At 48.7% G+C, this 57,671-nt stretch carries 50 protein-coding genes (2 of these 50 only partly in view); 31 read left to right on the top strand and 19 right to left on the bottom strand.

The window, feature by feature from the left end; genetic code table 11:
- A protein-coding gene (gene ompR / locus ACO0K4_RS12070; protein ID WP_422956871.1) for a two-component system response regulator OmpR crosses the window boundary here: on the bottom strand, positions 1-164 show its start. It extends 598 nt beyond the left edge of the window; only the first 164 of its 762 coding nucleotides appear in the window; the start codon lies at positions 162-164; the stop codon falls past the left edge of the window.
- A gap of 245 nt (positions 165-409) precedes the next feature.
- Between ompR and ACO0K4_RS12065 the strand changes: the two genes are divergently transcribed.
- Complete coding sequence (locus ACO0K4_RS12065) at positions 410-766, top strand: hypothetical protein (RefSeq protein WP_422956870.1); 357 nt, start codon at positions 410-412, stop codon at positions 764-766.
- Between the two features lie 87 nt (positions 767-853).
- Here the strand turns inward: ACO0K4_RS12065 and smpB are convergent, their stop codons facing one another.
- The gene (gene smpB / locus ACO0K4_RS12060) at positions 854-1,303 is read right to left on the bottom strand and encodes an SsrA-binding protein SmpB (RefSeq protein ID WP_422956869.1); all 450 of its coding nucleotides are present in this window, start codon (positions 1,301-1,303) and stop codon (positions 854-856) included.
- 125 nt (positions 1,304-1,428) lie between these two features.
- Here smpB and ACO0K4_RS12055 point away from each other — a divergent pair, with 125 nt between their 5' ends.
- Positions 1,429-1,860 (top strand): type II toxin-antitoxin system RatA family toxin, encoded by a 432-nt coding sequence (locus ACO0K4_RS12055; protein WP_422956868.1) that lies wholly within the window; start codon positions 1,429-1,431, stop codon positions 1,858-1,860.
- A complete protein-coding gene (locus tag ACO0K4_RS12050; protein ID WP_422956867.1) occupies positions 1,853-2,146 on the top strand; it encodes an RnfH family protein in 294 nt (97 codons plus the stop codon). Before ACO0K4_RS12055 ends, ACO0K4_RS12050 begins: the two co-directional genes overlap by 8 nt.
- A gap of 7 nt (positions 2,147-2,153) precedes the next feature.
- Here ACO0K4_RS12050 and ACO0K4_RS12045 read toward each other — a convergent pair whose 3' ends face one another.
- Positions 2,154-2,669 carry a DUF4124 domain-containing protein gene (locus ACO0K4_RS12045; protein ID WP_422956866.1) on the bottom strand — a complete coding sequence of 172 codons (516 nt, stop codon included), beginning with the start codon at positions 2,667-2,669 and terminating at the stop codon, positions 2,154-2,156.
- Positions 2,670-2,788: 119 nt separating this feature from the next.
- On the opposite strand from ACO0K4_RS12045, the gene guaB reads away from it, so the two are divergent.
- The 7 genes from guaB (at position 2,789) to ldcA (ending at position 9,651) form a co-directional block, all read left to right on the top strand.
- A complete protein-coding gene (gene guaB / locus ACO0K4_RS12040) occupies positions 2,789-4,249 on the top strand; it encodes an IMP dehydrogenase (protein ID WP_422956865.1) in 1,461 nt (486 codons plus the stop codon).
- A 55-nt stretch (positions 4,250-4,304) separates the two neighbouring features.
- Positions 4,305-5,354: a GGDEF domain-containing protein gene (locus ACO0K4_RS12035; RefSeq protein ID WP_422956864.1), complete on the top strand. Its 1,050-nt coding sequence runs from the start codon at positions 4,305-4,307 to the stop codon at positions 5,352-5,354.
- Between the two features lie 17 nt (positions 5,355-5,371).
- A complete protein-coding gene (gene guaA, locus ACO0K4_RS12030; protein WP_422956863.1) occupies positions 5,372-6,967 on the top strand; it encodes a glutamine-hydrolyzing GMP synthase in 1,596 nt (531 codons plus the stop codon).
- Positions 6,968-6,993: 26 nt separating this feature from the next.
- Positions 6,994-7,629 (top strand): 7-carboxy-7-deazaguanine synthase, encoded by a 636-nt coding sequence (gene queE / locus ACO0K4_RS12025; RefSeq protein ID WP_422956862.1) that lies wholly within the window; start codon positions 6,994-6,996, stop codon positions 7,627-7,629.
- A 27-nt stretch (positions 7,630-7,656) separates the two neighbouring features.
- Positions 7,657-8,100 carry a 6-carboxytetrahydropterin synthase QueD gene (gene queD / locus ACO0K4_RS12020; RefSeq protein WP_422956861.1) on the top strand — a complete coding sequence of 148 codons (444 nt, stop codon included), beginning with the start codon at positions 7,657-7,659 and terminating at the stop codon, positions 8,098-8,100.
- Positions 8,101-8,155: 55 nt separating this feature from the next.
- Entirely contained in the window at positions 8,156-8,638 is a 483-nt protein-coding gene (gene tadA / locus ACO0K4_RS12015; RefSeq protein WP_422956860.1) for a tRNA adenosine(34) deaminase TadA, read from the top strand.
- A gap of 83 nt (positions 8,639-8,721) precedes the next feature.
- The gene (gene ldcA, locus ACO0K4_RS12010; protein ID WP_422956859.1) at positions 8,722-9,651 is read left to right on the top strand and encodes a muramoyltetrapeptide carboxypeptidase; all 930 of its coding nucleotides are present in this window, start codon (positions 8,722-8,724) and stop codon (positions 9,649-9,651) included.
- Positions 9,652-9,727: 76 nt separating this feature from the next.
- Here ldcA and ACO0K4_RS12005 read toward each other — a convergent pair whose 3' ends face one another.
- The gene (locus ACO0K4_RS12005; protein WP_422956858.1) at positions 9,728-11,389 is read right to left on the bottom strand and encodes an MFS transporter; all 1,662 of its coding nucleotides are present in this window, start codon (positions 11,387-11,389) and stop codon (positions 9,728-9,730) included.
- Between the two features lie 358 nt (positions 11,390-11,747).
- On the opposite strand from ACO0K4_RS12005, the gene ACO0K4_RS12000 reads away from it, so the two are divergent.
- The 11 genes from ACO0K4_RS12000 (at position 11,748) to ACO0K4_RS11950 (ending at position 22,822) form a co-directional block, all read left to right on the top strand.
- Positions 11,748-12,926, top strand: coding sequence for an acetyl-CoA C-acyltransferase (locus tag ACO0K4_RS12000; protein WP_422956857.1), 1,179 nt, complete (start codon positions 11,748-11,750; stop codon positions 12,924-12,926).
- Between the two features lie 151 nt (positions 12,927-13,077).
- Positions 13,078-14,895: an acyl-CoA dehydrogenase gene (locus ACO0K4_RS11995; RefSeq protein ID WP_422956856.1), complete on the top strand. Its 1,818-nt coding sequence runs from the start codon at positions 13,078-13,080 to the stop codon at positions 14,893-14,895.
- 68 nt (positions 14,896-14,963) lie between these two features.
- On the top strand, positions 14,964-15,758 hold the full coding sequence (locus tag ACO0K4_RS11990; RefSeq protein WP_422956855.1) for an SDR family oxidoreductase: 795 nt from the start codon (positions 14,964-14,966) through the stop codon (positions 15,756-15,758).
- Positions 15,759-15,788: 30 nt separating this feature from the next.
- Positions 15,789-16,235: a PaaI family thioesterase gene (locus ACO0K4_RS11985; RefSeq protein WP_422956854.1), complete on the top strand. Its 447-nt coding sequence runs from the start codon at positions 15,789-15,791 to the stop codon at positions 16,233-16,235.
- Positions 16,236-16,390: 155 nt separating this feature from the next.
- Positions 16,391-17,653 carry a serine hydrolase domain-containing protein gene (locus ACO0K4_RS11980; protein WP_422956961.1) on the top strand — a complete coding sequence of 421 codons (1,263 nt, stop codon included), beginning with the start codon at positions 16,391-16,393 and terminating at the stop codon, positions 17,651-17,653.
- A gap of 7 nt (positions 17,654-17,660) precedes the next feature.
- Positions 17,661-18,671, top strand: a complete 1,011-nt coding sequence (locus ACO0K4_RS11975; RefSeq protein WP_422956853.1) for an NADP-dependent oxidoreductase — start codon at positions 17,661-17,663, stop codon at positions 18,669-18,671.
- Between the two features lie 95 nt (positions 18,672-18,766).
- The gene (locus ACO0K4_RS11970; protein ID WP_422956852.1) at positions 18,767-19,696 is read left to right on the top strand and encodes a glutathione S-transferase family protein; all 930 of its coding nucleotides are present in this window, start codon (positions 18,767-18,769) and stop codon (positions 19,694-19,696) included.
- Between the two features lie 98 nt (positions 19,697-19,794).
- Positions 19,795-20,697, top strand: a complete 903-nt coding sequence (locus ACO0K4_RS11965; protein WP_422956851.1) for an SDR family oxidoreductase — start codon at positions 19,795-19,797, stop codon at positions 20,695-20,697.
- Positions 20,698-21,002: 305 nt separating this feature from the next.
- The gene (locus ACO0K4_RS11960; RefSeq protein ID WP_422956850.1) at positions 21,003-21,899 is read left to right on the top strand and encodes an alpha/beta fold hydrolase; all 897 of its coding nucleotides are present in this window, start codon (positions 21,003-21,005) and stop codon (positions 21,897-21,899) included.
- A 1-nt stretch (position 21,900) separates the two neighbouring features.
- A complete protein-coding gene (locus ACO0K4_RS11955) occupies positions 21,901-22,335 on the top strand; it encodes an acyl-CoA thioesterase (protein ID WP_422956849.1) in 435 nt (144 codons plus the stop codon).
- A 19-nt stretch (positions 22,336-22,354) separates the two neighbouring features.
- Positions 22,355-22,822 (top strand): GNAT family N-acetyltransferase, encoded by a 468-nt coding sequence (locus ACO0K4_RS11950; RefSeq protein WP_422956848.1) that lies wholly within the window; start codon positions 22,355-22,357, stop codon positions 22,820-22,822.
- Between the two features lie 33 nt (positions 22,823-22,855).
- Here ACO0K4_RS11950 and ACO0K4_RS11945 read toward each other — a convergent pair whose 3' ends face one another.
- The 5 genes from ACO0K4_RS11945 to ACO0K4_RS11925 form a co-directional block, all read right to left on the bottom strand.
- Positions 22,856-23,221 carry a VOC family protein gene (locus ACO0K4_RS11945; protein WP_422956847.1) on the bottom strand — a complete coding sequence of 122 codons (366 nt, stop codon included), beginning with the start codon at positions 23,219-23,221 and terminating at the stop codon, positions 22,856-22,858.
- Between the two features lie 101 nt (positions 23,222-23,322).
- Positions 23,323-23,646 carry an Mpo1-like protein gene (locus ACO0K4_RS11940; protein WP_422956846.1) on the bottom strand — a complete coding sequence of 108 codons (324 nt, stop codon included), beginning with the start codon at positions 23,644-23,646 and terminating at the stop codon, positions 23,323-23,325.
- 63 nt (positions 23,647-23,709) lie between these two features.
- A complete protein-coding gene (locus ACO0K4_RS11935; RefSeq protein WP_422956845.1) occupies positions 23,710-24,321 on the bottom strand; it encodes a LysE family translocator in 612 nt (203 codons plus the stop codon).
- A 345-nt stretch (positions 24,322-24,666) separates the two neighbouring features.
- Positions 24,667-25,473 carry an alpha/beta fold hydrolase gene (locus tag ACO0K4_RS11930; protein ID WP_422956844.1) on the bottom strand — a complete coding sequence of 269 codons (807 nt, stop codon included), beginning with the start codon at positions 25,471-25,473 and terminating at the stop codon, positions 24,667-24,669.
- Position 25,474: 1 nt separating this feature from the next.
- On the bottom strand, positions 25,475-26,785 hold the full coding sequence (locus ACO0K4_RS11925) for an O-acetylhomoserine aminocarboxypropyltransferase (protein ID WP_422956843.1): 1,311 nt from the start codon (positions 26,783-26,785) through the stop codon (positions 25,475-25,477).
- Between the two features lie 334 nt (positions 26,786-27,119).
- Between ACO0K4_RS11925 and ACO0K4_RS11920 the strand changes: the two genes are divergently transcribed.
- Both ACO0K4_RS11920 and ACO0K4_RS11915 read left to right on the top strand, forming a co-directional pair.
- Entirely contained in the window at positions 27,120-27,569 is a 450-nt protein-coding gene (locus ACO0K4_RS11920; RefSeq protein WP_422956842.1) for a CBS domain-containing protein, read from the top strand.
- A gap of 262 nt (positions 27,570-27,831) precedes the next feature.
- A complete protein-coding gene (locus ACO0K4_RS11915; RefSeq protein ID WP_422956841.1) occupies positions 27,832-28,836 on the top strand; it encodes an NAD(P)/FAD-dependent oxidoreductase in 1,005 nt (334 codons plus the stop codon).
- Between the two features lie 151 nt (positions 28,837-28,987).
- On the opposite strand, the gene ACO0K4_RS11910 is transcribed toward ACO0K4_RS11915, so the two are convergent.
- The 5 genes from ACO0K4_RS11910 to ACO0K4_RS11890 all read right to left on the bottom strand — a co-directional run bounded on the left by ACO0K4_RS11910 (position 28,988) and on the right by ACO0K4_RS11890 (position 34,703).
- Complete coding sequence (locus ACO0K4_RS11910; protein WP_422956840.1) at positions 28,988-29,467, bottom strand: cupin domain-containing protein; 480 nt, start codon at positions 29,465-29,467, stop codon at positions 28,988-28,990.
- A gap of 91 nt (positions 29,468-29,558) precedes the next feature.
- Positions 29,559-31,352: an ABC transporter ATP-binding protein gene (locus tag ACO0K4_RS11905; RefSeq protein ID WP_422956839.1), complete on the bottom strand. Its 1,794-nt coding sequence runs from the start codon at positions 31,350-31,352 to the stop codon at positions 29,559-29,561.
- 152 nt (positions 31,353-31,504) lie between these two features.
- Positions 31,505-33,043, bottom strand: a complete 1,539-nt coding sequence (gene lysS / locus ACO0K4_RS11900; protein WP_422956838.1) for a lysine--tRNA ligase — start codon at positions 33,041-33,043, stop codon at positions 31,505-31,507.
- Positions 33,044-33,135: 92 nt separating this feature from the next.
- Positions 33,136-34,240 (bottom strand): peptide chain release factor 2 gene (prfB, locus tag ACO0K4_RS11895; RefSeq protein WP_262836269.1). Its coding sequence is split into 2 segments (ribosomal slippage): positions 33,136-34,158 and positions 34,160-34,240, totalling 1,104 coding nucleotides; the frame shifts between segments, so codons are not numbered across the junction.
- Between the two features lie 172 nt (positions 34,241-34,412).
- Entirely contained in the window at positions 34,413-34,703 is a 291-nt protein-coding gene (locus tag ACO0K4_RS11890) for a hypothetical protein (protein WP_422956837.1), read from the bottom strand.
- Positions 34,704-34,996: 293 nt separating this feature from the next.
- Here ACO0K4_RS11890 and ACO0K4_RS11885 point away from each other — a divergent pair, with 293 nt between their 5' ends.
- Positions 34,997-35,632, top strand: a complete 636-nt coding sequence (locus ACO0K4_RS11885; RefSeq protein ID WP_422956836.1) for a DUF4124 domain-containing protein — start codon at positions 34,997-34,999, stop codon at positions 35,630-35,632.
- Positions 35,633-35,683: 51 nt separating this feature from the next.
- Here ACO0K4_RS11885 and ACO0K4_RS11880 read toward each other — a convergent pair whose 3' ends face one another.
- The 3 genes from ACO0K4_RS11880 to ACO0K4_RS11870 all read right to left on the bottom strand — a co-directional run bounded on the left by ACO0K4_RS11880 (position 35,684) and on the right by ACO0K4_RS11870 (position 40,878).
- Positions 35,684-37,903, bottom strand: a complete 2,220-nt coding sequence (locus ACO0K4_RS11880; protein WP_422956960.1) for a YgiQ family radical SAM protein — start codon at positions 37,901-37,903, stop codon at positions 35,684-35,686.
- 198 nt (positions 37,904-38,101) lie between these two features.
- Positions 38,102-39,790 (bottom strand): single-stranded-DNA-specific exonuclease RecJ, encoded by a 1,689-nt coding sequence (gene recJ / locus ACO0K4_RS11875; protein WP_422956835.1) that lies wholly within the window; start codon positions 39,788-39,790, stop codon positions 38,102-38,104.
- A complete protein-coding gene (locus ACO0K4_RS11870) occupies positions 39,787-40,878 on the bottom strand; it encodes a hypothetical protein (protein WP_422956834.1) in 1,092 nt (363 codons plus the stop codon). The genes recJ and ACO0K4_RS11870 overlap by 4 nt, the downstream gene beginning before the upstream one ends.
- A 139-nt stretch (positions 40,879-41,017) precedes the next feature.
- Between ACO0K4_RS11870 and ACO0K4_RS11865 the strand changes: the two genes are divergently transcribed.
- The 7 genes from ACO0K4_RS11865 (at position 41,018) to pbpC (ending at position 55,383) form a co-directional block, all read left to right on the top strand.
- On the top strand, positions 41,018-42,274 hold the full coding sequence (locus tag ACO0K4_RS11865; RefSeq protein ID WP_422956833.1) for a lipoprotein-releasing ABC transporter permease subunit: 1,257 nt from the start codon (positions 41,018-41,020) through the stop codon (positions 42,272-42,274).
- A complete protein-coding gene (gene lolD, locus ACO0K4_RS11860; protein ID WP_422956832.1) occupies positions 42,267-42,986 on the top strand; it encodes a lipoprotein-releasing ABC transporter ATP-binding protein LolD in 720 nt (239 codons plus the stop codon). Before ACO0K4_RS11865 ends, lolD begins: the two co-directional genes overlap by 8 nt.
- 152 nt (positions 42,987-43,138) lie before the next feature.
- A complete protein-coding gene (locus ACO0K4_RS11855) occupies positions 43,139-44,431 on the top strand; it encodes a hypothetical protein (protein WP_422956831.1) in 1,293 nt (430 codons plus the stop codon).
- Positions 44,432-44,456: 25 nt separating this feature from the next.
- Entirely contained in the window at positions 44,457-45,188 is a 732-nt protein-coding gene (locus ACO0K4_RS11850; protein ID WP_422956830.1) for a polysaccharide deacetylase family protein, read from the top strand.
- 183 nt (positions 45,189-45,371) lie between these two features.
- Complete coding sequence (locus ACO0K4_RS11845; RefSeq protein WP_422956829.1) at positions 45,372-47,282, top strand: MFS transporter; 1,911 nt, start codon at positions 45,372-45,374, stop codon at positions 47,280-47,282.
- Positions 47,283-47,284: 2 nt separating this feature from the next.
- Complete coding sequence (locus ACO0K4_RS11840) at positions 47,285-53,176, top strand: MG2 domain-containing protein (RefSeq protein ID WP_422956828.1); 5,892 nt, start codon at positions 47,285-47,287, stop codon at positions 53,174-53,176.
- Between the two features lie 17 nt (positions 53,177-53,193).
- Positions 53,194-55,383, top strand: coding sequence for a penicillin-binding protein 1C (pbpC, locus tag ACO0K4_RS11835; RefSeq protein ID WP_422956827.1), 2,190 nt, complete (start codon positions 53,194-53,196; stop codon positions 55,381-55,383).
- A 72-nt stretch (positions 55,384-55,455) separates the two neighbouring features.
- Here the strand turns inward: pbpC and ACO0K4_RS11830 are convergent, their stop codons facing one another.
- Entirely contained in the window at positions 55,456-56,226 is a 771-nt protein-coding gene (locus ACO0K4_RS11830; RefSeq protein ID WP_422956826.1) for a substrate-binding periplasmic protein, read from the bottom strand.
- Positions 56,227-56,290: 64 nt separating this feature from the next.
- Positions 56,291-57,671, bottom strand: partial view of a sensor histidine kinase gene (locus tag ACO0K4_RS11825; protein WP_422956825.1) — the 3' portion only. 191 nt of this gene lie beyond the right edge of the window; 1,381 of the gene's 1,572 nt are visible here — the last part of the coding sequence; its start codon lies beyond the right edge, outside the window — the gene reads right to left on this strand; its stop codon occupies positions 56,291-56,293.

Genomic DNA, 57,671 nt, shown 5'->3' with positions numbered 1-57,671 from the left:
TTGTTCATCGCCTGTGCATTTTCGGCACTGACAACATTGAATCCTTGCTCGGTCAGGTAGCGGCGTAATAAATCTCGTAATCGCACGTCGTCATCAACGACTAAAATTTTCGCTTTATTGCCATTGCTATTGAGGGAATCAGAAGAGGAATTTATAGTATTCATGCTCGTATGTTACCGTCAGAAATGGGGTTGATTGGTAAAAATTGTTAATGGATTACAAACTGTTACAGACTTTACTGAATTGCTGCGTAGTGTGGATATAACACCGCATAAACTCAATTCAAGTAATTAATTAGCTGCTCATCGATAAATTTAGGCTTAGAATTTCGCTTGAATAATAACTTACTAAATGAATTGCCTGAAAGATCGGTTCCAATTTTTTTGACTACCTTGTTTTTATAAACCTGATGAATATATCGTACTTACGTTATTCCGTACTTGTGCTGACGCTGATGTCTGCTGGGTCGGCTTGCGCGGAGCCGGGACGAATCAGTAATTTTTTTGGTTTTGGAAAAGCACAGGCGAATGCTCGTCAGGCCGAGCGTAAAGAGCAAAAAATGCTGCAGCAAGAGCGAAAAATGAACCGTCAGTTCGACAAGGAGGGTGCCGAGCATGAGGGGGCTGATGTAAAGAAAAGCGTTGAACGCCCTGCAGATAAATCAGACACGGCTCAAAAGCGTAGCCGTATGACCTTGGATGAGCGCCGCGCGCTCCGGCGTCAGATTCAAGATGCAGGACATGATATTTATGTCCCTTCAAAATAAGCAGCAAAGAAGCCCGAATTAAAATTATTGGTCTAAGCCGCTCATTAACTGTTAATTATTGTTCAACGTAATTATTTGGCGTAATTGTTATCGGCGATGCTGCTTCATGATTTTTTGCTGCTCTCGCTGCCAGTCACGTTCTTTCTCTGTGTCCCGCTTGTCGTGCTGTTTCTTACCTTTTGCCAGGCCAATCTGGCATTTTACTCGCCCGTTGGTGTAGTGCATGTTTAATGGCACCAGAGTGTAGCCCGCACGCTCTACTTTACCTATCAGCTTGTTAATCTCAACTGCATTCAATAGCAGTTTGCGCGTACGTACAGAATCCGGATGGATATGCGTTGATGCCGTAGGCAATGCGCCGATATGTGCGCCAAATAAGAAAATTTCGCCATTACGTACAATCACATACGCTTCTTTTAATTGAACACGTCCTGCGCGTATGGACTTAACTTCCCATCCTTGCAATACAATACCGGCTTCGAATTGTTCTTCGATGAAATAATCATGGAAGGCTTTTTTGTTATCAGCAATACTCATGCAATATAAAAATAAATGACATTCTCTTCTTCGCAACAGCGCCTTAATTATCAGACGGCTAATGATGGAAACAGAAACAGGTCGGTTAAAATTTCAAATGTGATTCTAGCAAACGGGTCTTATTGATGGCAGTCGTACATAAAACAGTTTTTATCGCCTATAGCGCAGCGCAAATGTTTGCCTTGGTTGACAGGGTGGAAGATTATCCACAATTTTTACCATGGTGCGGCGAGGTTGATGTGGCGCAGCGGACTGAACAAGACCTGATTGCGACATTATCCATCAATTATCATGGAATCAAGCAGAGATTTACCACAAAAAATAAGAACCTGCCGCCCAATCTAATGGAGATGAGTTTGGTTGACGGCCCTTTTAAGCAATTGCTGGGACGCTGGAAGTTCACTGAGTTGCGCGAGGATGCATGTAAAATCGAATTTGATTTGAGCTATGAATTTTCCAGTAAATTACTTGAACATCTGATTGGACCTGTGTTCAGCAAAATCGCCAACAGCTTCGTCGATTCGTTTTGCGCTCGGGCTGAAAAACTGTATGGATAATTTGCAGACGCTCAAAGTGCAGGTTTGTTTTGCGACGCCGGATATTGTCAGTGTGATCGAAATATTTGTATTGCCTGACACTAGTTTGCTGGAGGCAGTAGCTCAGAGTCAGATTGGTCTTCAGCATCCGGAGATTAATTTTACAATGTGTAAATTCGGAATTTTTGGGAAACTCAAATCTCTTGATACCTTGTTGCGCGATGGCGATAGGATAGAGATCTATCGGGCGCTAGTCGCTGACCCGATGGAGGCTCGTCGACGTCGCGCCAGAAAACAGGGTAAGTAATTATTGGTTACTGGCAGCCACTCGTAGCACGTTTGGCATCAGCTAATTCCTGCGCTCTTTTGCTGTCATCCATATAATTTTTCTCTCCATCTTTGCCTGTAGTGGCGATGCGAACGCCGGACTCCAGTGCTTTTTGATACGATTTTGCACGTTCACAGTTCTTGGCTTTGTCCGCATTGTTTTGCGCTTCTTCCGCAGATTTTTTGTCTTTTTCTGCTTGCTCTGCCCGGCGCTTCATAAAGTCTTCGTTCTTGCTGGCTGTTGTGACGGGCTTTTCCAGCTTGTTTTGCTCTATGCTGGCCGAGCTTGATGCCGCCGATTTGTCCGCAGCCGGAGCATTTGTTTCCGCTGTCTTATTTGGGGATCTGATAATTCTGTTTTTTGGAACACTTAAAGGCGGTGGCATATCAGAGAATTGCTTATTCCCTTTGTCGTCTAGCCATACGTACTGCGCATGTGCCGGTGTCGCTATTATCAGCGCCATAACCGCACCCAGAAAAAATGATGTTTGATATTTAGACATACTTAGCTTTCAAAGGAAATCAACACTAAATCTAATAACGATTTTCCAGAGTTTTACACGGCAGGAGACGTCTCGGCAAGTTTTCTGTATAATTCGGTTTTGCGCCTATAGGAAATACTATGCGTTTACTCCAAAAAGCACTCACTTTTGATGACGTGCTGCTCGTTCCGGCATACTCGAACATCCTCCCTAAAGATACCTCTCTTGCGACCAATTTGACTCGCAATATCAAACTGAATATTCCTCTGGTGTCGGCTGCCATGGATACAGTGACGGAAGCCAGATTGGCAATTGCTATGGCTCAGGAAGGTGGTATTGGCATCATCCATAAAAATCTCACTGCAAAAGAGCAGGCGAGAGAAGTAGCCAAGGTCAAACGATTTGAGTCCGGTGTGCTGCGTGATCCGATCACGATTCCGCCAGATATGAAAATACGTGATGTCATCGCCTTGTCTCAGCAGCACGGAATTAGCGGTTTTCCTGTCGTAGAGGGTAAGTCAGTCGTAGGTATTATTACCAACCGTGATTTGCGATTCGAAGAAGAACTTTACGCTGAGGCTCGCGCCAAGATGACGCCTCGCGAAAAACTCGTATTCGTTAAAGAAGGTGCCGATCTGGCTGAGGCTAAACGTCTCATGAATAAGCACCGCCTGGAGCGTGTACTGGTCGTTGATGATGCGTTTGAATTGCGCGGTCTGATTACTGTAAAAGATATTCAGAAATCAACAGAACATCCGTTTGCATCTAAGGACGACCAAGGTAAATTGCGTGTCGGTGCTGCCGTCGGCGTCGGCCCTGATAATGATGAGAGAATTGATTTGCTAGCCAAAGCTGGTGTTGACGTGATCGTAGTCGATACCGCACACGGCCATTCAAAGGGCGTTTTAGATCGCGTTCGCTGGGTAAAAACAAAGTATCCGCACATCGAAGTCATTGGTGGCAATGTTGCGACTGCTGCCGCAGCCCTGGCCTTGGTTGAGCACGGTGCTGATGCAGTCAAAGTGGGTATTGGCCCCGGCTCCATCTGTACAACCCGTATTGTTGCCGGTGTGGGCGTTCCGCAGATCACAGCTATCGCCAATGTTGCCAATGCCTTAAAAGGCACGGGTGTACCTTGTATCGCTGATGGCGGCGTACGTTTCTCTGGCGATGTATCCAAAGCTCTGGCTGCCGGTGCATCGACGGTCATGATGGGAAGTATGTTTGCAGGTACAGAAGAAGCGCCTGGCGAAGTTATTTTATTCCAAGGTCGTAGCTACAAGTCGTATCGCGGTATGGGAAGTCTGGGAGCAATGGCAGATGGATCTGCCGACCGTTATTTTCAGGATGCTTCTAATAATGCAGATAAACTGGTGCCAGAGGGTATTGAAGGACGCGTCGCTTATAAGGGTAGCGTTCTGGCAATTCTGTATCAGTTGGTCGGTGGTGTGCGCTCCTCTATGGGGTATTGTGGTTGTGCATCAATTGATGATCTGCATACCAAAGCTGAATTTGTTGAAATTACCTCGGCCGGCATGAGGGAGTCACATGTGCATGACGTCCAGATCACGAAGGAAGCACCTAACTACCGTGCTGACTGATAGACGTGACTAGGGTGCTTAATCGGGTGTTTAAGGTCATTGCAAGGAGTGCGGTATGGCAAGTCAGCTAGATCGTTCTAGCCCCGCGACCTTTATTCCATTGGGTGGTAACACTGGCGATTTGCTTGCCGAGACTAATCAGGCGAAAATCGCCCGGTTTGAGCGGTTGGCCATCAAGTTGTTTGGTGTTTCAAACTGTCTGATTCATTTGGGTGACCTGGCGACCAGATTTGAGTCTGGTGAGCGCTCCATGGCGGCAATTGAGGCCATGTTTTGCTCTAGTCTCGTATTGGCAGAAGACCTCTTTATCGTCGACGACACGACAAAACATCACGAAATTGCGACGCATCCTTTGGTCACAGGGGCGCCCTATATCCGATTTTATGTGGCCTATCCGATCACCGATCAGGCTGGAGCAGTCGTTGGAAATATTGCATTGCTCGATTACGAGGCACATCCATTCGAAGATGAATCCCGCTTGTTACTAGCGGATCTGGCTATATTGATTGAGCGTGAAATTGCCTCGGGTATTTTGTATCAGGCACATCAGGAATTAACCAGGCAACATCGTAGTCTCAAGCGTGAGTCTTTGATCGATCCGATATTAGGCACTTGGAATAAAGCCGCAATCAGCCGTTCTCTTCAAATCGAAATGGATCGATGCAGCAAGTCAGAAAAGCCGCTCGCACTGATTTTTGCCACTTTGGATCAGATCGGACAGATTCGCGATCTGCATGGTATTGCGTTTAGTGATATTGCGATGGTCAGAGTAGTCAGTCGCATTCGTTCTTGCGTCAGGCCGTTTGATGCTTTAGGGCGCTTTGGCAATGACATTTTTCTGATCGTTTTGCCCGGAGCCTCCTTGCTGGTTGCTACCGCTGTCGCCGAGCGCATACGTATTAGTGTGATGTCGCATCCTGATCAGATTGAGGGTGAGCTGATCCAACTCACAATCAGTGCGGGAATCGTATCTACAGATATGTATCCAAATGCTGAGCCAGAAATATTAATTAGTCTTGCTGAGAAAGCATTACTGTCAGCGAAAAATGCTGGTAACAATCACGTCGCGCAAGCAAGTTTTGCCCAGCCCGACATTATTATTTGACTGAAAAATTTACTCCCATGCACTCAAAAATTCTCATTCTTGATTTCGGTTCCCAGGTAACGCAACTGATTGCACGTCGTGTACGTGACTCTGGCGTTTTTTCTGAAGTTCACCCTTACGATGTCAGCGACGAATTTATTCGCAACTACGGTGCAGCCGGGATTATTTTGTCAGGTGGCCCGAATAGTGTAACTGAAGGGGATACGCCACGCGCACCAATGGCGGTTTTTGATGCGGGCGTTCCTGTTTTTGGTATCTGTTACGGCATGCAGACGATGGCCGAGCAGCTAGGCGGCAAAGTGGAAAACGGCCTTGTACGTGAGTTTGGCTACGCCGAAGTCCGCGCCCGCAGTCATGCCGCTTTACTGAATGGCATCAATGATTTCGTCACGCCGGAAGGTCATGGCATGCTCAAGGTATGGATGAGCCATGGCGATAAAGTAAATGAAATGCCCGCAGGCTTTAAATTAATGGCGTCAACGGATAATTGCCCGATCGCGGCAATGGCTGATGAAGAACGTCGTTACTATGCGGTGCAATTCCATCCGGAAGTTACGCATACCTTGCAAGGTGAGGCCATTATCTCTCGCTTTGTTCATGAAATCTGCGGTTGCAAATCCGACTGGAACATGCCGGATTACATCTCGGAAGCAGTCGAATCGATTCGTCAGCAAGTTGGTACAGATGAGGTTATTCTGGGTCTGTCTGGCGGCGTTGACAGTAGTGTTGCTGCTGCTCTGATTCATCGCGCCATTGGCGATCAATTGACTTGTGTCTTCGTCGATCATGGCCTGCTGCGCCTTGATGAAGGAAAAATGGTGATGGAAATGTTCGCCAATAACCTCGGCGTTAAAGTCATTCATGTCGATGCAACTGCCCAGTTCATGGGGCATCTCGCCGGCGTCACAGACCCGGAAGCTAAACGTAAAATTATCGGACGTGAATTTGTCGAGGTCTTTCAGGTCGAATCTGCCAAGTTGAAAAATGCCAAATGGCTGGCACAAGGAACCATATATCCTGACGTTATTGAAAGTGCTGGCAAAGGTAAAAAAGGATCGCATACCATCAAGAGCCATCACAACGTCGGTGGTTTGCCAGATACATTAAATTTGAAGTTGCTTGAACCTCTGCGTGAACTGTTTAAAGATGAGGTGCGTAAATTAGGCGTCGCGCTTGGTTTGCCACATAGCATGGTGTATCGTCATCCGTTTCCTGGACCTGGTCTTGGTGTCAGGATTTTGGGTGAAGTGAAAAAAGAATTTGCAGATTTGCTGCGTCGAGCGGATGCGATTTTTATCGAAGAGCTACGCAATACACAAGTTACCGGCTTGACGGGTGACGAAGCAATGTCCTGGTACGATGCAACCAGCCAGGCATTCGCTGTATTTTTGCCAGTGAAATCGGTCGGCGTCATGGGCGATGGACGTACTTATGAATATGTGGTCGCGCTGCGTGCTGTGCAGACACAAGATTTCATGACGGCACACTGGGCACATTTGCCGCACGAATTGCTGGGCAAGGTCTCTAACCGCATTATTAATGAAGTACGCGGCATTAACCGTGTTGTCTACGATATCTCTGGTAAGCCACCAGCCACGATCGAGTGGGAATAATTCATCAAGAATGAACGAGTAATTTTGTGACATATAGCGTTAAAGAAATTTTCTATACTCTGCAGGGCGAAGGTAATCATGCCGGTCGCCCTGCCGTATTTTGTCGCTTTGCTGGCTGTAATTTGTGGACGGGCAGGGAAGCGGATCGTGCTACTGCGATTTGTCAGTTTTGCGATACCGATTTTGTTGGCACCGACGGCGAGCGTGGCGGCAAGTTCAGGCAGGCTACTGAGTTAGCGGAGACAATCAACCGTTTGTGGCCACAAGATTATGCTGCAAGTAAATATGTGGTGTTCACTGGCGGTGAGCCTTTGCTTCAATTGGACGCTGAGCTGATTGTCGCGATGCATGCTGTAGGCTTTGAAATTGCGATTGAAACCAATGGTACTTTGCCTGTGCCTGACGGCGTTGACTGGATCTGCGTGAGTCCTAAAATGGGTTCTGAGCTGGTTGTTCGCAAGGGCAATGAGCTCAAAGTCGTGATTCCGCAACTAGGTCAAAATATGCAGGCCTATGCTGCGCTGGATTTTCAGCACTATTTTGTGCAAGCGATGGATGGTCCGCAACAAGCAAAGAACCTGCAAATCGCTGTAGATTTTTGCAAAAAGCATCCGCACTGGAAGCTGAGTCTGCAAACACATAAGCTTCTTCAAATACCGTAATTTTCGTCATTTTCGTTTAGGTTTTACATGCTTACCATTACAAGAAAAGTGGAATTCGATACTGGTCATCGTATTCCAGATCACAACAGTCAATGCCGTAATTTGCATGGGCATCGCTATACCTTGCTTATTACCTTGACTGGTGATGTGGTGGAAAAAGATGGCGAATCCGATAACGGTATGATCATGGATTTCGGTGACATCAAAGCTCTGGCAAATCAATATCTGGTAGATCTGTGGGATCATGCTTTTATCGTCTATGAAAAAGATACGGCGGTCAGAAATTTTTTAGAAAGTATGCCAAACCATAAAACGGTTGTGATTGATCGTGTACCGACAGTCGAGAATCTGGCCAAGATCGCGTTTGATATGCTGAAAGATGTTTACCATGACCGCTATGGCCGCGCTTTATCGCTAACCAAGGTTACTTTGTACGAGACGCCTAATTGCTGGGCAGAGATTGACGGCTAATTTATTAGTCGTGCAAAGAATGCGTTTTCACCTCGTCTAATCCCAGAGTTAATTAATGAAAACCGATGTTGATTTCATGCAAATCGCTCTCCAGCAGGCACAGCTTGCCTGGGATCTGGGCGAAGTGCCGGTTGGGGCTGTTCTGGTCAAGGATGGCGAAGTCATTGCCTGTGGCTATAATCAGCCGATAGATAAACATGATCCAACCGCTCATGCAGAGATTATGGCGTTGCGGGCCGGCGCTGAAATTCTGGGAAATTACCGCCTTCCCGGTTGCGCGTTATATGTGACTCTGGAGCCGTGCATGATGTGTGCCGGAGCGATGATGCATGCGCGCCTGTCTAAGGTCGTATATGGTGCCAGTGACCCGAAAACGGGTGTCTGTGGCTCTGTCCTGAATTTGTTTGAACAAGACAAACTCAATCATCACACCGCAGTTACCGGTGGCGTGATGTCAGAAGAGTGCAGCACTTTATTAAAACATTTTTTTGCCAGCAGACGAGCGGCGCAAAAAAAAACTGTGGCGATCGATCTCTAGCTGTTTCAATCTTGGAGGAGTCATTTTGCATATGCCGGGCAAATGGGTGACATTATCACTAATCATTTCATTCAGGATTATTCATGACGATTGATTTTCCTATCCCAGATTCACCAATACGTGAGCCAGGTATTGCTATTGTCGGTGTCAGCGGCGGTGCGATTGATGATGCAGCCGTAGAGCGAGGACTACAGGCGCTGAAAAAATCAGGGTTTCGCGTACATAATTTCTATCAGCCAGATCAAAAGTTTCAGCGCTTCGCCGCGACAGATGCTGAAAGGGTTGCTCAGCTCCATGCCGCAGCAGATCATCCAGACGTCAACATCGTGATGGCATTACGCGGCAGTTATGGACTTTCGCGTTTATTGCCACTTTTGGATTACAAAAAATTAGCGAACAGTGGCAAATGTTTTGTAGGTCATAGCGACTTTACCGCCTTACAAATGGCTTTGCTCGCTTATGCGAACAAAGCGAGCGTCTCAGGCCCTATGCTGTGTGATGACTTTACCAGAGAGGACCTGAGTGAGCTTACCTTGGCAAGTTTTGTCGATTGCGTCAGGCAACAGCGACATACGGTGAAATTTGATTCCGCAGATGCCGATAATGCCTTCGTTAGCGGAGTACTCTGGGGTGGAAATCTGGCTATGCTGACGCATCTGACGGGAACCTCTTATTTTCCGCAAATTGAACAAGGTATTTTGTTTGTGGAGGATATTGCTGAGCATCCATATCGGGTAGAGCGCATGATGTTGCAGCTACATTTTGCCGGAGTTTTGGCGAGGCAAAAAGCGATCATTTTTGGGAATTTCTCTGCGTATAAATTAGCGCCGCATGACAATGGCTACAATTTTGATGAAATGATCCGCTATCTACGTTCTGTTATTTCTGTTCCTGTCATTACCGGGCTGCCTTTTGGGCATGTCAAAGATAAGGTATCAATCGTTGTTGGTAGTCAGGCGACGTTGACTTCGCATCGGGGAGCAGTTGAACTGGTTATGGATTATCAGTTTTAAAGCCAGCTTCGGATTCAACAATATCAAAAAAAAGCCGTCAAATTTGACGGCTTTTTTGTTTTACAGTTTGCAGAGTTTAATCTGCTGCATAAATATCATTGTCTTTGGTTTCTTTAATGAACAAGGTACCGATCACAAAAGTTGCCAGAGCGATGATGATTGGATACCACAGACCGTAGTAAATATCACCTTTAAACGCAACCAGTGCAAACGCCGTTGTCGGCAACAGGCCACCGAACCAGCCATTGCCGATGTGATACGGCAAGGACATGGATGTGTAGCGAATGCGTGTTGGAAACATTTCTACCAGCATCGCTGCGATAGGTCCATACACCATGGTCACATACAAGACAAGAATCGTCAGCAATAACAACACCATAGGCTTGTCGATTTGCGTTGGATCGGCTTTGGCAGGGTAACCGGCAGCTTTAATCGCATCAGCGAATTCTTTGGAGAATGCTTTATCTTTTGCTGTCGCCTCTTCTTTTGGCAAGCCTGTAGAGCTATACGATTGAATTACTTTATCTCCGACCTTAACAGACGCTGTCGTGCCAGGAGGGGCGATTTCATTTGAATAGTTGACTGAGGCTGATGCCAGCTTCGCTTTGACGATATCGCAGGAAGAAGTAAATTTCTTTGTGCCTGTCGGATTGAACTGGAATTGGCAATCGGCTGGATCTGCAGTGACAATCACGGGTGCGTTTTTCAAAGCGGTTTCCAACGCTGGATTGGCGTAGTGCGTCAATGCGCTAAAAATCGGGAAGTAAGTCAATGCGGCAATCAGACAGCCTGCAAGAATAATTGGCTTACGACCAATTTTGTCAGACAGGGAACCAAATACCAAGAAGAAAGGCGTGCCAATGACCAGCGATGCCGCGATCAATAAGTTGGCGGTAGGGCCATCTACTTTCAGTGTTTGCTGCAGGAAGAACAGTGCATAGAACTGACCTGTGTACCAGACAACTGCCTGACCTGCGGTTAAACCGACCAGAGCCAGAATAACGATTTTCAGGTTTTTCCATTGACCGAAAGATTCTGTCAAAGGTGCTTTAGATGTTTTGCCTTCTGCCTTCATTTTTGCAAAAGCTGGGGATTCATTCATGGATAAGCGTATCCATACTGAAATTGCCAGCAAGAATACGGATACCAGGAAAGGAACGCGCCAGCCCCAAGCCGAAAATTCCTCTTCGCCAATTGCTGTACGCGTACCCAGAATCACCATCAGTGATAAGAATAAACCTAATGTCGCCGTTGTCTGAATCCATGCCGTGAACGCACCGCGTTTGCCGTGAGGCGCATGCTCAGCAACATAAGTTGCAGCACCACCATATTCACCGCCAAGTGCCAGACCCTGCAAGATCCGCAATGACACAAGAATAATCGGTGCGGCAATACCAATGGAGGCATAGTTTGGTAATAAGCCGACACAGAACGTCGAACCACCCATGATCAGGATCGTGACGAGGAAAGTATATTTACGGCCAATCATGTCACCCAGACGCCCAAACACCAATGCGCCGAAAGGACGAACAATGAAGCCCGCTGCAAAAGCCAATAACGCAAAAATAAATGCCGTATTTGGATCGGTACCTGCGAAAAACTGTTTTGCAATGATGGCTGCGAGTGAGCCATACAGATAAAAGTCGTACCATTCAAATACAGTACCCAGTGAAGATGCGAAAATAACTTTGCGCTCTTCAGCCGTCATACCGCCTGACGCTGCTTGTGCTGTCGCCATGCTTGTCTCCTATTATGTTTTAAAGTTGTAGGCAAACTTGAGCCCGAAATAGCCAGACTTAGTTTTTGCGCAAGTTGAGTTTGCAAGCTGAAACTTACGGCATGCTTTCTTGAAACTTACAGAAACTTACGTTTGCTGTTGTTTACTGTTTATTTGCCCAAAAACATCATAAAAATTACTTTATTTTTTTGCGAACGGTCGTACTAAAAATATGCTATTCTCATATTCAGTTATTTTAAAAGGGTAGCCAGGCATCTTTTTTATTTGCCTGAAAACGCCGTTGATTCAGTATTGCCAAGCTCGTTGTAATCGTCACTTCATTCAAAAATTATTAAACTAAATCTATTAGGAGACTCACATGTCTGATGCTGTCATCGTATCCACCGCACGTACCGGCCTCGCAAAATCCTGGAAAGGCGCCTTCAATATGACTCATGGCGCCACCATGGGCGGTCATGTATTGAGCGCAGCGATAGAGCGCGCGAAGATTGATGCGGCAGAAGTAGAAGATGTGATCATGGGTTGCGCAACGCCTGAAGGCGCAACGGGTAGCAATATTGCACGCCAGATCGCCTTACGTGGCGGATGTCCGGTAACAACGGCAGGAATGACGGTAAATCGTTTTTGCTCTTCTGGTTTACAAACGATTGCTCTGGCAGCACAACGTATTATTGCTGGCGAAGGTGATATCTACGCCGCTGGTGGTGTTGAGTCCATCTCTTGCGTGCAAAATGAAGCAAATACACACATGATCGTTGATCCGTGGTTGAAGCAACATAAACCAGAAGTGTACTGGCCAATGCTGCAAACTGCCGAAACCGTCGCCAAGCGTTATAACATTGCACGCGATCGCCAGGACGAATATGGTGTGCAAAGCCAGTTGCGCGCCGCCGCTGCCCAGGCAGCAGGTTTGTTCAATGCTGAAATCGTCCCGATGACGACCATCATGGGCGTTGCCGATAAGGCGACAGGTATGCTGATCAGTAAAGAAGTGACGATTTCCGCAGACGAAGGCATTCGTCCTGACACGACATTAGAAGCCGTCTCAAAAATCCGCTCCGCAGTACCTGGTGGCGTGATTTCTGCCGGTAATGCAAGTCAATTCTCTGATGGTGCCTCCGTTGCGATTTTAATGAATAGCAAAGTCGCCGAAGCGAAAGGCTTGCAGCCACTCGGCATTTTCCGTGGCTTCGCAATTGCCGGTTGTGAGCCAGATGAAATGGGCATCGGCCCGGTCTATGCAATTCCAAAATTACTGAAAAAAGCCGGTCTCAAAGTGGAAGATATCGGCCTGTGGGAATTGAACGAAGCGTTTGCCGTGCAAGTATTATATTGCGCAGACAAACTGGGTATCCCGATGGATAAATTGAATGTCAATGGTGGTGCAATTGCCGTGGGTCATCCTTATGGCGTATCCGGTGCGCGTCTGACTGGGCATGCCTTAATCGAGGGTAAGCGTCGCGGTGCAAAATTTGTGGTCGTCACTATGTGTATCGGCGGCGGTCAAGGTGCGGCTGGCTTGTTTGAAGTGGTGTAATTCGCTAAACGACTGATTAGCTTGAGTGATGAACCTCACTGCGACCCTGTGAGATAGAAATAAAGATGAGCAAGACGGAAAATGCCTGTCTTGCTTTTTTTAAAAGCATGAACGATTGATCGTCCTGCCAACGCCCAACATCTGACCCGCTATGCAATCAAAAATCATCCCCCGCCGTGACCTCGATTTTTTGCTGTATGAATGGCTGAATGTCGAATCTTTAAACCAGCGCGAACGTTTTGCTGATCACACTCGCGAAACTTTCAACGCTGCGCTTGATACCTGCGAACAGATCGCTACTGAATTGTTTGCGCCGCATAACAAAAAAAATGACCAGAACGAGCCGCATTTTGATGGCGAGGTCGTGCATATTATTCCTGAAGTAAAGACAGCATTGAGTGCTTTTTGTGACGCTGGTCTGATGGCGGCCGGGCAGGATTTTGAGCTGGGCGGCATGCAGTTGCCATGCGTCGTCGAAAAAGCGGGATTTGCGTACTTTAAAGGCGCAAACGTCGGCACTTCTTCTTACCCGTTTCTGACGATCGGCAATGCCAATACACTGATGAAATGTGGTACGCCGGAACAGATAGAACTTTTCGCCAAGCCAATGCTGGAGGGGCGCTACTTTGGCACCATGTGTCTGTCTGAGCCGCAAGCGGGTTCCAGCCTGTCTGATATCGTGACACGCGCCGAGCCTCAAGAGGATGGCAGCTACAGGCTGACGGGTAACAAGATGTGGATTTCTGCCGGTGAGCATGAGTTGTCCGAAAACATCGTGCATCTGGTACTTGCAAAAGTCCCGGACGAAAACGGCAAACTGATTCCGGGTGTCAAAGGTATTTCACTGTTCATCGTACCGAAAAAACTGGTGAACAAAGATGGCTCTCTCGGCGAACGTAATGATGTTGTGCTGGCCGGGCTCAACCATAAAATGGGCTATCGTGGCACGACTAATTGCCTGCTGAATTTCGGTGAGGGCAAGTTCAAGCCGCAAGGCAAAGCCGGGGCAATCGGCTATCTGGTCGGTACTCTGCATAAGGGACTGGCAAATATGTTCCATATGATGAATGAGGCGCGGATTGGTGTTGGTCTGGGTGCCGTTATGCTCGGCTACACCGGTTATCTGCATTCACTGGACTACGCCCGAAATCGTCCGCAAGGCCGTAATCCGCAAGCCAAAGATCCTGCGACAGCGCAATTGCCGATTATTCAGCACACCGACGTTAAGCGCATGCTGCTTGCGCAAAAAGCTTATGTCGAAGGTGGTCTGGCACTGAATTTGTACTGTGCACGACTGGTCGATGAAGAGCGTAGCGCCCCGGCACCGGAAGCAAGAGCGCATGCCTTGTTGCTGCTCGACATACTTACCCCGATTGCTAAATCCTGGCCATCTCAGTGGTGTCTAGAAGCGAATAGCCTAGCGATCCAGATCCACGGTGGCTATGGCTATACCCGTGAATATAATGTTGAACAATTCTATCGTGACAATCGTCTGAATCCGATTCACGAGGGCACACATGGTATTCAGGGACTTGATCTGCTGGGACGTAAAGTTGTCATGCAAGATGGCGCTGCATTTAAGGCTCTGGGGGCTGAGATACAAGCCACAATCAGCCGCGCTGCCGCACAACCGGCTTTGTCTGATTATGCGCAAGCTTTGTCGCTGGCCTTACGCCGGATTGCGATGGTGACGCAACAATTGTATGGCGCTGGTGACCTGAACAAAACACTCGCAAACGCGTCCCTCTATCTGGAGGCTTTTGGTCATACCGTTGTTGCCTGGACCTGGCTGGAACAAGCTTTATTGTCTACCGGCAAAGAAGCCCATCACGACGCCAATTTTTATGCTGGCAAACTGCAGGCGTGCAAGTATTTCTTCCAATGGGAATTACCGAAGGTACATCAGCAGCTAGATCTGCTGGCGAGTCTGGATACGACCACCCTGGATATGCAGGACGACTGGTTCTGATATTGAGGGATCTATTGAGTTACATTTTTTGTACATCACACACTTTATAAAAATAATCGGAGACAAATATGAGTACAGCTGCACGCACGACACAACAATTATTCGATCTTAAAGGCAAGACTGCACTGATCACTGGCGGTTCCCGTGGTCTTGGCCTGCAAATGGCTGAGGCTCTTGGTGAACAAGGCGCTAAAGTCATTGTATCCTCGCGCAAGCAGTCCGATCTTGATGAGGCGGTTGCCCACCTTACCGCCCGTGGGATTGATGCCACCGCTATCGCCGCCGATCTGGGTAAGGACGGCAGTGTCAAACCGCTGGTCGATGAAGCACTTGCGCGTCTGGGTCACATCGATATCCTGATCAACAATGCGGGTGCAACCTGGGGTTCGCCTGCGGAAGATCATCCTGCTGAAGCCTGGGATAAGGTCATGAACCTGAATATCCGCAGCATCTTTTTATTGTCGCAAGAAGTGGGCAAGCGTTCGATGATTCCTCGCAAACATGGCCGCATCATCAACATCGCATCAATTGCAGGCCTCTCCGGCAATGCTCCCGGCACCATGCAAACCATTGCCTACAATACGTCTAAAGCAGCTGTCATCAATTTCACCCGTACTCTGGCAGGCGAGTGGGGTGTATATGGCATTACGGTCAATGCGATAGCACCAGGGTTCTTCCCGTCCAAAATGACCAAGGGCATACTCGAACATCTGGGTGAGGAAAAACTCGCAAAAGAAGCGCCGTTACAACGTATCGGCGATGATGAGGATCTGAAAGGTGTTGCCCTGCTGTTCGCCTCCGATGCCGGCAAACATATTACCGGCCAGACTCTCGCTGTCGATGGCGGTGTCTCCGCTGTGTAATGCATTGCAGCACAGACTACGGATACCTTTATGAGCTTACCAATAGCGCAGCCTAGCCCAGCACTCAATCCGTTTTTACACGATATGGGTGTCGAGTTTTTAGAAATGGCAAACGGTCGCGCCAAGATCGCGCTCGACCTGTCAGAGCGTCATATGAATAGCTGGCAAATCACGCATGGCGGCGTCATGATGACTATGCTTGACGTTGTCATGGCGATGGCGGGGCGCTCATTGAGTGAGGATTTAAAAGGCGTTGTTACGGTCGAAATGAAAACAACTTTTCTGCAGCCAGGTGGTGTTCCCGGCGGTCGTATCGAAGCACGCGGCTTTGCCTTTCATCGCTCAACTACCATGTGTTTTTGCGAAGGTGAAATGTGGAACGGGGATAAGCTCATCGCCAAAGCCATGGGGACGTTCAAATATCTGCGTCGCCTCAAGTCAGGAGAGAATATGAAAAAACTTTATGGTAGTGATTAGTCCAGCTGCATGATGAGTAGTTGATTACAAAGTAAAAGCACGTCCTGATAAATCCACATGAATGGAAAAGAGGAGACAACATGCCCGAACAGAATCATCCACAGTATTTTTCATCACGTCTCAACATGACTTTGAAGATTATCCTGGGGGGATTAATGACCACCGCATTCGGTAGTACTATTGCACAAACTGCCTTGCCAGATCCGGTAAGTACTGATCCAAAGTCACTGGGATGGATGCAAGGTTTTCCTCCTGCCCCAGATAAAGTCATTAAATTTAGTAATGGTAGCAACTATCAATTTCCACGCACTCGCTGGTCGTTTTCGCATGGACGAGAGTTGGGGGCGACATCGAATGTCTGGCATGGCCATTTGCCTGCCTCAGTATTGCCGCAAGCGCCCGCCAACCTGGATGGTATCAGTTACACCGATGATAAAGGTGTGACGATGACTTGGGCAGATATGCTGAATCTGACTTATACCGACAGTGTGCTGGTGATGCACAAAGGTAAAGTCGTGTACGAAAAATACTTCGGTATTAGTAAGCCCCAATTGCCACATATTGCGATGTCGGTGACCAAATCTTTTGTCGGCACACTGGCCGCGACAATGGCAGTTGAAGGCACGCTTGATCCTTCTGCTCAGGTGACTACCTATCTGCCTGAGTTGAAGGATACCGCGTATGGTGATGCGACCGTGCGTCAAGTCATGGACATGACAATCGGTGTTCAGTATTCAGAAAATTATGCTGACCCGAAAGCAGAAATCTGGGACTACGCCCGTTCTGGCGGTTTACTCCCAACTGCACCAACATATGATGGCCCAAGAACGTTTTACGACTTTTTGATGAAATTAAAAAAAGAAGGTAACCACGATGAAGCCTTCGCGTATAAAACCGTCAATGCCGAAGTGCTCGCCTGGATCATTAAGCGCGCCAGCGGCAAGTCCCTGTCAGACTTGTTGTCTGAACGTATCTGGCAAAAGCTCGGTGTCGATAACGATGCCTATTTTGCGGTTGATAGCATAGGAACAGAGCAGGGCGGCGGCGGACTGAATCTCACTTTGCGCGACATGGCACGTTTTGGTGAAATGATGCGTCTTGACGGCAAATTCAACGGACAGCAGATTCTGCCAAAAGCAGCTGTCGAAGATATTCGCAAGGGTGGCGATAAGACTAAATTTGCCAAGGCGGGTTACGCCACCATACCCGGTTATTCCTATCGCAATATGTGGTGGATAGGCCATAACAGTCACAACACATTTGAAGCGCGCGGTATTCATGGTCAGCGTATTTACATCGACCCGGTGGCCGAAATGGTCATCGTTAAATTTTCTTCCCACCCCATTGCGGCTAACGGCGCGAGTGATCCCATCACCTATCGTGCGTTTCAGGCATTGGCTAATCACTTGATGAAATGAGATCAATATGACTAAGGTAATCACTGGTAATTTTCAGCGCATCGTTCTGGCGTCCCGTCCTGATGGTGAAGTCAAGGTCGATAATTTTCGACTAGAGTCGGTACCCGTTCCTGACATTAAAGATGGCGAAGTATTAGTGCGCAATCATTTTTTGTCGCTCGATCCTTACATGCGCATGCGCATGGAGGATGCGAAAAGTTATGCCGCACCACAGGCAATTGGCGAGACCATGATCGGCGGTACGGTCGGTGAAATTGTGGCGACGAATAATCCTAAATTTGCGGTTGGCGATAAAGTCGTTGGCATGCTCGGCTGGTCAGAAATGGGTGTATCCGACGGTGTCTTATTGCGCAAAGTCGATACGACACACATCCCTTTGTCTGCCTATCTCGGATCAGTCGGTATGCCGGGTATGACCGCCTGGTACGGCTTAACGCAAATCATGCAAGCTAAAGAAGGCGACACCATCGTCGTCTCCGCCGCCAGCGGGGCAGTCGGCAGCGTCGTTGGTCAACTGGCTAAATTGCGCGGCTGCCGCGCAGTCGGTATTGCTGGTGGTGCCGAAAAATGTGCGTACGTCGTCAATGAACTTGGTTTTGATGCCTGTATCGATTACAAAGCCGGTAATCTGCAGGCCGATCTGGCTGCTGCGACACCGAACGGTATTGATGCGGTATTTGAAAACGTTGGCGGCGACATTTTCGACGCATGCCTGGCGCGTATGAACGCCTTCGGCCGCATCGCTTTGTGCGGCATGATTGCAGGCTATGACGGTGAACCTTTGCCGATCAAAAATACTCGTGTGTTATTGACGATGCGGCTAACCATGCGTGGTTTCATCGTATCTGAGCATATGGATTTATGGCCGCAAGGACTTAAGGAATTAGGCACGCTGGTCGCCACCGGTAAATTGAAATTCCGCGAATCTGTTGCCCCCAATCTGGCGGCGGCACCGGACGCCTTCCTTGGTTTGTTGAAAGGAAAAAACTTCGGCAAACAATTGGTCAAGCTCAATTAGCGCAAGTCTCTTATCTAATCAAATTCCTTTCCGTTATTAATACTGAATTGCTAACGGAAGGGGTAAAAAGTGTGGCATAGACGTAAGGACTAAACATGTCAGAAATTATTTTTCACCACTATCCGGTTTCCCCATTTTCGGAAAAAATCCGCCTGATTTTTGGCTTCAAGAACCTGGCATGGAAATCCGTCATGATTCCGTCGATCATGCCTAAGCCTGATGTCACGGCTCTGACAGGCGGATATCGCCGTACTCCTGTCATGCAGATCGGTGCTGATATTTATTGCGACACCGCCTTGATTGCCGATGTACTGGAGCGTATCGCTCCAGTACCGAGCCTGTATCCGCCAGCGATCGCCGGACTGTCAAGAACAGTAGCGCAATGGGCTGATACAAGCTTATTCTGGACGGCGATCGCGTACACGTTTCAGCCCGCTGCGATGTCTGGCATCCTCGGCGACATCACCCCCGAGCAAATGAAAGCTTTTGGCGCTGATCGTGCAGCGATGCGTGCCGGTGCGCCCCGCATGTCCTTGCCAGAGGCCACAGGTCAATTGCTGGAATACCTGCGCCGTATCGAAGATATGTTGAGTCAGGGTTCGGCATTCTTGCTTGGAGCCGATGCCAGTATCGCGGATTTTTCTACTTATCATGCGCTATGGTTTATTCGTCGTGTCCCTGCAGTCGCTGGCATCCTGGACGCTTATCCACTGACGTTGGCCTGGATGGATACAATCGCCGCCTTTGGTCACGGGCACCCGGAAAAAATGCGCAGTACCGAGGCAATCGAGCTTGCTCATAGCGCAACGCCATTGCCATCCGATGCCTCACTGCTTGATACGCACGGAATTACCTTGGGTGAGATGGTTACCGTGATGCCGACGGACTATGCGCTGGATCCGGTCGCTGGTGAGCTGGTATGCGCAAGCGCTAATGAATTTGCGGTCAGACGCATTGATGAGCGCGCCGGAACCGTGGTTGTGCATTTTCCACGAGTCGGTTTTCAGATGAAGCGCGCAGAGTAAGTAATCAACGTAATCAACGCACTCACGAATAAAGAAATAAGCAAAAGCCGATTTCTTTTAAAACACGCAATAAAGTAATTGATCAACGAGAGATCTGTATGAAAAATTTTCAAAATAAAGTTGCAGTAATTACCGGTGGTGGCAGTGGTTTTGGTCGCGAATTCGCTTTGATCGGTGCCAAGCTCGGTATGAAACTGGTGCTCGCCGATGTTCAGCAAGACGCGCTGGATAAGGTGAAGGCGGAAGTCGAAGCGCTTGGTGCCCAAGTCTTAATTCAGCGTTGTGACGTGCGTCATGCCGCCGAGGTACAGGCACTGGCCGATGCAACAATGGAAAAATTTGGTGCCGTGCATCTGGTCTTCAATAATGCCGGTGTCGGCTCTGGCGGTTTGATTTGGGAGAATACTCAGGCTGACTGGGAATGGGTATTGGGCGTCAATCTGTGGGGCGTGATTCATGGTGTACGCATTTTTACACCGCTGATGCTGGCCTGTGCCAAAACGGATCCGGATTATGAAGGTCATATTGTGAATACCGCATCAATGGCCGGCTTATTAAATGCGCCTACGATGGGCGTCTACAACGTCTCTAAACATGCCGTTGTCTCGCTGTCGGAAACCTTGTTTCAGGATCTGAGTCTGGTTGAGGCGCCGATAGGTGCATCGGTCCTTTGTCCGTATTTTGTACCGACAGGCATCAGTCAATCGCAGCGTAATCGTCCTGATGACGTGCAGGCATCCGCACCGACGGCCAGCCAGCGCGCATCACAGGCGATGTCTGATAAAGCCGTCTCATCAGGCAAAGTCACGGCAGCAGAAGTTGCGGAAAAAACGTTCAAGGCGATCAGCGATGGACAGTTCTATATCTATTCGCATCCCGCCGCTTTGGGTAACGTGCAGGAGCGCATGGAAGACATCATCACGCAACGTAATCCTGGTGATCCGTATAAAGCGGCTCCCCATATTCGCGATATGCTGCGTGCCCGACTTAAGTCTGAATAGTACATCGCATCCTCATTAATTCCATATACTCCTATATAGTATATTTATCACTGCCAATAAAGACGTGCGGTAATGGCATATTATTTGTTAGTTAGTGGGGGAGTATATGGTTTTTGCGGAGAGTAAGTTAATTGAGAGTTGTCCGGAAAAACGTGGCCAAATCTCAGTAAATGTGATCAGGTGTGCGCTCAAGACGAGACATAGCGCTTGATCAAATCAGTTTAAACAAACCGAGAACGCATCACGCTGTAGCCTGAATTAACGCCACGATATCGTTCAACAACAACGTCATAAAGCAGAGTCCTATGCAGTCACTCATCCAGTCGAATCAATTTGCCACGCTCAGTAACGGAACACGCCTGCATTATGCAAGTGCTGGCGAAACGGGTAAGCCACTACTGTTATTTGTTCATGGCTTTCCTGAATTTTGGTATGAATGGGCAGCGCAACTGGAAGAGTTCGGGCAAGATTATTTTGCCGTTGCTCCAGATTTGCGCGGCTTTAATTTATCCGATATGCCGAACGATCTTGCTGCCTACAAGGCCAAATACATCGTCGATGATCTGCGGCTACTTATCGGGCATTTAGGTTATGAAAAAGCGACTATCGTGGCGCATGACTGGGGTGGTGCGATTTGCTGGAATTTCGCGATAGCCTTACCGCAGATGCTGGAAAAGCTCATCATCATCAACTCGCCGCATCCGTATTTGTTCATGCAGGCGCTCAGCAGCAATACATCCCAAAAATCAGCGAGCGAATACATGAATTGGCTGCGTGCTGAGGGCTCCGAGAATGCCTTGGCTAAAGATGATTTTGCTTTGATCGAAGGATTTTTTAATGGTATGGGACAGCCACAAGCTGCATGGTTCGACGCTGCAACGCGAGCCAGGTACCATGAGTGCTGGTCTCGCGGTTTGAAGGGGGGCGTTAATTATTATCGCGCCTCGCCCTTACATCCTCCGACTGACAGCAATCAAGGACCATTAAAGCTGCAACTGAATCCTGAGGATTTTCACGTCAAAGTGCCGGTTCGGGTGATCTGGGGCGAGAACGATCAAGCATTGCCAACAACTTTACTTGATGGCCTGGAGGATTTCATCCCTGATCTGCAAGTCATCCGTATCCCGGAAGGCAGTCACTGGATCATTCACGAACAACCTGCACGCATCAATCAACTGATACGCGGCTTCCTGGATAACTGATATGGCACGACAGGATTTTGCCTTCTTCCATTCTCTGCGGGTGCGCTGGGCAGAGGTCGATATGCAGGGCATTGTTTTTAACGGTCACTACCTGACTTATTTTGATGTCGCCTTCACCGAATACTGGCGCGCCACCGGTTTGCCTAACTCCTTATTGCAAGCAAACGAAGGGAAAGAATTATTTGCCCGCAAAGCGACTATCGACTACATGGCGCCAGCGCGATTTGATGATGTGCTGGAGATTGGTGTACGTTGTGCTGCGATTGGTAACTCTTCAATGCGGTTTATCGTCGAGATTTTTATCGGCGATCAGCATTTGATTTCTGGTGAATTGTGCTATGTCTATGCCGATACCAGTGTACGCAAAGGAGTTGCCGTTCCGGCCCAATGGCGTGCGATAATTTCAGATCTCGAAACCCATAAGCCTGCGCTTTAACGCCATCATGATAAGCACTATGACGAGCACTACCGACACACACGGCAACGATGCCGGCACGAATACGCTGAAGATCACACTTGGCTCCTGGGCTGATCTGCAAAAAGAAGCACAAGCGATACGCTACGACGTCTTTGTGATCGAACAAAACATTCCTGCTGAGCTGGAGTGGGACGACATGGATGCGCAATGCCTGCACGCCGTTGCCTATGATGCGACTGGCGCGGCACTAGGTACAGGACGCTTGCTGCCGGATGGCCATATCGGTCGTATGGCAGTACGCAAATCCGCACGCGGTCTGGGCGTCGGTGCTGCGATTTTGCAAAGCCTGATGCAGCAGGCACGCCAGCGCGGCGATCAGGCTGTCAAGCTAAATGCGCAGATTTCAGCAGAACCATTCTACAGCGCCAATGGCTATAGCCGAGACGGCGAGGTATTTGAAGAGGCGGGTATTCCGCATATCAGTATGACGCATCAGTTTTTTTGATCATGTCAGTCTGGCATGCAAGTTGCGCTCAGCTTATCTGACATGAGCGGCTATAAAATGTGGATTTTCAATAATTCCAAGGCGGTTGCCAAACGGGTCCTGTACAGCACCGACTTTAATACCACCACCAACATCGGTGACCTGGTCGAGCACAATTGCACCATGGCTCAATAGTTGCGCCATCGCATCAGCTGCATCTGCGACACCCCACAGGGCTTGCGGACCATTGGTTCCCGGTACACCATCTGGTATCAAGCCAAGCTCAAAACCACCGACAGAAAATCCCACATAAAACACTTCATCGAAATATGGTTTGCCCCCCAACACTTGCTCATACCAGTGCTTGGCTTGAGTAAGATCGCCAACGGGATAAATGGCAGTGCGCAGACCTAACAGCATGGAGATTCCTTTCCAACAAATTATATTGATCAAATTACTCTCAACATGATTACTGCACTGATCTCTCTGAGAACGTTTATTTTGCAATCAGATTAATTGCCTCAGTTCGCCTGAAAACCAATCTTCCCCGTCAACAGCTGCCAATACATTAGCCAATCGCCCATGAAGGAATATAGCGGTTGTTTGAATGAGGCAGGTTTGTTTTTTTCAAAACCAAAATGACCTATCCAGGCGAAACCATAACCGCAGACCGGCGCGGCGACCAGCCACATTCCAGCGCCTGAGATAAAAAATGACACCAGACAAACCAGAACCAGCGTCGAGCCAATAAAGTGTAATTGGCGGCATATACGATGGCGATGTTCTGTCAGATAGAACGGATAAAACTCAGCAAAGCTGTTGTACTTGATGTACTCGGTATTCATCCTGGTCTCCGCTGTGAATGATATATATGCTTTAATCGTGAGCTGATCCTGACTGCCGCCCCATCACACTATTGCTACCAATACCCCTGCGATCAATACGAAGCTGCCTGCAATGCGCTCAGTAATGACGCTGTATTTAGGCTGCGTCGCCCAATGACTGGCTTTGTTTGCGAGCATACCGTAGCCGAGCAAAATAAAAAATTCAGGAATCATCGAGCACGCCGCGAGTATGATCATTTGTAGCGCAATCGGCTTCTGCGGATCAATGAATTGCGGCAGGATCGCAACAAAGCCGAGCATCGCCTTGGGATTCGTCATCTGTAGCATCAAGGCGCCGGTAAAAATCCGTTTACCACTTTGTGACGTGCTATCCATACTGCTAAGCGTGATTGGCGAAGGCTTGCCAAATATGGCAGATAAACCGAGATACACCAGATACGCCGCTCCTAGATATTTAATCGCCATGAAAAGCTTGGGCGACGCCAGAATAACCGAGCCTATTCCTGTTGCTGAAATGAGGAAAAATAGCGCATTGCCTGTCAGGATGCCGAGCGTGACAAACAAGGACATGCGCCAGCCGCGTGCGATACCGCAGGCCACGACCATCATGACGGCAGGGCCAGGTGACAGAGATAGTGCCGCCTCAGTTGCGGTAAAGAGTAACCAGTTTTCCATTTACTTATTCAGATCTATTATTTTTTTAGTTTGTTTTTAAACGTATTTTTTAAAAGTGTATTGCTATCAACGTAACCAGATTTTTTCAGAATCAGTTCGCTATCAGCGTGTTTTCTGTCTCAGTTTTGGCACTTGCTTAAATGCGTTCTCCCTCTTACGGGAGAGCGTGGAGTGAGGTGGCTGGTAATTAGCAATCAGATCAGCAATCATTCAAAACTCCGCACATAAAATCTGATTTTGCTAATTTTTGAACATTAGCTGATGCATTCCATCTGCGTAGTCCTTTACTTCAATCCCAATGCTCTCCAGGGTGTAGGAGTACGATTGCCAGTCGTCGGTAAATAATCAGGATTTAGCGAAATCAAACAGCGCTTGCAATACAGCATCGCTTTGTTCTGCCATCAGCGAATGACCACAATTGTCGATCAGTGTTGTCTTGCTATGCGCGATGGCTGTGCGTAACGTGCTAGTCGCTTTCGGTGGCGTCATCATGTCTTTTTTGCCGAGTACAAACAGCGTCGGACATGTGACTGTCTGCGCTGCCTGCTCGCCGTTGGCGTAAGCATTACAAGCCGAGAAATCGGTATAAAACACTTTGGCAGGATTGATTTTAGACATGCGCTGCATCAGACGCTGACTGCCGCTCATGACATAAAATCCTGGTCCCGGGCAAGACGGCTTGTGCGCAATTGTGCTGTGCGACCAGATGTTGACCATGTCGATCGCAGTTTGCTCTTCGTCGCGCGCGGCGTTAAGTAAGGTGTCAGATACTTTCATTGGATACGCAGTGCCGACTAGCGCTAATTTGCTGACACGGGCTGGCGCACGTGCGCTGGTCTCCAAGGCGATCAGTGATCCCATGCTGTGACCGATCAGACAGGCCTGCTGCACACCTGCCGCATCTAGCAAGGCGATCAGCCAGTCCGCCATTTGTTCGATACTAGTCAGTGCATCACCTTTGCTTCGTCCGTGTCCAGGCAAGTCAACGGCAAGTACATTAAAGCCATGATGGGCAAAATAACGGGTCTGCAATATCCAGACCGAATGATCATTCTGCGCACCGTGAATAAATACGGCAGTGGGCAATGTAGGATTGAAGTTTTTACCACCGGTGTAGCAATACGCTGGATGTCCATGAATGTTAAACAGCATCTCAGGCTCCTTTCTGCGCAGCTTTGAGACTACGAGCCAGATCGTCGATCAGGTCGTCAACATTCTCCAGTCCTATCGATAAACGCATGGTGCCCTCGGTAATGCCAGATGCCGCCAATTGTTCTGCCGGAACGCGGAAATGGGTTGTAGAAGCAGGGTGAATCACCAGCGACTTGGCATCGCCGACATTCGCCAGATGCGAGAACAGCGTCAGCGATTCAACAAAACGCTGCCCCGCAGCGCGATTGCCCTTGATGCTGAACGAGAATACGGCGCCGCAACCTTTTGGCAATAAGGTCTTTGCGAGTTCGTAATCCGGATGTGACTCCAGCTCGGGATACGACACCGATTCAACCGCTGGATGAGCGGCCAGATACTCGACGACTTTGCGCGTATTTGCGACATGCCTGTCCATGCGCAAGCCTAGCGTTTCTATGCCTTGCAAAATTGCGAAGGCATTATGCGGACTCATGACGGCGCCAAAGTCGCGTAAGCCTTCACGCCGGGCACGCAGCGAAAACGGAGCAATCGTCGATTCTTCTGAAAACACCATGCCATGGAAACCGTCATAGGGTTCGCACAGTTCGCCGAAGCGTCCAGTTTTTTCATACGCTTCTTGCCAGTCAAAGGTGCCACCATCGACCAGCAGGCCGCCGATCGCCGTGCCGTGTCCACAAAGGAACTTGGTTGCGGAGTGAAATACCAGATCGGCACCATGATCAAACGGGCGCAACAGATACGGTGTTGTGAAAGTAGAGTCCAGCATCAGCGGAAGATAATTATCATGAGCGATCTCAGCAACTGCAGGGATATTCAAGACATCCAGGCCCGGATTGCCTAGCGTTTCGGCAAACAGTACTTTGGTATTCGGACGGATTGCCGCTTTCCATGCATTCAGGTCTCGCGGATCAACAAACGTAGTCTCGATACCAAAGCGTTTCATTGTATAAGCCAGCAAGTTTTGCGAACCGCCATACAATGCTCGTGAGGCGACCACATGCGAGCCTGCTCCTGCGATTGTTGCCAGTCCCAGATGCATTGCAGCCTGGCCGCTGGCAACCGCAATCCCCGCGACACCACCTTCGAGTGCGGCGATGCGCTCCTCCAGTACGGCATTGGTCGGATTAGAAATTCGTGAATACACGTGACCGGCTCGCTCCATATTGAAGAGAGAGGCTGCGTGGTCAGAGTCTTTAAAAACAAACGAGGAAGTCAGATAAATCGGGGTGGCGCGCGCGCCAGTTGCGGGATCAGGTGCTGCACCTGCATGCAGCGAAAGGGTATCAAAACCGAGGTATTTAGGGCCGCTCATTGTGATGTTATTCTCTTAATTTCAATAGGGTAATGCTACCATTCTTCACTCCGCTAAATAAGAGGCTAAGCCGCAATTTCATCAAATAGCATGAGTTCACTGTAGTGATGATTGCAGATGGTATGACTGCCGGTAATTCGATGGACTTGCAGCGTATCGATATTTTCATGTAATTTAGTTCATCGCTTTGCTGGATTTTTTGCAAGGCTTGCGATACATTGAACACATAACATCAAATGTGCCGTCAGGAAAGCAACGAAACTGAAAGCAAGGCCAAACAAATTGATGAGGCTGGCACCTAGCGAAATCAGGTAGTGATCAAGAGGAGAGCAATATGAAAGTCTCGGAAATTCTTCAAGTAAAAGGCAACATCCTATACACCATTACCCCGGACACGTCGATCATTGACGCCGTTGGTGTCATGGAAGAAAAAGATATCGGCTCCCTGGTCGTCATGGAATACGGCGATTTGTCCGGCATTCTGACTTTTCGCGAAGTGATCCGTGCGATACACAATAACAAAGGCTCGCTCGGCGCTGGCACCGTACGCAAGTACATGGATGATCATCCGCTAACCGTCACGCCAGAGACCGAAGTTAATGAAGTGCGTCGTATGATGCTGGAGAAACATTCTCGCTATCTGCCTGTCATGGATGCAAAAACCTTGCTAGGTGTGATTTCCTTTTACGACGTTGCCAGAGCCGTTCTGGAAGCACAAAGTTTTGAGAATAAGATGCTCAAAGCCTATATCCGCGATTGGCCGGTTGAAGAGCAGGAAGAATAAAATGTCTTTGCCTATGGCAGTACCAGACTTGATCAAGAAAAAAAAGATCGGCAATCCGATCTGAGACGACGCCTGCAGGCATATTTCTGCAGGCGTTTTTGTTTTGGGCTGGCAGATATTCAGAGCGCGGCATGGCTTACTCCAGACGTATCCGACATCGCCACGCCCTGACGAGCAATCAAATAACCGTAGTTGACAATCGTAATTCAATAATCGTAATCAATAATCGCCGTCACCAATAACAACTGAAAAGGAATTACCTATGCAAATCGCCGTTGTTGGAGCAGGATTAGCAGGACTCACTGTTGCACGTCAGTTGCAGTCCCAGGGGCACCATGTCACCGTCTACGAAAAAAGCCGCGGAGTCAGCGGTCGTATGAGTACCCGCGTCACCGAGCTTGGTGGTTTTGATCATGGGGCACAATATTTCACGACCAGTTCAGATCGGTTTAAAAAAGAAGTCGCCGACTGGCGCAAGCTAGGCTGGGTTGTGCCATGGGAAAGTAAACTCGTGACGCTCGATCACGGAATAACGAAAGCCGCTGGCAGCACGGGGAAACGCTTTGTGCCAGTGCCAGGCATGAGCTCGTTAGGTAAGCAACTCGCGCACGGATTAGATGTTCGCACCGAACAGCAAGTCGTCTCCATTCAAGCCTTTGACCAACAATGGCTACTCTCGGTAAAGTCAGATGAAGTCGCCATCCCGGCATCGGCAGGCCCCTTCGATATCGTCATTCTGGCGATTCCGCCTGAGCAAGCGACGCCTTTACTCGAAGTCGTACCCGCGATGGCGAAACAAGCTGCCAGGCAAAAACTTGCACCATGCTGGACGTTGATGCTCGGCTTTCAGACCGAGCTCAATCTCGGTTATGACGGTGCCTGGGTCAACAACTCCCGCTTGGGCTGGATCGCCCGTGATACTGCCAAGCCGTCGCACCGTGCTGGCGAGCGCTGGGTCTGTCATGCAACTCTGGAATGGAGCGTTGAACATCTGGAAGATGATCCCGAACGTGTCAAAGAAAAGCTGTCCAAAGCCTTTCATGAATCCACCGGTTCACCAATTCAGGCTATCCATGCAGTAGCTCACCGCTGGCGCTATTCGCAAGCGACCAAGCCACTGGCAGAAGATTGCCTGTGGAGCGCCAAACAAGGGATCGGCGTCTGCGGAGACTGGTTTGCAGCCGGCCTGGATGGCAGCGGCAGAGTAGAAAATGCGTTTCTGAGTGCACTGGCTTTAGCCGCACAGGTCAGTAAAGCTGTAAAATAAGAAAAATAGGGGAGTATGGATAAAAACAATACTTCATCCGCACTGTTTTCGTAGGAATTTAAAAATAGTGGGGTGGAGTATCGTTTATTTTGAGGTATTTGGCGAAGGCATTGATTGCGCCAACGCCCGCTTTGTCGGCGTTACGCTATCGTTACTGGCTACTTAAATGCGCAAACCAGCGCGCCAGTCGTCCAGGGTTGTAAAGCGTCCAGGTTTTGCGTATTCCGCCCTGAGGCACATGCCATAAAGCTGTTGTGCCAGCACGAAAAAATGCGGTGTCGCCTGCTTTGAGTGTAAAGCGTTTACCCAGATAGTCGATATCAACGCCGCCACTCAATACATAAATCGATTCGTCGAGTTGATAATGCCATTCAAACGTCGAGACACCATCCGCTTCAAAGATTCCTGAGCTTGAGCTGCCATCTGCCGCCTTTGAAAATTCTACGGCCTTAAAATTCGGCCGACCTGACTTGACCCAACTGGCATCGACCTCGAATGGTTGTACCGGCAAGCTGACTGTACTGCTGCTCGCCGGAGCTACATGCAGCGCATAGGTAGCAGCACCGTAGATCATAACGCCAATAAGGCCGGCTAGAATGCCTGCAATGCCGTATTTGATTGATGTAGTCATACTGTCAAAACCCGTTATAAAAAACTGACGTCGATTTTAGCATTCGCATCTCCCTGACAGTGCGAGATCATTGCTTGATTGGCTGATTGGCTTACCGATTGGCGATGAGGCGTTCACCTGTTTGCAGCCGCCACAGAGACGCGTAACCGGCGTCGAGTGCCAGCAGCTGTTCATGTGTGCCGCTTTCGACGATTTGTCCCGACTCCAGAAGATAGATGCAATCAGCTTGTCTGACCGTTGAGAGGCGATGGGCAATCACAATCGTTGTGCGGTTGCGGCTGACGACGTCGAGGCTGCGCTGTATCGCGGCTTCCGTCTCATTATCTACGGCACTGGTTGCTTCGTCGAGGATCAGAATAGGCGGATTCTTTAAAATGGCGCGCGCCAGAGCGAGTCGCTGACGCTGACCTCCAGAGAGTTTTTGCCCGCGCTCGCCAATACGGGTGGCAAAGCCCAGGGACAATTTCTGAATGAATTCCGTTGCTTCGGCGGCTTGGGCTGCATCAGCAATAGCTTGATCAGAGACGCCGCTCAGACCGTAAGCGATATTCTCCGCAATCGTGCCATCGGTTAAAAAACTATCTTGTGCGACATAGCCAATAGCGCGGCGCAGATCTTGTAAGTTGATATCGTTGATTGCTTGTCCATCGAGATTAATGCGACCCGATTGTGATTCGTAAAATCGCAGCAAGAGCTTGACCAGTGTTGATTTGCCAGAGCCGGTGGAGCCGACAAAGGCGACGGTTTTTCCGGCAGGGATAGTCAGATTGATATCGCGTAGTGTTGTCGTCTCCGCATAAGAAAATCCTACATGGTCAAAGTGCAGCTCACCCTTGACCTGCTGTGGTGACAGGTGTGCGCCTTCATACGCGATCTTGATCGGTGTATTCAATAAGTTCATCGCCCGGTCAATTGCGGACATTGAACGTTGATACATATCGGCGACTTCCGCTAGTCCTGTGAGTGGCCATAATAATCGTTGGGTCAGAAACACCAGTACAGAATAAGCACCGACAGCGAGTTCGCCATGCAGGGTCAGCCAGCCGCCATAAACCAGTGTTGCGGTGAAACCAGCCAGAATTGCCATACGGATGACCGGCGTAATCGCGGAGCTGATGGCGATTGCACGTCCATTGGCGCTGCGATAGGCATCGCTGGCTTGCGCGACGTGCTTGCTTTCAAAATGTTCGGTTGCAAAAGCCTTGATCGTTGCGAGACCAAGTAAATTATTATTCAATCGTGCGCTGACATCACCGGCAGCTTCACGTACTTCTGCGTAGCGTGGCGCGAGACGTTTCTGAAACCAAAATGCACCGATCAGGATTGCCGGCACTGGCAGCAAGGAAATAATTGCCAGGGAGGGTTGTAGGGCAAAGAACACCGCGCTGACCATGATCGATGAGCAGACAACCTGAATAATTTGATTGGCACCACCGTTTAAGAAGCGTTCCATCTGATTGATATCTTCGTTCAGAATCGACATCAGGTTGCCTGTGCGTTGATTTTCAAAATAGGCCATTTCGAGTTTTTGCACGTGACTATAAGTATCGAGTCGCACATCATGCTGAAGATTTTGCGCGAGCTTACGCCATTTCAGAGAGAGCAAATACTCAAACCAGGATTCGCCGCCCCAGATCACCACATTTAACACACCGAGCAACAGTAACTGATGCCAGGTATCGGTAATACCAAAGCCACCCAGGACTTTTTTTGCCAGAAAGCTTTTATCCCCATTGACGACAATATCAACGGCAACACCAATCAAGACCTCAGGCAGTACATCGAAAAATTTATTCAGAACCGAGTAAAGCGTCGCCAGTCGAAAATCACGACGATACGATTGTGCATAACTCAGTAGTTTTTTAAGGGGATGGGTAGCTTGCATGTAATTTGGTCGGTGACGTGAGTATGGAGGCGAACTTGTTATGAGCGTTGGTCGGATTGAAATGAATATGAATAAGCACAAATAAATACAAATAAAAAAGGGACTGTAAATTTTACAGTCCCTATGGGATTTACGTTGATAAGCTGAGCGAATTAATCTTCACGACGTAAATGCGGGAATAAGATCACGTCACGGATATTCGGCGAGTCGGTGATCAGCATCATCAGACGATCAATGCCAATACCACAGCCGCCTGTCGGAGGCAGGCCGTACTCCAGTGCACGAATGTAATCCGCATCGTAGTACATCGCTTCTTCGTCGCCGGCATCTTTGGCGGCAACCTGTGCCTGGAAGCGCGCTGCCTGATCTTCTGCATCGTTCAACTCAGAGAAACCATTAGCGATTTCACGACCGGTCATGAATAACTCAAAACGTTCCGTGATGCCTGCAACGGTATCCGATGCTCGCGCCAGTGGAGAGACTTCGACTGGGTAGTCAATGATGTAAGTTGGCTCCCATAACTGCGCCTCTGCCGTTTCTTCAAACAAGGCTAGTTGCAAGGCGCCCAGACCGGCTGTCGCAAACGGTTTTACCCCAAATTTTAATAATTCAGCTTTGATAAAGCCGGCATCATGCAATTGTTCCTGCGTGTAGTGCGGTGCGTATTTGTTAATGGCACCGACGATGGTCAGGCGCTGAAACGGCTTGCTCAGATCGAGTTCTTTGCCCTGGTAAGTCAGAACGGCTGTGCCATGTGCATCTTCTGCGGCTTTGCGTATCACTTGTTCGGTGAAATCCATCAGCCATTTGTAATCGACATAGGCGGCGTAAAATTCCATCATCGTGAATTCTGGATTATGACGCGGTGATACGCCTTCATTGCGGAAGTTACGGTTGACTTCAAATACGCGGTCAAAGCCACCGACGACCAGACGCTTCAAGTACAGTTCCGGCGCGATACGCAAATACATTTGCATGTCCAGCGCATTGTGATGGGTGATGAAAGGCTTGGCTGCTGCGCCGCCAGGTATCACGTGCAGCATCGGTGTTTCAACTTCCATGAACTCATTACTGTTCATGAAGTTGCGGATCGAGGTCATCGCCGCAGTACGTGCTTTAAACGTGCGACGCGTGTCTTCGCTCATGATCAGATCAACATAGCGCTGACGGTATTTTGTCTCTTGATTCGCCAGGCCGTGAAATTTATCCGGCAGAGGGCGCAGCGACTTTGTCAGCAGACGCAATGTCGTTACTTTGACCGTCAGTTCGTCGGTCTTTGTCTTGAACAAAACACCTTCAATACCAAGAATATCGCCCAGATCATAATGACGGAAGGCTTCCATCTCGGCTTCGCCGGTTTTGTCTGTTGTGATGTACAACTGAATACGGCCATCAGCCTTAATACCTGAGGCATCTTGCAAGGTGGCGAATGCGGCTTTTTTTCCGGCTTCGCGCTTGAGCATCATACGTCCAGCTACGCTGACAGTAATGTTCAGTTCTTCTAACTGTTCACGGGTAGTTTCGCCATATTGTGCCTGCAAGGCAGCAGCTTTATGCTGCGGGCGGAAATCATTCGGAAAAGCGATACCCTGTGCACGAATCGCATCGAGTTTGGCGCGACGTTCGGTGATGATGGAGTTTTCATCCACCACAGGTTCTGCTGGCACTGCGTTATTTATTTGGTCTGACATGAAATTTCTCTCGATGTAGTAATTACTTCGGATAATAAGATCGGTACTTTTGAGTCGTCGTTCGTTTGATGCCGAATCCGGCTCGTAATTATTTAAACGCCTTGCTTCAATGAGGCGGCGATAAAGTCATCCAGGTCACCGTCGAGCACCGCTTTGGTATTACCCATTTCGAAGTTGGTACGCAAATCTTTGATACGGGATTGATCGAGTACATAGGAGCGAATCTGATGACCCCAGCCGACGTCGGTTTTGGTGTCTTCCAGATTTTGTTTTTCGCTCATGCGCTTGCGTAATTCGAGTTCAAATAATTTCGCTTTTAACATTTCCCAGGCTTCAGCACGATTGCGATGCTGGCTGCGATCGTTCTGACATTGAACTACGATGCCTGATGGACCATGCGTCAAACGGACAGCGGAATCTGTTTTATTAATATGCTGACCACCTGCGCCGGATGCGCGGTAAGTATCGACACGAACATCCGCCGGATTGATATCAATCTCGAAAGATTCGTCGACTTCAGGGTACACGAACAGGCTGGAAAACGAGGTGTGGCGGCCATTCGCAGAATCAAACGGCGACTTGCGCACTAGACGATGCACGCCGGTTTCTGTACGCAGAAAGCCATACGCATATTCACCTTCGACTTTGAGCGTTGCGGTTTTGATGCCAGCTACCTCGCCATCAGATTGTTCCAGGATTTCAACCTTGAAGCCTTTGCGTTCGCAATAGCGCAGGTATTGACGCAATAACATGGACGCCCAGTCTTGAGCCTCTGTGCCGCCAGCACCTGCCTGGATGTCGATGAAGCAGTTGTTGGGATCCATGGGATTGTTGAACATCCGGCGGAATTCCATGCCTTCGACCAGACCTTTTAATGTCTGTGCATCGACCTCAATGGCTTCCAGCGTGCTTTCATCGTCTTCTTCACGCGCCATCGCAAAAATTTCATTCGCGTCTTTGAGGTCGGTGTCGATTTTCGTCAGCGTATGGACGATGGCTTCGAGGGATTTTTTCTCTTTGCCTAATTCTTGTGCGCGCTTCGGTTCTTCCCAGACTTTGGGATCTTCGAGCTCGGCGTTGACTTGTTCTAGTTTCTCTGACTTGACATCGAAGTCAAAGATACCTCCGAAGTTCGGCTTCGCGCGTCGTCAGATCGGCGAGCAGGGCGGACAGGCTGTTAAGGCGTTCGGCTTCCATATTTTTCTTCTATCGTATTTAAATCAAACCTTCGATTATACTCCAGCCTGGGGTGGTTCTGGATTTGGATTCAGGTGAAAGAGGCGTAGTTTTACAGAGAAACGACGCTGTATTTCATCAGAATTCATCAGAAATACAGCTTTGGGAGACTGTCGAGAGGCGTTGCTGCAGATTACCAGACCGAACTAACGTTGGTTGATTTGCTTTTGCGGTGATTTTCAAACCATTTGGCTAAGTGCTCTTTAAAGCAGGTCGGGCAGATATGGTATTGCATTTGCTGTGACTGTCCTCCGCTTGGGAGAGATTCTTCTTCATACAATTGCACGGTGGTTGTGACTTTTTCACTTTCCTTGGTGCTCCAGTTTTCATCCCACCGCGACTCTGCACCACAGACATCGCAGGTCAGCTTGTCAAACACCTCTTCTGTATGTTCAAGTATCAAAACCGTTTTCATATGTTTCATAGGTGTCTCCTGATGGTGGGCGCTGGAAGCGCAAGTGATGTTGACAGACTAGACAGATTCGAATAACAGACCTTCATGTTTCATACTAATTCATTGGTGATGTGCCATCGTTTTTTAAAATCAGACATCCAGAACGTGATTGAGATAAGATTTTATTGACGGTTTGACTATTAAACTTTATGGTTGTCAACTATTTTAGTGCGATTTCCTGCTTGAAAAAGTAGTTTCGTTTTTCTTTCTCTTTTGCTTTATCTTTCCGGTATCTTACTGCGCGTTTGGGGTGATGGATTAATATGTCGGTCAAAAACATCAAAACAATTTTTACAGCCATCTTTTGTATGGTCGGTGGAGTTGTTTTTTTCAATGTACAAGCAGAGATTTATACTTGTAAAGACGCGGCGGGCCGCACATTAACATCTGATAGTCCCATTCCCGAGTGTGCAAATCGCTCCATGTTTGTACGAAAGTCAGTGACGCAACCTCTTAAAGAAGTACCGCGTCCCTTATCGGCGGAAGAGCGTCGCAAAGCCGATGCCGAAGAGGAGGCGCAAAAGAAAGAAGCGCAACTTGAAGAGCAGAGAAAAAAAGAAGAACTCTATCTTTTAGCAAACTTCAGGACAGAAGCGGATATTGAGTCAGCTCGTCAGCGCGCTATCGCCAGCGTCAAAGAAAAAATCCGTGCCAATAACGAGCAATTGAAAGACATCGGGCTGATACAGGCGGACCTTCAAAATGTGCAACAACGCGGAGGCAAAAAATCTGCGGAAGAGAATGCCGACTTACAAAGACGCGCAAATCAATTGGCGTCGGCAATTAAAAGTGCCAAATTGAGTAACGAAAAATATGATGCTGAGCAAGCGCATATAAATACGCAATACGATGAGATACTGAAGCGGTATCGTGAAGTAGTTCAAAAACGCAAAAGATGAAATCGCCCTGATTTGGGCGACTTATTCAATAGTAGATGTGCTACCCGTAATTTACTTGCGACCGGCCTTACTATTTGTCGGTTTTGCCTTGGCTGAGCGGAACGCCAGAGCAGGACGTGCGCTTGCTGGCGAGCTGGCAGCAGGTTTTCCCGGCATGGCACGTCCAACGGCATTTTTGCCAAAGGTATTCATTTTAGGTGCTGCTACGCGACGACCATTGTTAATGCCTTTGTCGACGACGGGAACGACCGGTGCACGAGGTGGAATTAAATGACGTTCGCTACTGCCAATCAAGTCCCCGCGTCCCATGCGCAACAAGCCCTCTTTGACGATTTCCCAATTTTCCGGCGCCTGATAACGTAACAGCGCTTTATGGAATTTACGAATTTTTCCGGAGCGCGCGGTTTCTACTATCTCTGAATTTTCGTCGATTTTTTTCAAAGGGTTTTTGCGCGTATGGTACATCGTGGTTGCCAGCGCCATAGGTGTCGGCATAAAGGTCTGTACCTGATCCAGCTTGAAATCGTTTTTCTTCAACCAGAGCGCCAGATTGACCATATCCTCATCCGTGGTACCTGGGTGGGCCGCGATGAAGTAAGGAATCAAGTATTGTTCCTTGCCTGCTTCTTTTGAATATTTCTGGAACATCGCCTTGAATTCGTCATAGGCGCCGATGCCGGGCTTCATCATTTTCGACAAAGTATTGGCTTCGGTGTGTTCAGGTGCGATCTTTAACAAGCCACCAACGTGATGGGTGACCAGCTCTTTCACATACTCGGGTGACCGCACGGCTAGGTCATATCGCAGACCAGAGCTGATTAGTATTTTTTTCACGCCGGGCACTGCACGCGCCTTGCGGTAGAGCGAAATCAATTTGCTGTGATCCGTCCCGAGATTGCTGCAGATGCCGGGATAGACGCAGGACAAGCGGCGGCAGGACTCTTCGATCTTTTTATCTTTGCAAGCCAGACGGTACATATTGGCGGTCGGGCCGCCCATGTCAGAAATCGTACCTGTAAAGCCTTTCGTCTTGTCGCGAATTTCTTCAATTTCGCGCAAGATGGACGGCTCAGAGCGACTCTGGATAATCCTGCCTTCATGTTCGGTGATTGAGCAGAAAGTACAACCGCCGAAGCAGCCGCGCATGATGTTGATAGAAAAACGGATCATTTCCCAAGCCGGAATACGTGCTTTGCCATAACTAGGGTGTGGTGCACGTGCGTAAGCGCGATCAAATACGCCGTCCATCTCATCCATTGCCAGAGGCAGCGGTGGCGGATTCAGCCAGACATCGCGGTCGCCATGTGTTTGTATCAGCGATTTCGCATTTCCCGGATTGGCTTCCAGATGGAATACGCGGGAGGCATGAGCGTACATGACCGGATCTTCTGATACTGATTCATAAGAAGGCAGGCGAATCGCTGTCTTGTGCAGTTTTTCTTGCAGCATGGCTTGCCGTTCTTCGCGGCTCATGATGCGTATGGCTTGCGCCTGTACGACGTCCTGGGGAGGCGCTGTTTCCGTTACTTGGCCGGATGTTTTGTCGGCAATTTTGGTTTCGCAAGACGAGGCATTTTCCGGTGCCATGTAATACGGGTCGGGATGCGCTTCTATTTTGCCCGGTGTATCTACGCGGGTTGAATTGATTTCTGTCCAGTCCGGGGAGGGCATCCAGCCACGAGGTACCATGAATGCAGTACCGCGCAGATCACGGATTTCTTTGATGGACTCACCTGCCGCAAGACGATGCGTCAAATCGACCAAAGCGCGCTCGGCATTACCGAATAAGAGAATATCTGCCTTTGAGTCTGGCAATACTGAACGTTTTACTTTGTCCGACCAATAATCGTAATGCGCAATCCGTCGCAAACTTGCCTCGATACTGCCAATCACCACACTCACGCCAGGGAAGGCTTCGCGCACGCGCTGTGAATACACAACGACCGCACGGTCAGGACGCTTGTTTGGATCGCCATCAGGTGTATATGCATCTTCGGAGCGGATTTTACGATCTGCCGTGTAGCGATTTACCATCGAATCCATATTGCCGGCAGTAATGCCAAAGTACAGATTTGGCTTGCCCAATGCGCGGAACGCATCAGCGGATTGCCAGTCTGGCTGGCTAATAATCCCTACGCGAAACCCTTGCTGTTCCAGCAAACGCCCAACCAGTGCCATACCAAAACTTGGATGGTCGATATAGGCGTCGCCAGTCACTAAAATCACGTCACAACTATCCCAGCCCAAGGCATCCATTTCGGCGCGCGACATCGGTAAAAAGGGAGCGGCCTTCGCACCGCCAACATCGGGGCGGAAACGGGGGAAAGAGAAGAGATTTTTTGGCGCAGTTTTCATGGGCGCGATTGTACCTGAAATGGCGATTTCATGTGCTAACACCTTGATATTGCGGAATATTTTTTGAGGATGCCTAACTATTTTGCATGATTGCGGCTTTGCCGGCAATCAAGCTCACTCAATATGCTCGACCAGGAGCTGTACACGGGTAACTCCATTGTAAGTATTCGCATCGAGCCGAAATGCTACGCTGATACGCTCCGGCAGACTGTCTGTATGGCCAAACCAGATGGCATCATAGCGCTTACCATTTTTCTCCAGCTCCATTTTTAGATGGCGTTCTTTTAATATTCGCTGAGAAATCAACTTAAATTCATCGCAAAAAATCGGTGGTGCGAACCCTTGCCCCCATACTTGCGCATCCATCAGACTAATGAAGTCGGTACTGAAATACGCGTCTTCCAGCGGACCGTCTGTTTCTACAATACGCTCTAACTGATCTGCCTGAAGCCAGCTCTGCGCAACCGCTTCAAAAGCTTTTTGAAAAGCGTCAAAATTCTCGGCTCGCAACGTCAAACCGGCAGCCATTGCATGACCGCCAAATTTCATGATCAGGTTTGGCGCATGTTTGGACACCAGATCTAGTGCGTCGCGCAGATGAAAACCCGGGATCGATCTGCCTGAACCTTTAATAATGCCGTCGTCGCCAGGAGCAAATGTAATGGTGGGACGATAAAATTTATCTTTAAGGCGCGAAGCGACAATGCCGATGACGCCCTGATGCCAGCTTTCGTCAAATACTGTAATCGTGTTGCTGGCAGCCGGTTGAAAATCATCGAGATGGAGCAGGGCGACATCCTGCATCTCGCGCTCGATATCTTTACGGTCTGCGTTGATGCTATTGAGTTCTTGGGCAATATGCCAGGCGCGGCCTTCGTCATCCGTGGTCAGGCATTCAATTCCCAGGGACATATCTGACAGGCGACCAGCGGCATTGATTCTGGGGCCTAAGGCAAACCCAAGATCGAATGGACTTGCCTGCTGCGGCTCGCGTCCCGCCACACGGAACAACGCGGCAATACCAGCATGCATGCGACCCGCACGCATGCGCTTAATACCTTGTGCAACCAGAATTCTGTTATTTGCATCGAGTTTGACCACATCGGCGACGGTGCCGAGTGCGACCAGATCCAGCAGAACATCGAGTTTAGGCTGGTTCTGCTGATCAAATACGCCGCGCTGACGTAACTCGGCACGAAGTGCCAGTAAGGTATAAAACATTACGCCAACACCAGCCAGATTTTTACTGGGGAATCCGCAACCTGGCTGATTCGGATTTACGATCACCGCCGCGTCAGGCAGTGTATCGGCGGGCAAGTGATGGTCGGTAACAACGACGTCAATCCCTAGCGCATTCGCTGCGGCAACGCCGTCAATACTGGCAATGCCATTATCGACAGTGACGATAATATCCGGTGCTTTTTCCTGACGGGTCAGGGCGACGATTTCTGGTGTTAAACCATAACCATGGATTTGTCTGTCCGGCACGATGTAATCCACCTGAGCACCCATCATGCGCAGACCGCGCAGACCGACTGCGCACGCGGTAGCGCCATCGCAGTCATAATCGGCGACGATACACATTTTTTTGCCCACAGCGATGGCATCAGCAAGATAAATAGCGGCTTGCCGGACGTGCAGTAACTGATCCGGGGTAATCAATTGCGGTAGTTCACTACGTAATTCTGATGCCTCCTTAACACCGCGCGCGGCATACAGGCGTGCCAGTACAGGATGAATGCCGCTCTGGCGCAGCATTTCGGAATCACGGAATGAATAGGGGCGGGTGCTGATGCGTGTCATGCTGTATTGGTTGTGGAGCTGATCGGGAGTGTAAATAGAGTATCTAACGAATTTTTGCGCCAGAATTTTTTCAGAGACCAGGGTGTCAAAGAGAATTGGGTCAATAAGCTGGCATCGCTGACTGTCAAAACTAGTCGGTCCAGCTCCCTGGAACGCAAAGCGGCTACAGCAGGGGTGAACCAGTCCTGTTCCAATATCTGCATCTGTGTCAGCCATTCTGCCCAGTCACTATTGAGAGCCGGTTCGAGTAAATGATCGAGAATAATCCGGTAATTCTTGCCTGGTGCGGGGTCGTTAGTGAATTCTTTAATGAGTTCTTTACAATGAGCTGGCCCGGCTGTTATGGCCGGTAGCGTCATTGCTTGCGTGCTGCCACCTGACAGCCAGACGGAATTAACTGGCTTATGTCCCTGACTCTCACGCTCCTGATTGACCGGGTGGCTGTGCCATTGCATCTGAATTTCATTTTGCAACTTACGCCAGGCGCGTTCTTGTGTTCCCTTTGGCATCCAGATGTCGACATTGTGACCGCAAGCAGCATCCGGAGTGGCCGTGCACATGTCTTGCCAGTCGTCTGCGCGCAAGAACCAATGCTGCGCATCGCCGTATATCAGCGTTTTACCCAACTCAGAGCTGATCAGTTCGGCGTCCCTGAAAAGAAGGCGGGCATCTGCTTCCGATAACATCAGGCGCCGGTGATCGCTTAATACCAGATGATCACGTGCGATATGAATATGTACCGGATGCAGCGTGAACCAGAGTCCCTGGTCTACGGTCAAACCCAGAGCGCGCATTTTGTTATGTGTGTCTTTGGGGCTGCTGCGTTGATGATCCGGTTGATTGCTTACAATCTCTGGCAAATTCAAAAGGTCTCCCGCAGTATCTGCGCGGCTTTCCATGGCAAAATGCCCTGCGAGCACGGTTTCATGCGGGAGTCGCCTGGAAAAGTCCTCAAATACCTCGGTTGTACCGATAGTCGCTTTCCCTATTAGCGTGCTGTAGCCAGGGACGGTTAATTCACGTTGCAAATCCCTGGCTAAGGGGGCAGGTGGAATCGCGAAGGGTAAAATAATTTCTAAATGGCTCATAGCATCATTGTATGGCAAGATGCACGCTGTTTCGGATCTTAGTATGAATGACAGGCTGATTTTTAGTGCGGACTCAGCCTGAATTTATCGGGATTGGCGCTCATTTTTCTCAATTTGTCTGATTAAATAAAATTAACTAGTGAAAAACATACCTTTTGAATGGCTAGTCGGTTTGCGCTATACCCGCGCCGGGAAGCGCAGCGGACGTAATAGTTTTATTTCTTTTATTTCGATGATCTCGATGGCAGGAATCGCACTCGGTGTTGCAGCGCTGATCGTTGTCCTGTCGGTGATGAATGGATTCCAAAAAGAGGTTCGCGACCGTATGCTGTCGGTCCTCGCTCATATCGAGGTGTTCGACGCGACCGGCGCTTTACCGGATTGGCAAGCCACCGCACAAGAGGTTCTGCGAAACAAGGCGATTAAAGGTACGGCACCTTACGTCGACGCACAGGCCATGATCATTCGTGATGACGTCATGCGGGGTGTCATTTTGCGCGGCATTTTGCCGGAAGAAGAGCCTAAAGTTTCTGAAGTGGCGACAAAAATCAAAGCCGGTAAGCTGAGCGATTTAAAACCGGGCGAATTCGGTATCGTACTAGGCTCAGAATTGGCGCGGGCTTTGCACGCGAGTCTGGGCGATAAGGTGAGTCTGGCGGCACCGGAAGGGCAATTAACCCCGGCAGGCATGGTGCCTCGTCTGAAAGCGTTTACTGTGGTCGGCATTTTTGAAGCAGGGCATTTTGAGTACGATTCCGGCATGGCATTTATCCAGATGAACGACGCTGAGAAGTTTTTCAGATTGTCTGCGCCATCGGGACTCCGGCTCCGGATCGCCGATATGCTAAAAGCACCGCAAGTCGCCTTGGACTTGTCTCGCACGCTGACGGGTAATTTGTTGATACGAGATTGGTCACAACAGAATCGGAATTATTTTGCAGCGGTCAAGACTGAAAAAACCATGATGTTTATCATATTGACCCTGATCATCGCTGTTGCTGCATTCAATCTAGTCTCTACATTGGTCATGACGGTGACGGACAAGCAGGCGGACATTGCTATTTTGCGTACGCTTGGCGCCTCTCCGTGGTCGATCATGAAAATTTTTATGATACAAGGCGCACTGGTTGGCTTGCTCGGCACCGCAATTGGTGTTGGTTCCGGTATTTTGATCGCTCATAACATCGACATCATCGTGCCTTTTATTGAGCATGTACTGGGTATACAGTTTTTGTCTAAAGAGGTGTATGTCATCAGTACCTTACCGTCGGATTTGCAGTGGTCAGATGTGTGGACGATCGGTGGTGTTGCCGTGATCCTCGCATTTGTCGCGACGATCTATCCTAGCTGGCGTGGTGCCCGCGTGAAACCGGCGGAGGCCTTGCGTTATGAGTAATCAGACTGCCTACAACTCTACTAATTCCCAAGCATCCAGCATGATACTGTCGTGTAGTAATCTGAGTAAGACATTTACCCAGGGAGATTATTCGGTCAAAGTATTGAGTAATGTGAATTTCAGCGTGAACAAAGGCGAGCGGGTTGCGATTATCGGCGCTTCGGGATCGGGCAAATCAACGCTGCTGCACTTGCTGGGCGGGCTGGATACGCCGACCGCGGGTGATGTCACATTGCTGGGGCAAAATTTTGCCAGCATGAGCGAGAAAATGCGTGGTGATGTACGCAATGCCTCGCTGGGCTTTGTGTATCAGTTTCATCATTTGTTGCCTGAATTTTCTGCACTCGAAAACGTCGCAATGCCTTTATTGATACGTCGAGTGAACCGCAATGACGCTCATGCCGCTGCCAAAGCAGTTCTGGCGCGGGTAGGGCTGGAACACAGAATTACCCATGTGCCGGGTGAATTATCTGGCGGTGAGCGGCAGCGTGTTGCATTAGCCAGAGCACTCGTCACACAGCCAGCCTGTGTACTGGCGGACGAGCCTACGGGCAATCTGGACCGTGCTACTGCCCAGCAGATTTTTGAATTGATGCTGGAATTGTCGCGCACTCTGGGAACGGCATTTGTGATCGTGACGCATGATGCTGAACTGGCGCAACGGTGCGACCGTGTCTTACGTTTATCTGAACATGGTTTACATGCTGCTTGATCGCCTTAATGTCGCCTTAATATAGTTTTATTTTTCCTTATTGTTGATTGCATTACGTCTGTCTAATCTGTCTGATGAGAAAGCTCACTTCTGTTGCAGTCAAATACCCTTGTTCATTGCCACCGGCAATGACGATGACAGGTGTATCCCCTATGCTTGTATTTGTACGAGTACAAGCAATGATGCTCTTAGGTCTGCTAACGAGTACCGGGCCGGTGTGGGCAAGTTCTGAGCTGGTATTGCAATTAGAGACGTCCTTAACCAGTGACAGCAATCCATTACGTTTTTATGACGGTAATGCGGCGACGGCGCAAAATGGCAATGTCGATACCTCAGATAAAGTCCGCGGTATCGATGTTCGTGCCGGAGCGATTATTCCGGTATTGTCAGATCGTACACGCTTGATTCTTACAGGTGATTTGGGTAAGCGGAGTTACCAGCATTATCAAGACCTGAATCATCAAACCAAAGCGGGCGACGCGACGTTTGAATATGCGATCGGTGACGTGGTGAGCGGTCGTATTAATGCGGCTAAAGAAGATCGCCTGTTCCAGTATATTAACGGCTCACTCACCGATAAAGATATCTCGCATTACGGCCAGCAAAGTGCAGAGCTCACACTCAAGATTACTGATGAGCTAACGATACCGGTCAAAGTAGACCGGTCCTCGTTGCGCTATGAGCTTGGCGTGAATCAACTCTATAATTTTCATCAGCAAGGCCAGCAGGCCAGCATTCGCTATTATTCTCCCACAGGATCGAATATAGAGGCGGGTCTGCGTGTGTCTGAAACGGACTATCCTAACCGTGACCAGCAGCAGCTTGCAGATCTTGATAAGCATTATCGTGAGACGGAAAGTTTTTTAGAAGCTGAATGGAAATATAGTGTCAAAACTGTCGCCAGCGCTCATCTGGGACTTATACGCCGGCGCTACGAAAGTCTGCATGAACTGGATACGACTCTTTTTTCTACCCTGGTCAGAGCAACGTATTTTTACTCACCTAAGCTAAGACTGGATATGCAGTTGTGGAATCGACCGTTCACGATTGTGGACCCGTCTATCCTGTATGTTATCGCCAAAGCAGCGCGACTCGATGCGCAATGGAAGGTGTCGGATAAGACGCAATTGAATTTTTCCGGCATGTTGCAAGACAGCGATCAAAAACTGGTACCCAGGCTGGCTGAATTTCAAAATGAAATATCCCGAAAAGAACGCGAGCTCAGGGTGGGCTTCGGTATGAGCTATGAAATAGACCGCGGCTTGAAAGTCAGTATCGATAGCGTCGCAGAGCGACTGACACGAGAAGGAAGTCTGCCAGGCTTACGACAAGCGATCATTAAGATTGGTCTGGAATATACCTACGAAAATCTGCCTGGCAGTGCTGCCAAGATGGTCTTAAAACGGTATCAGCATTCTCTAAGTAACTCTGATGCACTGCGTTGATCGATCTTATGTTGATAGGTGAACTATGTCTTTACTGAAAAAAATCAGTCGCCGTCTTTCCAGGCATTTGGCTTGCGCCTGGCTGCCTTTGAAGCAAGGGCGAGGGGTGGTCAGCTTTACGTTTGATGATGTACCGGCCAGTGCTTGCATCGTCGGGAAAGACTTGCTGGAGGAGTTTGGTGCGCGCGGGACTTTTTTTGTCTGTGGCGGACTGACAGATGGTCTGGAGCAGGGACATCAATGTCATAGCGTCGAGGACTTAAAAGCCTTGGTCGAAGATGGTCATGAGATTGGCTGCCATACATTTTCACATACTAACTGTGCGACACATGCCGTCAAAGACTTGAAGCTCGACTGGGAAAAGAATCAGGATTTTTTTACCAAAAACAATATCCCGAATAGTGGCTTCGCTTTTCCGTTTGGTGCCTACGATCTCGGTAGCAAACTGGCGGCCTCACAACGCTTTGCCTACAATCGTATTACTGGCGGAGGCACGCAGATTGGTAAGGCAGATTTGGCCGCTTTACGTGCGCAGGCCTTGTATGCAAACAAAACCAGTCAGAAAAAAATAAAGCAATTAATCGATCAAACTGCACGAGAGGGCGGCTGGTTAATTTTTTATTCGCATGAGGTTGATGAAATCCCGGGACCTTGGGGTACAACACCGGCACAACTACGCTATGCCCTGTCAGAAGCAAAAATCGCCGGTTGTGAGGTGCTGCCGGTACGGGACGCCATCCTGTTCTTTCAGCGGTAGGTAATTATTGTCAATTAGTCTCAATAAGCGGGACACTGCCTCAAATAAGCGGGCAGCAATGCTTACGTCACAATGTAAGATTTTCCACATTGATTGCCCGTGTCTAAATTATAATTGTTTCAATGGAAAGCGAAGCATTCAGATCGCTGGCCAATACACAACTTACCTGGATGATTTCCGCCCATGAGCCAACAAAGTCAGTTCTCACTATTAAAGCAACGTCGTTTTGCGCCTTTTTTCTGGACGCAATTTCTTGGCGCATTTAATGACAATGTCTTTAAGACCGCACTACTGACCGTCCTCACTTACGATGCCTTGCAATGGACTACTCTTGACGTTGGTTTGTTAAACAATCTGATACCAGGCCTGTTCATTTTGCCGTTTGTATTGTTCTCTGCGACATCGGGACAGTTGGCAGATAAATTTGAAAAGGGCACAGTCGCCCGCAAAGTCAAACTATTAGAAATCGCCATCATGATCGTCGCAGCCACTGGCTGGATGACGCATAGCCTGTGGCTGCTGATTGCTGCGGTAGCAGGTATGGGCATTCATTCGACTTTGTTCGGTCCGGTGAAATATGCGTATTTGCCACAGCATCTGAAAACCGATGAACTCGTCGGTGGTAACGGTGTGATCGAGATGGGTACATTCGTCGGCATTTTGCTCGGAGAGATTCTGGGAGCCATGCTCGTCGTTCACAAGCCATGGGGAATCGAACTTGTCGCCGGCGGTACTATCGTGATTGCGATCATTGGCTGGCTCACGAGTTTGCGTATTCCGCATTCACCTGCACCAGAGCCAGAGCTGAAAATTAACTGGAATCCAGCAACAGAAACAGTCCGTAATATCAGTTTCAGCAAACAGAATCGTCCGGTTTTTTTATCCTTGCTTGGTAACTCATGGTTCTGGTTTTATGGTGCCATTGTCCTTGCCCAGTTCCCGTTATATGCTAAAAACTATCTGCACGGAGATCACAGCGTTTTCGTGCTCTTGCTGACGATTTTTTCGTTCGGGATTGGCGCAGGCTCTCTGCTGTGCGAGCGGCTGTCGGGGCATAAGGTTGAGATCGGTCTGGTACCTTTTGGTGCGATAGGTTTATCCGTGTTCGGCTTTGATCTGTATTTGTCCAGCGTTGCCTATACACATGCGCTGGAAGCCGTGGCAGGTGCTGCGCAGACTCTGGATGCCGCAGGCTTCTTCCATCAGACAGGCAGTCACCGGATTCTATTTGACATTGTCATGATCGGTATTTTTGGTGGCTTGTATATTGTGCCTTTATTTGCACTGATACAGACACGTTGTGATCCTAAACATCTGTCACGCACAATCGCGGGGATGAACATCATGAATGCGCTGTTCATGGTGGTCGCCTCACTTGCTGCGATGCTGATGCTGAAGCAGGGTTTTACGATTCCCGAGATATTTATGGCGACCGCCATTCTGAATGCCGTCGTCGCGATTTATATCTTCAGTCTGGTACCAGAATTTTTGATGCGCTTTATTGCGTGGCTGCTGATTCATACTATCCATCGGGTAAAGGGAGTGAACACAGATCGTATCCCTGCAGAAGGTGCAGCCATCCTGGTTTGTAATCATGTGAGCTATATGGATGCGATTGTGATCATGGGATCTAGCCCTAGACCGATCCGCTTTGTAATGGATCATCGTATTTTTAAAATTCCATTTTTGTCCTGGATATTTAAAACAGCGAAGGCGATCCCGATCGCGCCTGCTAAAGAAGATCCGTGGACGATGGAAAAAGCTTATGTTGATATCGCTCAGGCATTACATGAGGGTGAACTGGTCTGCATTTTCCCCGAAGGTAAGCTGACAACGACCGGAGATATGAACGAATTCAAAGGTGGCATTATGAAGATACTTGAGCGTTCTCCTGTCCCCGTCTTTCCAATGGCGTTGCGTGGTTTGTGGGGGAGTTTTCTGACCCGGGGTAAAGGCAACCCGTTTGAACGTTCCTTTCGCCGCGGGCCATTTTCAAAACTTGAACTGGCGGTTGGTGAATCTCTTCCGGCAGATCAAGTATCGCCAATTGTTTTGCAAGAAAAAGTCCAAGTATTGCGCGGCGACTGGAGATAACGATGACTCTGCTGCATAGCCTGAAAGGTTTTGGCGCATTACTGATTGCTTCTTTTATTTATAACGGTAATGCCGATGCAGCAAGTATCAGCCGCTTTACCCCGCAAGGTGAGGTGGCGCAGGTTCGCCAGGTACGGGTTACGTTTTCTGAAGCGGTGATTGCTTTTGGTGATCCTAAAGCGGCGACACCGTTCGATGTCAAATGTAGCCAGTCAGGTTCAGGTCGCTGGGCTGATGATAAAAATTGGGTCTATGATTTCGCGAAAGATCTACCGCCGGGTACACAATGTAATTTCCAGATCAAAATTGATTTTAAGACCCAGTCCGGTAACGCGATTACAGGGAAAACCGTATTTCAGTTCTCAACCGGCGGCCCTGCCGTGTTGCGCGTACAGCCTTATGAATATGATCGTATCGATGAAGAACAGGCTTTCATCCTGTATCAAAATGGTCAGGCAACCAGCGATACTCTGCTCAAACATGTGTATTGCGAAATAGAAGGGGTACATGAACGGGTACCAGTACGTTTTGTCGATGCCAAAATAAGAGCAGATCTGCTCAAACAATTTGCCAGAGACTTCACTCCTGAGCACATCAGTGTTATCCAGTGTCAGCAACGTTTTCCAAATGATGCCGCAGTCCGTGTGGTGTGGGACAAAGGTATCCTGACGCCAAGCGGTATTCCCAATTCACAAAAGCAGACCTATAAATTCCAGGTGCGTCCCGCATTCAGCGCGACGTTTAGTTGCCAGCGCGAGAATGCCAATGCGGCTTGTACGCCGATCCAGTCGTTGGGTCTGTATTTCAACACGCCGGTCAGTCGCAAACTGGCAGAACAAATTAGCCTGAAAACAGCAAAAGGAACGGTTAAGCCGGTTTTTAGTCGGGAGGAAAAAAATCCCATGGTGCAAAGAGTCGATTTCGCTGCGCCATTTGCTGAAAAAACTGAGTACAGCATTGTTTTGCCATCCAATTTCAAAGACGAAACAGGCAGGCCGTTGAGCAATGCCAGCCAATTTCCGCTTCGTTTTTCTACTGCCGATTACCCGCCACTGGCTAAATTTTCTGCAGCGCCGTTTGGTATTGTCGAACTCAATGCCGATGCTACTTTGCCCGTTACTTTACGCAATGTAGAAAAGAATCTGCTACTGCGTAATGCTGATGGCAGGCAGTCACCAGGCACTCTTGCCAATCTGAAGCTGGACGACGATGCAGGCATCATCCGCTGGATCAATACACTCAATGAGTATCATGAGTCTACGGTCAGATTGAATGGGAAGGATATCGAATCCCGCAGTCTCGGATTACTATCGCGTGAAGCGGGCGTGCGCAAAATAGAGTTGCCAACTTTTCAGGATGCGAAAGATACTACGCCTGCCAGACCGTTTGAAGTCATCGGCATCCCCTTAAAAGATCCCGGGTTCTATGTGCTGGAACTGCAATCTCAAAAACTAGGCAGTGCCTTACTTGGCAAGCCAGTCCCTATGTATGTGCGCACCAGTGCCTTGGTCACCAATCTCGCTGTACATATCAAACTAGGTCGTGAGAACGGCGCTGTCTGGGTGACAACGCTGGATAATGCAAAGCCTGTCGCCGGTGCTGATGTGCGGCTGTCCAATTGCTTGGGCAAGGAGCTTTGGCGCGGTATTACCGGTGCGAATGGCCTTGTGTTGATACCAGAGGGCTTTTCCGATCCCTGCATCGACAATGATATGGGGGAGGGCGGTAATGGAAACCGGAGCTCTGACAAGTTAAATGGTTTCTTTGTCAGTGCACGCAAAATAGATGAAAAAGGCCGCAAAGACATTGCCTTTGCTTTGTCTTCCTGGAACAACGGTATTGAATCATATCGGTTTAATCTGCCGACTGACGTTAGTAAGACTGCCAATGTCAGAGCGCATACGATCTTGGATCGTAGTTTGCTGCGTGCCGGTGAAACAGTTTCGATGAAACATGTGATTCGGGTAGAAAACATGCAGGGCTTTGCATTGCAAAAACCTGATTTGCTACCAATTCGTGTGCGGATTATTCATCAGGGTAGCAATCAGGAGTTTCAGTTCCCCCTGACATGGGGCAATCAGAATACCGCTGAGACAGTTTTTGCGATTCCTAAGCAGGCGAAACTCGGGCGCTATGACATTTTGCTGGATAAAGGAAGCATCAAATCTGCTACTGAAATTCCAGCGAATCAGGGAAATGAAGCTAATGCTGATATGGACGAGGATGGGCGTTATGCGCAAAATTCCATTCTGAGCGGTAGCTTCCGGGTAGAAGAATTTCGCTTGCCTTTGCTACAAGGTCGGATCACCCCGCCTAAGCAAATACAAATCACACCAAAAGAACTTCCTTTGGATGTGCAGCTCAATTATCTGAACGGCGGCGGCGCGTCTGGCTTAACCGTGCAGATTACTAGTTTGTTGCGAAGTAAAGCGATCAATTTCCCTAACTTTGACGGATTTTCATTTTACGGCGGCGCTGACAACGACGATGAACAAAAAATCGTCGCCAACAAATTACCGGTGACGCTGGATAAAAATGGTAGCGGCAAAACCGTCATCAAAAATTTACCGGACATCAGCAAGCCTCAAGAATTATTGTCTGAGATGACGTATGCAGATCCGAATGGCGAAATTCAGACTATCTCTGCCATTACGCCAGTCTGGTCGTCTGCAGTCATTGTCGGCATTAAAACCGGTTCCTGGATCTCCGTCAAAAAGAAAATGAGCCTGGTTGCCGTCACTCTGGATACCAGCGGCAAGCCCCAAGCAGGTGTCGCCGTTTCTTTATCCGGACTAAATAAGCAAAACAACTCTCACCGCAAGCGCATGGTGGGCGGCTTCTATGCCTATGAGAATGCAGAAACAAATAAAGATCTTGGCGAACTGTGTTCTGGTAAGTCGGATGAACATGGCATGTTCTTTTGTGACGCCGATCTGAAAGCCTCCGGCAATATAGAAATTACCGCCAAAGCCAAAGATAGCAATGGCAAGATCTCCAGTGCTAAAACCTCGGTTTGGGCATCTGATCAGAACGAGACCTGGTTCGAAGGAGAGAATCAGGATCGCATGGATATTTTGCCGGAAAAAAAGCAATATCAGGCAGGAGAGACGGCCAAATTCCAGGTACGTATGCCATTCCGTTACGCGACGGCACTGGTGGCGATTGAGCGTGAGGGTATTATCGATACGATGGTGGTGCAGTTGAACGGGCGTGATCCCAGTATCAGTGTCCCAATCAAGGCAAGCTTTGGCCCCAATGTCTTTGTTTCGGTACTCGCAGTACGTGGCCGTATGCGCGAAGTTCCCTGGTATTCATTTTTTACCTGGGGTTGGAAAGAGCCTTTAAATTGGTGGAGTGAATTCAGGGAATATCAGGCACCAGGTGCCTTGGTCGATCTTGCCAAGCCCGCCTATAAATATGGCATTGCCGAAATTGCCGTAGGCACGTCAGGCAATCAGCTAAAGGTCAACGTCAGCAGCGACAAAGTAACGTACCCCATCAGAAGTACCTCGAAAATCACCGTCCAGGTAACACGTCCTGACGGCAAGCCAGCAGCCGGTGCAGAGATCGCGGTAGCCGCCGTTGATGAGGCTCTGCTTGAACTGCAACCGAACACCAGCTGGGATTTGCTTGGGGCTTTACTGCAACGTCGTAGCTATGGCGTTGAAACTGCGACAGCGCAAATGCAAGTCATAGGAAAACGACATTATGGCCGCAAGGCCGTTGCTGCCGGAGGTGGTGGTGGCAAGTCATCGACACGTGAATTGTTTGACACATTATTACTCTGGAAATCGACGGTAATTCTGGATGCCAACGGTATGGCACGACTTGATGTGCCGCTCAATGATGCGCTGACCAACTTTAAAATCGTAGCGATTGCGCAAAGTGGTACCTCACTGTTTGGCACGGGTTCAACCAGCATACGTTCAACGCAGGATTTGCAAATAATTTCAGGATTGCCGCCACTCGTGCGTGAGGGCGATCAGTTCAACGCAATGGTGACAGTCAGAAATACGACGACGAGAGCAATGCAGGTTGACGTCAGCGCCACAGTCACAGGATTACTAACGGAATTGCCGAAACAAAACCTGAACATTCCCGCAGGGGAGGCGCGTGAGCTTAACTGGCGAGTCGTGGTGCCAGCATCTAATGCCAACGTGGCGACCGCATTTAGCAATGCCGATACCCAAGCGCTGACGTGGAATATTAAAGCTCTGGAGAAAACGTCGGGGGCTGTGGCGGGAGTTAAAGACGCCGTAAAAATAACACAGCGTGTTATTGCCGCAGTACCGGTTACTGTGCAGCAGGCGAGCTTATTTCAGTTAGACAAATCTGTCACGATGGCTGTTGTTCAACCGGCAGACAGTTTGCCCGGCAGAGGTGGGCTGGCGATTTCTTTGATTCCGAATCTGGCAGTTGAAAATCAGGCTTTACGCCGGTATTTTTCTGAATATCCTTATGCTTGTCTGGAGCAAAAAACGTCGAAAGCTATCGGTTTAAGAGACACGGCAATGTGGCAACGTATCACGGCTGATTTGCCGACGTATCTGGATAAAGATGGTCTTGCCTATTACTATCCGCCTGCCGAACAGGTAGAAGCCAGGGGCAGTGACAGCTTAACAGCCTATCTCTTGTCCGCCACCAGCGAGGCAGGATTTGCGCTGCCTGACGCAAGCCGGGACAAGATGTTGCAAGGCCTGAGTGCGTTTGTTGAAGGCAAAATCACGCGCAGCTACTGGTCACCTAAAAAAGATCTGGATGCCAGAAAATTAGCGGCGCTCGAAGCTATGTCACGCTATACATCCATACAACCACGCTTATTAGGCTCGATACAAATTGCACCTAACTTGTGGCCTACCTCCGCGGTAATTGACTGGCTTGCGGTCTTACAAAGAACTGTCGCCATACCTAAGCGTGACATGTATATCAGGGAGGCCGATCAGGTCTTAAGATCGAGACTCAATTATCAGGGTACCCGCCTTGGTTTCTCGACAGAAGCTGATGATTACTGGTGGTGGCTGATGAGCAGTGCAGACAGCAATGCTGCGCGGCTGATACTGGTGATGCTAGATAACGCCGAGTGGCGCGACGATATGCCGAAATTGATGACCGGCGCAATTCAACGACAAATACGCGGGCACTGGGGAACAACAACGGCAAACGTATGGGGTTCCCTCGCATTAGAAAAATTTGCGAAGAAATTTGAAAGCGAAAAAGTTGTAGGTGTCACTAAAGCCAATTGGCAACAGGCCATGCCAACAACGATTACTTCTCAAAGCCAGAATTTCAGCTGGCCAGCGACTGGTGGCGGTAACTTGCAATTAGCCTGGCCAGTGAACGGGTCTGCCGCGACCAAAGCCGCTGATGGATTGAAACTGATACACGAAGGCAAGGGTAAGCCTTGGATAGTCTTACAAAGCCTTGCCGCGATCCCGTTAAAAACGCCATTCAGTAGTGGCTATCAGATTAGCAAAACGATGATTCCGGTAGAGCAAAAAGAAAAGGGAAAATACAGCCGTGGCGATATTATCCGCGTCAATCTGGAGATCGATGCACAGACCGATATGACTTGGGTTGTCGTATCTGATCCCGTGCCGGCGGGAGCCAGTTTGCTGGGTTCTGGCTTGGGCCGCGATTCACTGATCGGTGCCATAGCCAAAGCCGACAATCCTGCGACATCATCCGGGAATATGGCATGGTTGACGTATGAGGAGCGTAGTTTTGAGGCTTTCCGTAGCTATTATGAATTCGTACCTAAAGGCAAATTTACGCTGAGTTATACGATGCGTCTGAATAATACTGGTGAATTCAAGATGCCCCAAACCAGAGTCGAGGCAATGTATGCGCCTGAGATGTTTGGCGAATATCCAAATCCTGCACTGACCGTGAAGTGATGTATTTGCAACGAAGTATGTTGAAAGGATTATTTTTTGCGTTAACGCTTTCCTGTTTCGCTGAATCGGCCTGCGCGATTGCCAGCTTCAAGGAAGTCCAGCGCGATTTCACGGCATCCGACAGCCTGCTCCTTGACAGAAATGGAGTGGTTGTTCATCAGCTCAGGGTTAATCCGAAAGAGCGCAAATTAGCCTGGGTAAAACTGGAGGATATCTCACCTGCGATGCGGAACGCGCTGATCGCGTCAGAAGATAAACGGTTTTATCAGCACAGTGGTGTCGATTGGAATGCGGTAGCAGCTGCGGCATGGGGCAACCTCTGGAATACGAAAACACGTGGTGCCTCAACAATTACCATGCAATTAGCCGGATTGCTGGAAGAGGATTTACGCCGTAAATCGAGTCCAAGAACAGGCGTTCAAAAGATCAATCAAGCGATTGTGGCTCAATGGCTGGAGCGTGACTGGCGTAAAGATCAATTGCTGGAGGCCTACTTAAACCTGGTGCCGTTCCGGGGTGAAATCGTCGGTGTGCATGCATTATCAAGAGTCATGTTTGACAAACATCCGAGCGGACTTGATCAAGTGGAGGCAGCAATTGCCATCGCCTTACTCAGAGCACCCAATGCCAGCCCCGCGAAAGTCGCCGAGCGTGCCTGTAGTATTTTGAAAGACCAGAAATTACCAGAATATTGCACAAATCTGGCAGGACAAGCCGAGCTTTATTTTTCACGTCTTGGTCTAAGGTCAGATAGTGTGATTGCAAGTAATGCCCCACAACTAGCACCGCATCTGGCGCACAAACTGTTGAAGCCGGGAATGCGCGTAGTCAAGTCAACGCTGGATGCAAGGCTACAACAACTAGCCAAAGATTCACTGGTGCGTCAATTATCCGCTCTGGTTGACCGTAATATTGAAGACGGTGCCGTTCTGGTGCTCGATAATGCAACCGGTGATGTGCTGGCATGGGTTGGCTCCAGCGGTAGTTTGTCGGATGCAAGTCAGGTCGATGGCGTACTCGCATTGCGTCAGGCAGGATCAACCTTGAAACCTTTTTTGTATGAGCTTGCATTAGAAAAACATTGGCTTACTGCGGCATCGATTCTGGACGATTCTGCGGTCAATTTGCCTACCGCATCGGGCCTGTATATCCCGCAAAATTACGACAAACACTTTAAAGGACTAGTCAGCATGCGAACCGCACTAGGTTCGTCATTAAACATTCCTGCAGTTCGTACATTATTGACAGTGACGCCACCATTATTTTTTGAGCGCTTACAAAGCCTTGGTTTCGGTTTGCGCGAGTCGGGTGATTATTATGGATACAGCCTGGCTTTAGGTAGTGCAGACGTGAGCCTGATGGCCTTAACTAACGCCTACAGGACGCTGGCGAACCTAGGGCAATACAGCACAACACGAATGGCAATGTCGAACGAGAAAACGAATTTCATTCCTAAGTTAGACCCGGCAGCCAGTTTTATCATCAGCGATATTTTGTCGGATCGCAGCGCCCGCGCACCTACTTTTGGTCTGGAGAATGCGCTGTCCACCAGAAATTGGAGTGCAGTTAAAACGGGCACGTCGAAAGATATGCGAGATAACTGGTGCGTCGGGTACTCTACGCGCTATACCGTGGGTGTCTGGGTTGGCAATGCGTCTGGAGCACCGATGTGGGATGTTTCTGGCGTTACCGGTGCTGCGCCGGTATGGCAAGAACTCATGCAGTATTTACACTCGCCGCATTTTTTACAAAAACAAGATGAGCGAATGACGCCACCCAAGAATGTCATTGCGCAAACGATTCAATACGACGGACGATTAGAAGCATCTCGCAAAGAATACTTTATTCAGGGAACGCAGCAGACACAAATTGCTGTCGCCACATCGAATGAGATCAATGCGTCCATCAATTATCCGACAAAAGGCATGCTGGTTGCCGTCGATCCGGATATTCCGCCAGAACGACAGCGACTTCGCTTTGCTGCAAGCGGTCTGGTGAACGGTGGCTGGCAACTGGACGGGGAAAAATTAACTCTCCCGGATAACAAGTCAATGTCATATGACTGGATGCCATGGCCAGGTAAGCACTTATTACAATTACTGGACCGTCAGGGCAGAGTGATCGATCAGACTGGTTTTGAAGTCCGTGGAGCACAACTTGTTCCGGTCAAATCATCCCCGAACGTCCAGGCCATACAGAAAAAATAAAATGAGATAAACCAACTTATCTAATTCAGCAAAGTTAATCGAGAGTCATCCATTTTCAGTATTTTTCTCGCACTACTTTAAATACGCACTCTCGATTTTTGCCAGCGTGCCATTACGTTTAATCGTCTCTATCGCAGCATTCATTTTTTCAATAAAATCTGTTTTATACGCCGGATTGCTATGGACGCTATAACCGATAAAAGTATCTTCGCCAGACAATTCAAGCGCTTCTTGCAACTTAAAATTTGCCATATCAGGGTCCGATTGCAGTTTTCTCGCCGTATAAAAAGCAGCCCCTCTATCTGTGGCATAGCAGGCAATTCTCTTCAGTGCTAATTTTTTCAAATTGGCCTCGTTTCCCTTTGCTTCGGATAGGATGATTTTTCCTGCATTGGCGGCACTGATTAAGCGTCCCGAGAGTAAAAAGCCCGCATTGACGCCAATAGTCAGGCCATTAAAATCCTCGGGAAATTTTTTACGGGAAGTTTTCATGATGTCGGAGTTGCAAAACAACACGACGGTTTCGGTATAAAGCACAACCGAATACGGCGCAATATAAGGTCGTTCTTTTTTCATCCCCGGTGGAAATAATGCAAATGCAGCTCCGCTTTCCAGGTCTGCAAGGCTACGCTTCCATGGACGCGGTTTAAGTTCTACGTCATAGGCTGGCTTCAATAATTCTGCTGCTTTATTCAACAGTTCCACATACATGCCTTTGAATTGGCCGTTCTCAACATAGGAGTAGGGTGCATAGTCATCATCACCCAACAAGACGACTTTTTCTCCAGAAAAAGCTGCGGTACTGCAAAGTGCGATCATGATGCATAGCAGTTGGCGTTTCATTGTCACCTCCTTGATTCAAGCTTGAAATTAAATACTGAGTACATGATATTTATTTTATAGATTATTATTTTTGCTCATTGGCATACGGTGCTACTTTGGGGAGACGTACGATAAACTTGGTGTAGGTGTCAGTATGGTTTTGGCTCTCAACTTCGACTGTCCCGCCAAGAATATCGTGCACAATGTTATAGACGATATTGAGTCCTAAACCGCTGCCTCCTTGGCCAAACTTAGTCGTAAAAAATGGATCGAAAATACGATTAAGATTTTCTGGTGCAATGCCGCCGCCATTATCACTAAAACTCAATTCAAGCTCTTTCTCCGATAAATTGTGCACCTGAATACGGATTAGACCGGCTGTATGTGATTCAAAGCCATGAGATAGCGCATTCGTAAAAAAATTAGTAATCACTTGTCCCAGTGCACCTGGATAGCTATCCATGATGATGTCATTTTCTAATTCCACCTCAATTTTATGAGGCGTTTTTTTGATCAGATGATGTAATGTGGTTAATACCTCGCTGATAAACGACTTGGTGTCGAATCTGCGACGCTTGTCACTAGACTGGTCAACTGCGACCTGTTTAAAGCTGCTGATCAGTTCGGCTGCATTATTTAAGTTCTGAATGATCAACTGGCCTGCTTCAATCGAGTTGGCTGAATAATCCTCCAGGCTAGAACGCTTTATTAAACCCGCCTGATACATCTCTGAAAATTTTTGGCTTCGATCCAGAAACGACGTCGAGACCAACAAAGCATTACCTATGGGCGTATTGAGTTCGTGGGCAATGCCTGCCACCAATGATCCAAGGGCAGCCAATTTTTCAGAACGGACTAATTCACTTTGGGATTGATTTAATTCCTGGGTTCTGACCTCGACTTTGCGCTCCAGAGATTCATTCAGATCCAGTATTAGCTGCTCCGTCTTTTTCCGTTCCAATAGTTCGTGGTGTAATTGGGTATTTTTTTCAGCGAGTTCTGCCAGCAACTGATTCAGCGTATTGCGGGTGATTTCCAGACGTTCTGCGAGATGACCTAGCTCATCATCCCTGGACCATCTGATCGGTGTTGAAAAATTACCCAGAGCCAGTCTGTCTGCATCGATCGCTAATTGATGTAGGGGTTTGACGAAGCGATAGTAGAGCAAAATTAAAATAATGATGAGCGAAAAGATCACTTGCAAGGCAATGCTGCCGCTATAGTTCTTAATCCTTCTTAAAAAATCAGCATCCAGATACCCGCTATCCAGAGCGACTTCGACGCGACCAAGTAATTCACCCTGATACAGAATCGGTTGTGCGGTCGTGACGACACTGCCTATTTTTCGACTAGACAGATCTTTAAGAAAAATCGACTTATTCCCTTCGAAAATTTCAATTTTATTGATATCAGGGGAGGTGAAGGCGGCTTCAACCAGATCTTTAATTGCGGACGGATTTTTATTC

It is taken from the genome of Undibacterium sp. RuTC16W (assembly GCF_049339445.1).
Classification (GTDB): Bacteria; Pseudomonadota; Gammaproteobacteria; order Burkholderiales; family Burkholderiaceae_D; genus Undibacterium.
Note: the sequence above shows the minus strand (reverse complement) of the source record. Positions and strands in the feature narration are given on the sequence as shown.

Bases quoted from the DNA above. Each gene is read 5' to 3' on its own strand.
- ACO0K4_RS12065 (WP_422956870.1), top strand. From the start codon at position 410: ATGAATATATCGTACTTACGTTATTCCGTACTTGTGCTGACGCTGATG.
- smpB (WP_422956869.1), bottom strand. From the start codon at position 1,303: ATGAGTATTGCTGATAACAAAAAAGCCTTCCATGATTATTTCATCGAA.
- ACO0K4_RS12055 (WP_422956868.1), top strand. From the start codon at position 1,429: ATGGCAGTCGTACATAAAACAGTTTTTATCGCCTATAGCGCAGCGCAA.
- ACO0K4_RS12050 (WP_422956867.1), top strand. From the start codon at position 1,853: ATGGATAATTTGCAGACGCTCAAAGTGCAGGTTTGTTTTGCGACGCCG.
- ACO0K4_RS12045 (WP_422956866.1), bottom strand. From the start codon at position 2,669: ATGTCTAAATATCAAACATCATTTTTTCTGGGTGCGGTTATGGCGCTG.
- guaB (WP_422956865.1), top strand. From the start codon at position 2,789: ATGCGTTTACTCCAAAAAGCACTCACTTTTGATGACGTGCTGCTCGTT.
- ACO0K4_RS12035 (WP_422956864.1), top strand. From the start codon at position 4,305: ATGGCAAGTCAGCTAGATCGTTCTAGCCCCGCGACCTTTATTCCATTG.
- guaA (WP_422956863.1), top strand. From the start codon at position 5,372: ATGCACTCAAAAATTCTCATTCTTGATTTCGGTTCCCAGGTAACGCAA.
- queD (WP_422956861.1), top strand. From the start codon at position 7,657: ATGCTTACCATTACAAGAAAAGTGGAATTCGATACTGGTCATCGTATT.
- tadA (WP_422956860.1), top strand. From the start codon at position 8,156: ATGAAAACCGATGTTGATTTCATGCAAATCGCTCTCCAGCAGGCACAG.
- ldcA (WP_422956859.1), top strand. From the start codon at position 8,722: ATGACGATTGATTTTCCTATCCCAGATTCACCAATACGTGAGCCAGGT.
- ACO0K4_RS12005 (WP_422956858.1), bottom strand. From the start codon at position 11,389: ATGGCGACAGCACAAGCAGCGTCAGGCGGTATGACGGCTGAAGAGCGC.
- ACO0K4_RS12000 (WP_422956857.1), top strand. From the start codon at position 11,748: ATGTCTGATGCTGTCATCGTATCCACCGCACGTACCGGCCTCGCAAAA.
- ACO0K4_RS11995 (WP_422956856.1), top strand. From the start codon at position 13,078: ATGCAATCAAAAATCATCCCCCGCCGTGACCTCGATTTTTTGCTGTAT.
- ACO0K4_RS11990 (WP_422956855.1), top strand. From the start codon at position 14,964: ATGAGTACAGCTGCACGCACGACACAACAATTATTCGATCTTAAAGGC.
- ACO0K4_RS11985 (WP_422956854.1), top strand. From the start codon at position 15,789: ATGAGCTTACCAATAGCGCAGCCTAGCCCAGCACTCAATCCGTTTTTA.
- ACO0K4_RS11980 (WP_422956961.1), top strand. From the start codon at position 16,391: ATGACCACCGCATTCGGTAGTACTATTGCACAAACTGCCTTGCCAGAT.
- ACO0K4_RS11975 (WP_422956853.1), top strand. From the start codon at position 17,661: ATGACTAAGGTAATCACTGGTAATTTTCAGCGCATCGTTCTGGCGTCC.
- ACO0K4_RS11970 (WP_422956852.1), top strand. From the start codon at position 18,767: ATGTCAGAAATTATTTTTCACCACTATCCGGTTTCCCCATTTTCGGAA.
- ACO0K4_RS11965 (WP_422956851.1), top strand. From the start codon at position 19,795: ATGAAAAATTTTCAAAATAAAGTTGCAGTAATTACCGGTGGTGGCAGT.
- ACO0K4_RS11960 (WP_422956850.1), top strand. From the start codon at position 21,003: ATGCAGTCACTCATCCAGTCGAATCAATTTGCCACGCTCAGTAACGGA.
- ACO0K4_RS11955 (WP_422956849.1), top strand. From the start codon at position 21,901: ATGGCACGACAGGATTTTGCCTTCTTCCATTCTCTGCGGGTGCGCTGG.
- ACO0K4_RS11950 (WP_422956848.1), top strand. From the start codon at position 22,355: ATGACGAGCACTACCGACACACACGGCAACGATGCCGGCACGAATACG.
- ACO0K4_RS11945 (WP_422956847.1), bottom strand. From the start codon at position 23,221: ATGCTGTTAGGTCTGCGCACTGCCATTTATCCCGTTGGCGATCTTACT.
- ACO0K4_RS11940 (WP_422956846.1), bottom strand. From the start codon at position 23,646: ATGAATACCGAGTACATCAAGTACAACAGCTTTGCTGAGTTTTATCCG.
- ACO0K4_RS11935 (WP_422956845.1), bottom strand. From the start codon at position 24,321: ATGGAAAACTGGTTACTCTTTACCGCAACTGAGGCGGCACTATCTCTG.
- ACO0K4_RS11930 (WP_422956844.1), bottom strand. From the start codon at position 25,473: ATGCTGTTTAACATTCATGGACATCCAGCGTATTGCTACACCGGTGGT.
- ACO0K4_RS11925 (WP_422956843.1), bottom strand. From the start codon at position 26,785: ATGAGCGGCCCTAAATACCTCGGTTTTGATACCCTTTCGCTGCATGCA.
- ACO0K4_RS11920 (WP_422956842.1), top strand. From the start codon at position 27,120: ATGAAAGTCTCGGAAATTCTTCAAGTAAAAGGCAACATCCTATACACC.
- ACO0K4_RS11915 (WP_422956841.1), top strand. From the start codon at position 27,832: ATGCAAATCGCCGTTGTTGGAGCAGGATTAGCAGGACTCACTGTTGCA.
- ACO0K4_RS11910 (WP_422956840.1), bottom strand. From the start codon at position 29,467: ATGACTACATCAATCAAATACGGCATTGCAGGCATTCTAGCCGGCCTT.
- ACO0K4_RS11905 (WP_422956839.1), bottom strand. From the start codon at position 31,352: ATGCAAGCTACCCATCCCCTTAAAAAACTACTGAGTTATGCACAATCG.
- lysS (WP_422956838.1), bottom strand. From the start codon at position 33,043: ATGTCAGACCAAATAAATAACGCAGTGCCAGCAGAACCTGTGGTGGAT.
- ACO0K4_RS11890 (WP_422956837.1), bottom strand. From the start codon at position 34,703: ATGAAACATATGAAAACGGTTTTGATACTTGAACATACAGAAGAGGTG.
- ACO0K4_RS11885 (WP_422956836.1), top strand. From the start codon at position 34,997: ATGTCGGTCAAAAACATCAAAACAATTTTTACAGCCATCTTTTGTATG.
- ACO0K4_RS11880 (WP_422956960.1), bottom strand. From the start codon at position 37,903: ATGTCGCGCGCCGAAATGGATGCCTTGGGCTGGGATAGTTGTGACGTG.
- recJ (WP_422956835.1), bottom strand. From the start codon at position 39,790: ATGACACGCATCAGCACCCGCCCCTATTCATTCCGTGATTCCGAAATG.
- ACO0K4_RS11870 (WP_422956834.1), bottom strand. From the start codon at position 40,878: ATGAGCCATTTAGAAATTATTTTACCCTTCGCGATTCCACCTGCCCCC.
- lolD (WP_422956832.1), top strand. From the start codon at position 42,267: ATGAGTAATCAGACTGCCTACAACTCTACTAATTCCCAAGCATCCAGC.
- ACO0K4_RS11855 (WP_422956831.1), top strand. From the start codon at position 43,139: ATGCTTGTATTTGTACGAGTACAAGCAATGATGCTCTTAGGTCTGCTA.
- ACO0K4_RS11850 (WP_422956830.1), top strand. From the start codon at position 44,457: ATGTCTTTACTGAAAAAAATCAGTCGCCGTCTTTCCAGGCATTTGGCT.
- ACO0K4_RS11845 (WP_422956829.1), top strand. From the start codon at position 45,372: ATGAGCCAACAAAGTCAGTTCTCACTATTAAAGCAACGTCGTTTTGCG.
- ACO0K4_RS11840 (WP_422956828.1), top strand. From the start codon at position 47,285: ATGACTCTGCTGCATAGCCTGAAAGGTTTTGGCGCATTACTGATTGCT.
- pbpC (WP_422956827.1), top strand. From the start codon at position 53,194: ATGTTGAAAGGATTATTTTTTGCGTTAACGCTTTCCTGTTTCGCTGAA.
- ACO0K4_RS11830 (WP_422956826.1), bottom strand. From the start codon at position 56,226: ATGAAACGCCAACTGCTATGCATCATGATCGCACTTTGCAGTACCGCA.